This window comes from Streptomyces sp. NPDC111606 (genome assembly GCF_055656945.1).
This window is the reverse complement of the sequence record NZ_JBVKBY010000001.1, coordinates 1,127,247-1,184,917: the sequence shown is the minus strand read 5'-3', so window position 1 is coordinate 1,184,917 and position 57,671 is coordinate 1,127,247. Positions and strand designations below refer to the sequence as shown.

46 protein-coding genes, 2 tRNA genes and 3 pseudogenes (2 of these 51 cut by a window edge) are annotated in these 57,671 nt (G+C 68.1%); 35 read left to right on the top strand and 16 right to left on the bottom strand.

Annotation, left to right across the window (positions count from 1 at the left end; all coding sequences use genetic code 11):
- Positions 1-567: the beginning of an amino acid permease gene (locus tag ACZ7M7_RS05410; RefSeq protein ID WP_472112974.1), read on the bottom strand. Its footprint begins 918 nt before the window's first position; 567 of the gene's 1,485 nt are visible here — the first part of the coding sequence; it begins with the start codon at positions 565-567; the stop codon falls past the left edge of the window.
- Positions 568-784: 217 nt separating this feature from the next.
- On the opposite strand from ACZ7M7_RS05410, the gene ACZ7M7_RS05405 reads away from it, so the two are divergent.
- On the top strand, positions 785-1,270 hold the full coding sequence (locus tag ACZ7M7_RS05405; RefSeq protein WP_472112971.1) for a ribose-5-phosphate isomerase: 486 nt from the start codon (positions 785-787) through the stop codon (positions 1,268-1,270).
- Between the two features lie 242 nt (positions 1,271-1,512).
- Positions 1,513-2,322, top strand: coding sequence for an Fpg/Nei family DNA glycosylase (locus ACZ7M7_RS05400; RefSeq protein WP_472112968.1), 810 nt, complete (start codon positions 1,513-1,515; stop codon positions 2,320-2,322).
- Positions 2,323-2,349: 27 nt separating this feature from the next.
- On the opposite strand, the gene ACZ7M7_RS05395 is transcribed toward ACZ7M7_RS05400, so the two are convergent.
- On the bottom strand, positions 2,350-3,621 hold the full coding sequence (locus tag ACZ7M7_RS05395) for a GNAT family N-acetyltransferase (RefSeq protein WP_472112965.1): 1,272 nt from the start codon (positions 3,619-3,621) through the stop codon (positions 2,350-2,352).
- A gap of 162 nt (positions 3,622-3,783) precedes the next feature.
- On the opposite strand from ACZ7M7_RS05395, the gene ACZ7M7_RS05390 reads away from it, so the two are divergent.
- Positions 3,784-4,965, top strand: a complete 1,182-nt coding sequence (locus ACZ7M7_RS05390) for a SpoIIE family protein phosphatase (RefSeq protein ID WP_472112962.1) — start codon at positions 3,784-3,786, stop codon at positions 4,963-4,965.
- Positions 4,966-5,241: 276 nt separating this feature from the next.
- Positions 5,242-5,706 carry an HD domain-containing protein gene (locus tag ACZ7M7_RS05385; RefSeq protein WP_472112959.1) on the top strand — a complete coding sequence of 155 codons (465 nt, stop codon included), beginning with the start codon at positions 5,242-5,244 and terminating at the stop codon, positions 5,704-5,706.
- 40 nt (positions 5,707-5,746) lie between these two features.
- Here ACZ7M7_RS05385 and ACZ7M7_RS05380 read toward each other — a convergent pair whose 3' ends face one another.
- Positions 5,747-6,877 carry an acyltransferase family protein gene (locus ACZ7M7_RS05380; RefSeq protein WP_472112955.1) on the bottom strand — a complete coding sequence of 377 codons (1,131 nt, stop codon included), beginning with the start codon at positions 6,875-6,877 and terminating at the stop codon, positions 5,747-5,749.
- A 612-nt stretch (positions 6,878-7,489) separates the two neighbouring features.
- On the opposite strand from ACZ7M7_RS05380, the gene ACZ7M7_RS05375 reads away from it, so the two are divergent.
- The 3 genes and pseudogenes from ACZ7M7_RS05375 to ACZ7M7_RS05365 all read left to right on the top strand — a co-directional run bounded on the left by ACZ7M7_RS05375 (position 7,490) and on the right by ACZ7M7_RS05365 (position 9,781).
- The gene (locus ACZ7M7_RS05375) at positions 7,490-7,684 is read left to right on the top strand and encodes a hypothetical protein (protein ID WP_030044846.1); all 195 of its coding nucleotides are present in this window, start codon (positions 7,490-7,492) and stop codon (positions 7,682-7,684) included.
- 319 nt (positions 7,685-8,003) lie between these two features.
- Positions 8,004-8,255, top strand: a pseudogene (locus tag ACZ7M7_RS05370) (protein kinase domain-containing protein); the annotation flags it as partial.
- 641 nt (positions 8,256-8,896) lie between these two features.
- The gene (locus ACZ7M7_RS05365) at positions 8,897-9,781 is read left to right on the top strand and encodes an outer membrane protein assembly factor BamB family protein (protein ID WP_472112952.1); all 885 of its coding nucleotides are present in this window, start codon (positions 8,897-8,899) and stop codon (positions 9,779-9,781) included.
- A 418-nt stretch (positions 9,782-10,199) separates the two neighbouring features.
- Here ACZ7M7_RS05365 and ACZ7M7_RS05360 read toward each other — a convergent pair.
- A tRNA-Gly gene (locus ACZ7M7_RS05360) sits at positions 10,200-10,273 on the bottom strand.
- A 131-nt stretch (positions 10,274-10,404) separates the two neighbouring features.
- On the opposite strand from ACZ7M7_RS05360, the gene ACZ7M7_RS05355 reads away from it, so the two are divergent.
- The 5 genes from ACZ7M7_RS05355 (at position 10,405) to clpX (ending at position 15,179) form a co-directional block, all read left to right on the top strand.
- Positions 10,405-10,481: transfer RNA gene (locus ACZ7M7_RS05355), tRNA-Pro, on the top strand.
- Between the two features lie 206 nt (positions 10,482-10,687).
- The gene (gene tig / locus ACZ7M7_RS05350) at positions 10,688-12,082 is read left to right on the top strand and encodes a trigger factor (RefSeq protein WP_472112949.1); all 1,395 of its coding nucleotides are present in this window, start codon (positions 10,688-10,690) and stop codon (positions 12,080-12,082) included.
- Between the two features lie 273 nt (positions 12,083-12,355).
- Entirely contained in the window at positions 12,356-12,961 is a 606-nt protein-coding gene (locus ACZ7M7_RS05345; protein WP_328430572.1) for an ATP-dependent Clp protease proteolytic subunit, read from the top strand.
- Positions 12,962-13,031: 70 nt separating this feature from the next.
- Positions 13,032-13,712: an ATP-dependent Clp protease proteolytic subunit gene (locus ACZ7M7_RS05340; protein ID WP_328881649.1), complete on the top strand. Its 681-nt coding sequence runs from the start codon at positions 13,032-13,034 to the stop codon at positions 13,710-13,712.
- Between the two features lie 180 nt (positions 13,713-13,892).
- Positions 13,893-15,179 carry an ATP-dependent Clp protease ATP-binding subunit ClpX gene (clpX, locus tag ACZ7M7_RS05335; RefSeq protein ID WP_383613191.1) on the top strand — a complete coding sequence of 429 codons (1,287 nt, stop codon included), beginning with the start codon at positions 13,893-13,895 and terminating at the stop codon, positions 15,177-15,179.
- A 552-nt stretch (positions 15,180-15,731) separates the two neighbouring features.
- Here the strand turns inward: clpX and ACZ7M7_RS05330 are convergent.
- Positions 15,732-16,709 (bottom strand): hypothetical protein, encoded by a 978-nt coding sequence (locus ACZ7M7_RS05330; protein WP_472112946.1) that lies wholly within the window; start codon positions 16,707-16,709, stop codon positions 15,732-15,734.
- 136 nt (positions 16,710-16,845) lie between these two features.
- On the opposite strand from ACZ7M7_RS05330, the gene ACZ7M7_RS05325 reads away from it, so the two are divergent.
- The 14 genes from ACZ7M7_RS05325 (at position 16,846) to ACZ7M7_RS05260 (ending at position 39,483) form a co-directional block, all read left to right on the top strand.
- Positions 16,846-19,470 (top strand): valine--tRNA ligase, encoded by a 2,625-nt coding sequence (locus ACZ7M7_RS05325; protein ID WP_472112943.1) that lies wholly within the window; start codon positions 16,846-16,848, stop codon positions 19,468-19,470.
- A gap of 196 nt (positions 19,471-19,666) precedes the next feature.
- On the top strand, positions 19,667-21,169 hold the full coding sequence (gene folC / locus ACZ7M7_RS05320) for a bifunctional tetrahydrofolate synthase/dihydrofolate synthase (protein WP_383613182.1): 1,503 nt from the start codon (positions 19,667-19,669) through the stop codon (positions 21,167-21,169).
- A gap of 8 nt (positions 21,170-21,177) precedes the next feature.
- Positions 21,178-21,534 (top strand): DUF4233 domain-containing protein, encoded by a 357-nt coding sequence (locus ACZ7M7_RS05315; protein ID WP_328881654.1) that lies wholly within the window; start codon positions 21,178-21,180, stop codon positions 21,532-21,534.
- A gap of 145 nt (positions 21,535-21,679) precedes the next feature.
- The gene (ndk, locus tag ACZ7M7_RS05310) at positions 21,680-22,093 is read left to right on the top strand and encodes a nucleoside-diphosphate kinase (RefSeq protein ID WP_383613178.1); all 414 of its coding nucleotides are present in this window, start codon (positions 21,680-21,682) and stop codon (positions 22,091-22,093) included.
- Between the two features lie 267 nt (positions 22,094-22,360).
- Positions 22,361-23,380, top strand: coding sequence for a rod shape-determining protein (locus ACZ7M7_RS05305; RefSeq protein WP_004931372.1), 1,020 nt, complete (start codon positions 22,361-22,363; stop codon positions 23,378-23,380).
- A gap of 260 nt (positions 23,381-23,640) precedes the next feature.
- Complete coding sequence (mreC, locus tag ACZ7M7_RS05300; RefSeq protein WP_472112938.1) at positions 23,641-24,681, top strand: rod shape-determining protein MreC; 1,041 nt, start codon at positions 23,641-23,643, stop codon at positions 24,679-24,681.
- A 13-nt stretch (positions 24,682-24,694) separates the two neighbouring features.
- Positions 24,695-25,399: a rod shape-determining protein MreD gene (gene mreD / locus ACZ7M7_RS05295; RefSeq protein ID WP_383624742.1), complete on the top strand. Its 705-nt coding sequence runs from the start codon at positions 24,695-24,697 to the stop codon at positions 25,397-25,399.
- Positions 25,400-25,563: 164 nt separating this feature from the next.
- On the top strand, positions 25,564-27,825 hold the full coding sequence (mrdA, locus tag ACZ7M7_RS05290; protein ID WP_472112935.1) for a penicillin-binding protein 2: 2,262 nt from the start codon (positions 25,564-25,566) through the stop codon (positions 27,823-27,825).
- A complete protein-coding gene (gene rodA / locus ACZ7M7_RS05285; RefSeq protein WP_383624736.1) occupies positions 27,822-29,021 on the top strand; it encodes a rod shape-determining protein RodA in 1,200 nt (399 codons plus the stop codon). The genes mrdA and rodA overlap by 4 nt, the downstream gene beginning before the upstream one ends.
- 284 nt (positions 29,022-29,305) lie before the next feature.
- Positions 29,306-30,808 (top strand): CYTH and CHAD domain-containing protein, encoded by a 1,503-nt coding sequence (locus ACZ7M7_RS05280; RefSeq protein WP_472112932.1) that lies wholly within the window; start codon positions 29,306-29,308, stop codon positions 30,806-30,808.
- An 88-nt stretch (positions 30,809-30,896) separates the two neighbouring features.
- Positions 30,897-32,867, top strand: coding sequence for a TIGR03960 family B12-binding radical SAM protein (locus ACZ7M7_RS05275; RefSeq protein ID WP_472112929.1), 1,971 nt, complete (start codon positions 30,897-30,899; stop codon positions 32,865-32,867).
- A 439-nt stretch (positions 32,868-33,306) separates the two neighbouring features.
- The gene (locus ACZ7M7_RS05270) at positions 33,307-35,364 is read left to right on the top strand and encodes a restriction endonuclease (protein WP_472112927.1); all 2,058 of its coding nucleotides are present in this window, start codon (positions 33,307-33,309) and stop codon (positions 35,362-35,364) included.
- Positions 35,365-35,678: 314 nt separating this feature from the next.
- Positions 35,679-38,306 (top strand): NACHT domain-containing protein, encoded by a 2,628-nt coding sequence (locus ACZ7M7_RS05265; RefSeq protein ID WP_472112924.1) that lies wholly within the window; start codon positions 35,679-35,681, stop codon positions 38,304-38,306.
- A gap of 361 nt (positions 38,307-38,667) precedes the next feature.
- Positions 38,668-39,483, top strand: a complete 816-nt coding sequence (locus ACZ7M7_RS05260) for a S1 RNA-binding domain-containing protein (protein WP_472112921.1) — start codon at positions 38,668-38,670, stop codon at positions 39,481-39,483.
- Between the two features lie 250 nt (positions 39,484-39,733).
- On the opposite strand, the gene ACZ7M7_RS05255 is transcribed toward ACZ7M7_RS05260, so the two are convergent.
- From ACZ7M7_RS05255 to ACZ7M7_RS05225, 7 genes are all read right to left on the bottom strand, one after another.
- A complete protein-coding gene (locus ACZ7M7_RS05255; protein ID WP_472112917.1) occupies positions 39,734-40,123 on the bottom strand; it encodes a hypothetical protein in 390 nt (129 codons plus the stop codon).
- A 17-nt stretch (positions 40,124-40,140) separates the two neighbouring features.
- Positions 40,141-40,581, bottom strand: a complete 441-nt coding sequence (locus ACZ7M7_RS05250; RefSeq protein ID WP_472112914.1) for a protease inhibitor I42 family protein — start codon at positions 40,579-40,581, stop codon at positions 40,141-40,143.
- A gap of 17 nt (positions 40,582-40,598) precedes the next feature.
- Positions 40,599-42,215, bottom strand: coding sequence for a WXG100 family type VII secretion target (locus ACZ7M7_RS05245; protein WP_472112911.1), 1,617 nt, complete (start codon positions 42,213-42,215; stop codon positions 40,599-40,601).
- A gap of 62 nt (positions 42,216-42,277) precedes the next feature.
- The gene (locus tag ACZ7M7_RS05240) at positions 42,278-42,703 is read right to left on the bottom strand and encodes a WXG100 family type VII secretion target (RefSeq protein WP_472112909.1); all 426 of its coding nucleotides are present in this window, start codon (positions 42,701-42,703) and stop codon (positions 42,278-42,280) included.
- Between the two features lie 285 nt (positions 42,704-42,988).
- Entirely contained in the window at positions 42,989-44,059 is a 1,071-nt protein-coding gene (locus ACZ7M7_RS05235) for a hypothetical protein (RefSeq protein ID WP_472112907.1), read from the bottom strand.
- Positions 44,060-44,168: 109 nt separating this feature from the next.
- On the bottom strand, positions 44,169-44,777 hold the full coding sequence (locus ACZ7M7_RS05230) for a TIGR03086 family metal-binding protein (protein ID WP_472112905.1): 609 nt from the start codon (positions 44,775-44,777) through the stop codon (positions 44,169-44,171).
- 281 nt (positions 44,778-45,058) lie between these two features.
- Complete coding sequence (locus ACZ7M7_RS05225) at positions 45,059-45,988, bottom strand: helix-turn-helix domain-containing protein (RefSeq protein WP_383613131.1); 930 nt, start codon at positions 45,986-45,988, stop codon at positions 45,059-45,061.
- Positions 45,989-46,266: 278 nt separating this feature from the next.
- Between ACZ7M7_RS05225 and ACZ7M7_RS05220 the strand changes: the two are divergent.
- Positions 46,267-46,365: pseudogene (locus tag ACZ7M7_RS05220) on the top strand (transcriptional regulator); the annotation flags it as partial.
- Positions 46,366-46,533: 168 nt separating this feature from the next.
- On the opposite strand, the gene ACZ7M7_RS05215 reads toward ACZ7M7_RS05220, so the two are convergent.
- Genes ACZ7M7_RS05215 through ACZ7M7_RS05205 form a run of 3 tightly spaced genes read right to left on the bottom strand, consistent with a single transcriptional unit; the run spans position 46,534 to position 48,000 of the window.
- Positions 46,534-46,791, bottom strand: a complete 258-nt coding sequence (locus ACZ7M7_RS05215; protein WP_472112903.1) for a hypothetical protein — start codon at positions 46,789-46,791, stop codon at positions 46,534-46,536.
- A gap of 59 nt (positions 46,792-46,850) precedes the next feature.
- Positions 46,851-47,648 carry an aquaporin gene (locus ACZ7M7_RS05210; protein ID WP_383613125.1) on the bottom strand — a complete coding sequence of 266 codons (798 nt, stop codon included), beginning with the start codon at positions 47,646-47,648 and terminating at the stop codon, positions 46,851-46,853.
- Positions 47,649-47,685: 37 nt separating this feature from the next.
- Positions 47,686-48,000 carry an ArsR/SmtB family transcription factor gene (locus ACZ7M7_RS05205; RefSeq protein ID WP_383624718.1) on the bottom strand — a complete coding sequence of 105 codons (315 nt, stop codon included), beginning with the start codon at positions 47,998-48,000 and terminating at the stop codon, positions 47,686-47,688.
- A 127-nt stretch (positions 48,001-48,127) separates the two neighbouring features.
- On the opposite strand from ACZ7M7_RS05205, the gene ACZ7M7_RS05200 reads away from it, so the two are divergent.
- The 6 genes and pseudogenes from ACZ7M7_RS05200 to ACZ7M7_RS05175 all read left to right on the top strand — a co-directional run bounded on the left by ACZ7M7_RS05200 (position 48,128) and on the right by ACZ7M7_RS05175 (position 54,415).
- Positions 48,128-48,547, top strand: coding sequence for an arsenate reductase ArsC (locus ACZ7M7_RS05200; RefSeq protein ID WP_472112900.1), 420 nt, complete (start codon positions 48,128-48,130; stop codon positions 48,545-48,547).
- Positions 48,548-48,685: 138 nt separating this feature from the next.
- A pseudogene (locus ACZ7M7_RS05195) lies at positions 48,686-49,349 on the top strand (GAF and ANTAR domain-containing protein).
- A 140-nt stretch (positions 49,350-49,489) separates the two neighbouring features.
- Positions 49,490-51,184 carry a bifunctional 3-(3-hydroxy-phenyl)propionate/3-hydroxycinnamic acid hydroxylase MhpA gene (mhpA, locus tag ACZ7M7_RS05190; protein ID WP_472112897.1) on the top strand — a complete coding sequence of 565 codons (1,695 nt, stop codon included), beginning with the start codon at positions 49,490-49,492 and terminating at the stop codon, positions 51,182-51,184.
- Between the two features lie 50 nt (positions 51,185-51,234).
- Positions 51,235-52,191 carry an SDR family oxidoreductase gene (locus ACZ7M7_RS05185; protein ID WP_472112895.1) on the top strand — a complete coding sequence of 319 codons (957 nt, stop codon included), beginning with the start codon at positions 51,235-51,237 and terminating at the stop codon, positions 52,189-52,191.
- Positions 52,192-52,460: 269 nt separating this feature from the next.
- Positions 52,461-52,862, top strand: coding sequence for a hypothetical protein (locus tag ACZ7M7_RS05180; RefSeq protein ID WP_472112893.1), 402 nt, complete (start codon positions 52,461-52,463; stop codon positions 52,860-52,862).
- A 101-nt stretch (positions 52,863-52,963) separates the two neighbouring features.
- Positions 52,964-54,415: a Yip1 family protein gene (locus tag ACZ7M7_RS05175; protein WP_472112891.1), complete on the top strand. Its 1,452-nt coding sequence runs from the start codon at positions 52,964-52,966 to the stop codon at positions 54,413-54,415.
- A gap of 17 nt (positions 54,416-54,432) precedes the next feature.
- Here the strand turns inward: ACZ7M7_RS05175 and ACZ7M7_RS05170 are convergent, their stop codons facing one another.
- Positions 54,433-55,644: a hypothetical protein gene (locus ACZ7M7_RS05170; protein ID WP_472112889.1), complete on the bottom strand. Its 1,212-nt coding sequence runs from the start codon at positions 55,642-55,644 to the stop codon at positions 54,433-54,435.
- A 474-nt stretch (positions 55,645-56,118) separates the two neighbouring features.
- Between ACZ7M7_RS05170 and ACZ7M7_RS05165 the strand changes: the two genes are divergently transcribed.
- Both ACZ7M7_RS05165 and ACZ7M7_RS05160 read left to right on the top strand, forming a co-directional pair.
- Positions 56,119-57,240, top strand: coding sequence for a hypothetical protein (locus ACZ7M7_RS05165; protein ID WP_383624701.1), 1,122 nt, complete (start codon positions 56,119-56,121; stop codon positions 57,238-57,240).
- A gap of 48 nt (positions 57,241-57,288) precedes the next feature.
- Positions 57,289-57,671, top strand: the 5' portion of a protein-coding gene (locus tag ACZ7M7_RS05160; RefSeq protein ID WP_383613100.1) for a TIGR03936 family radical SAM-associated protein. It continues 382 nt past the right edge of the window; the window shows 383 of its 765 coding nt (coding positions 1-383); its start codon is at positions 57,289-57,291; the stop codon falls past the right edge of the window.

Here is a 57,671-nt window from a genome sequence, read left to right as displayed (position 1 = left end):
CAGCCCGAACACGGCCAGCCCGCCGATGATGATGAACGCGGCGATGGCGACGACCTTGATCCCGGCGAACCAGAACTCGAACTCGCCGTACGACCCGACGGAGACCAGGTTCGTGGCGGTCAGCACCAGCATCACGATCAGGGCCCAGGCCCACTGCGGTACGGACGGGATCCAGCCCTCCAGGATCACCGCACCGGCGGTCGCCTCGACCGCCAGCACGACCACCCAGAAGAACCAGTACAGCCAGCCGATGGAGAAGCCGGCCCAGCTGCCGAGCGCGCGGTCGGCGTGGGCGGAGAACGATCCGGAGGTCGGGTTCGCCGCGGACATCTCCCCGAGCATCCGCATCACCAGCACCACGAGCGTGCCGACGAGGGCGTACGAGAGAAGGATGCCGGGGCCTGCGGTGGCGATACCGGAGCTGGACCCGACGAAGAGTCCGGCGCCGATGACACCGCCGATGGCGATCATGGACAGATGGCGGTTCTTGAGCCCGGCCTGTAGGCCGTGACCGCCTGCGGCCGGTTCGGCCGGTCCGGCCGTTTTCTGAGTCGGCTGCGAAGTCATGGAACGGATTTCCTTTGCGCCGTGGTGAGCGGTTCTCGTACTAGCGGGGTGCATGAGGCGTACGAGTCGGACCAGTGAATCGGAGGAGAACGGATTCGGGAACCTTTGATTCGGGATTGTTACTTGAGGTTTCCTTGAGCTTCCATGGTTTGCGTCACAATTGACACGATCGGCACCCGGCGCTGCTGCCCTGTATCAGCCGTGTCACACTCGTTCCATGCGCGTGTATCTCGGCTCCGACCATGCGGGCTTCGAACTCAAGAACCACCTCGTCGACTGGCTCAAGGCGGCCGGCCACGACCCGGTGGACTGCGGCCCCCACATCTACGACGCCCAGGACGACTACCCGCCCTTCTGCCTCCGCGCGGCGGAGCAGACGGCCGCGGACCCCGACGCCCTCGGCATCGTGATCGGCGGCTCGGGCAACGGCGAGCAGATCGCCGCGAACAAGGTCAAGGGCGTCCGCGCGGCACTGGCCTGGAGCGAGGGGACGGCCTCCCTCGGCCGCCAGCACAACAACGCCAACGTCGTCGCCGTGGGTGCCCGCATGCACACCCAGGACGAGGCGACCAAGTTCGTCGAGACCTTCCTCAACACCCCGTACTCCGGCGAGGACCGCCACACCCGCCGCATCGAAATGCTCTCCGCCTACGAAACGACAGGCGACCTCCCCCCGATCCCGCCGCACCACCCGCAGCAGTAGGGCCACAGGACCCCGCCCTTGCGGCGCGGGTCCAGCCATTTCAGCCCGTCTGGGGGTGCCCCCTCTGGGGGAGTTTGAGGACGAGGCCGTTCAGGCCGACAGCAGGGGTCTGGGGGCGGCAGCCCCCAGGGGCCGGGGTCGAAGGGGCAGCAGCCCCTGGAGGACGGGAAGGGTAGGGGCGGCGGGGGCGAAAAACCCCGCCGCACCCCCGGCAGGCACCCGCACACAGACAAGGAGCCACCGTGCCCGAGGGCCACACCATCCACCGTCTGGCCCAGGACTACGCCACCGCATTCCTCGGCACCACCCCCCACGTCACCAGCCCCCAGGGCAAGTTCTCAGACGCCGCAGCCCTCCTCGACCGCGCAGAACTCACCGACACCGAGGCCCACGGCAAACACCTCTTCCTCGCCTTCCGCGACACCGACTGGATCCACATCCACCTCGGCCTCTTCGGCAAGGTCAACTTCGGCGCCGCCCCCGCACCCCCACCCACGGACACCGTCCGCCTCCGCCTCGCGAACACCACCGCGTACGTCGACCTCCGTGGCCCCACCACCTGCGCCCTGATCACGCACACGGAGAAGCAGGCGATACACGACCGCCTGGGCCCGGACCCCCTCCGCGCCGACGCGAACCCGCACACCGCGTACAGCAGGATCTCCCGCAGCCGTACGACCGTCGCCGCCCTGCTCATGGACCAGAAGGTCATCGCGGGAGTCGGCAACGTCTACCGCGCCGAGGTCCTCTTCCGGCACCGCATCGACCCGTACCGCACGGGCAAGGACATCACCCCCGCACAGTGGGACGCCATCTGGACGGACCTCGTCGACCTCATGCGGGAGGGCGTCCGCAACAACCGCATCGACACCGTCCGCCCCGAGCACACCCCGGAGGCGATGGGCCGCCCGCCCCGCGTCGACGACCACGGAGGCGAGGTCTACGTCTACCGCCGGGCCAACCTGCCCTGTCACATCTGCGGCAGCGAGATCCGCACCGCCGACCTGGCCGCCCGCAACCTCTTCTGGTGCCCGAACTGCCAGACACCGTAACCAAGCCCGTAGTCGGCTGACCCGACGTCAGAATCCGTGCGGCAACCACGGAGCAACCGTGGAAGCGAACCCCACGGACGCCTCCGCCAACGCACCCTGCCGCACCTCCCGCACGCGCCCGGCGGCACCCAGCGCCCCCAGGCTCACGCCGCCGAGATAGGCCGCCCCCAACTCCCGTACGGACAGGGAGAGATCGACGGCGTCCGTCGTACGCTCGCACGACGCGCCCTTGGCATCGCCCACCAGCCGCCAACGCCCCGCGTTCCAGGGGCAGAAGGCGTCCTCGACCTCGAACACGACGTCCACCGGCGCCTGGTACGTCCTGGCCGCCAGCGCGGCCCCGACATCGACCAGCCGTACGTGCAGGGCGTCCTTCACCCGTACCACGCACCGACGCAGGTCGGAGACCTGGTGCTGCCACGCCTCGTCCGTCGGACGTGACCGCACCGTCAGCTTGGACGTCAGGTCGATGCCGAACAGGAACCGCCACAGCGCGGCCTCCGCCGCCGGGGTCAGGGCCTGAACATCCCGCAACTGCACGTCGCCACAGGGGCCGTTGCCGTCCCACTCCGGCTTGACGCGGAAACGCGCGTACCCGACGACCTCGCCGTCCTGCTCCGCCAGCACGCACTGCAGCGGCGACGCGCCCTCCCGGTCGCTCTCGGGGTCGAGCAGCCCGAGCCGCTCCCAGCCGGGCAGCCGCGCGAGCATCCCGGGCCGGCCGGACACCTTGCGCGCGTACACCGCCTCGCACGCGTCGAGGACGTCGGCCGGTACGGCGTAGCGCAGCCGTACGTCGTCGGTGCCGGGCGGCACGGACAGCCTTACGCGCGCGGTGTCGATCTCGGCGCTCACCTGGTAGGTGCCGATGCCGTAGCCGAACCGGCCGTAGATCTCCGGCTCGGAGGCGGTCAGCACCGCCACCGGCCAACCCCACTCACGCACATCGTCCAACTGCCGCCGCATCATCGACGTAAGCACGCCGCGCCTGCGGTGCGTGGCGGCGACGCTGACCATCGTGACCCCGGCGGCGGGCACGGCGGCTCCGCCGGGCACCGTGAGCCGGAAGCTGAACGCGCCGGCCGTCCCCACGCACACGTCCCCGTCCCAGACGCCGAGGGAACGGTCGAGCTCGGTGAGGGCGTCCCACAACTCCCGTTCCTCGGCTGACTCCGGGACTCCGCTGAAGGCGCGGATCAGGGTGTCGTACCAGATGCCCCATTCGTGCTTCTGTAGCACCCGCAGCTCGGGGCCGGTCGGGTCCGGACGGCCGCTGTCGCTCGCACTGTCTTTCGCCATGAAACATGCCTACCAGGGCATTGCGGGACGAGCGAGGGAATTTCTCGGTGCCGGCGGCAAGGCGGCTTTCCGTGAAGTTCACTGTGAAGTCGAACCTCGGACGGGGGACAAGTGGGACCTCCCGTGCCAAGGGGCTGGTCCGATGGATAGGGTCCCGAACTAATGACAGCAGGACGAGAGCGGCGCACGGTGGCCGAGACGTTCACGGCCCGGTTGAAGATGCAGTGGCACCGGGCCCGCGTCGGCGTGCGCAGAAGCGCCGTGGACTACTTCCGCGGCGACGGCTCCGACTGGATCGCGCTGGCCGGCCTGCTGCTCACGGTCCCGCTGATCTGTGCCGTGACGATGGCCAACCCGGTGTGGTTCTCGCCGGCCGCGCTGGTGCTCCCCATCGTCGCGGGCGGCCTGCTGCTGCGCCCGGCGAGCCTGCTGGGCCTGTACGCGGCGGCGGCCACCGCCCTCATCGTCGAGTCGGTGCAGCTGGGCCCGTACACGGAGGGCCCGTCCCGCGTCACCCCGGGCGTGGTCCTGGTCGTGGCGGCGTGCGGGTTCTTCGGTCTGCTCATCGCGCAGTTCCGCAGCCGCGTGGGCGTGCCCTGGCGGCGCGGCGGCACGATGCTCTTCGACCTGCGCGAACGCATCCGCGTCCAGAGCAAGCTGCCGCAGCTCCCGCACGGTTGGCATCGCGAGATGGCCCTGCGCCCGGCGGGCGGCCAGTCCTTCTCGGGCGACTTCGTGGTCGCGGCCCGCACGAACGGCGGCCGCACCCTGGAGGTCGTTCTGACGGACGTCTCGGGCAAAGGAATGGACGCGGCCTCCCGAGCCCTCCTCCTCTCAGGAGCCTTCGGCGGCCTGCTCGGCAGCCTGCCCCCGCACGCGTTCCTCCCGGCGGCCAACGGCTACCTGCTCCGCCAGGACTGGGACGAGGGCTTCGCCACCTCCATCCACCTGGTCCTCGACCTGGACTCGGGCGACTACGAGCTCTACTCCGCGGGCCATCCCCCGGGCCTCCAGCTCAGCGCGGGCAGCGGCCGCTGGGAGGAGAAGGCCGCCGAGGGCCCCCTCCTCGGCGTGTACGACGGCGCCCAGTTCGACCCCGTGAAGGGCTCCCTGCGCCCCGGAGACGTACTGATGCTCTTCACGGACGGCCTCGTCGAAACATCCGACCGCGACATCGTCGAGGGCATCGACCGCCTCACCGGCGAAGCCGACCGCTACGTGGCCGGCGGCTTCCACGGCGCGGCCTGGCACCTGATCGAAGCGGTGGCGAAGGACGTCAACGACGACCGAGCCCTCCTACTGATCTGCCGAGAGGGCCCAACGTCCCAAACAGCACCCCGCTGACCAACGGCCCGCCAAGGCCGGCCGCACCGTCCCGACCCTTCCCTCGCGGCTCATGCCGCACCGGCCCAGCCATCCCAGCCCGTCCAGCGTTCGAGGACGAGGGGCGCCGTCCCTAGCCCAGCACGCGCGCCCGATGGTGCTTCTTGCGCCGGTCCCGGCATTCCAGCCCGTCCGGCGTTTGAGGACGAGGCCGTTCAGGCCGACAGCGGGGGTCTGGGGGCGGCAGCCCCCAGGGACCGGGGTCGAAGGGGGCGGCGGGGGCGAGACACTGGACGCGTGACAGAGATCTCCCGAACCCCCCTGTCCCTGACCGCCGTCGAGGACATCGCCCGGACCGCCCACGCGTCCCAGACCGACAAGGCCGGCCGCCCCTACACCGAGCACCTCGCAGCCGTGGCCGAAGGCGTCCGCACTCACGGCGGCGACGAGGACCAGATCGCCGCAGCCTGGCTGCACGACGCCGTGGAGGACGACGCCCTGTCCGACCAGTGGCTGGCACAGGCCCCCCTGAGCCCCCGTACCAAGGCCATCGTGCTCGCGCTCACCAAGCGCCCCGGCGAACCCCCCGAGACCTACGCCGCCCGCATCCTCGAAACCCCGGGCGCCCTGCTCGTGAAGCAGGCAGACCTGGCCCACAACGCCGACCCGAACCGCCTCGCCGCCCTCGACGAACCGACCCGCAAACGACTGACCGAGAAGTACGCACGGATGCGCGCACTTCTCGGTCTGAAAGCCGACTGATGTCCCACAAGTCGCACGGGCGAAACCCCGAAGGGTCCCGTCAGGCGTTGACCTTCTCGCGCGAGGCGGACCCTTCCCGCTTCTCCCGCTCCCGGGCCAACTCCGCGGCATCCCGCTTGAAGGCCCACTCCATCTTCGGCTCCATCGTGAACCGGAACATCCGCTGCACGGGCGCGGTGCACAACAGCGTCACGCCGACGGCCGCGAGCACGGTGACGAAGATCTCGCCGAGCGGCCGCTGCAGCCAGGCGTGCTCGAACCAGCCCTGGTAGTCACCGGCCTTCACCACGAAGCCGTGCAGCAGATAGCCGTACAGCGTGCCCGCGCCGAGCGCCGTGAACCACATGTGCCGGCGCGGCACCCACGCGAAGAAGCAGGCCGTCAGTACCAGCGAGCAGCCGAACATCGCCAGCACCATCACGGGCCCGCTCCACCACGGCGCGGCCAGCTCCTGCGCGGCGTCCCGGTGGTAGAACCACGCGGTGTTCATCCGCGGCACCGCCCACCAGCCGAAGCCGAGCGCCACCGCGAACACCGGCACGGACAGCATCCGCACCGTGCGCGTGCGCACCATGTGGAAGTGCTCGGGCTTCATGATCAGGCCCAGCACGAAGTACGGCAGGAACTGCAGAACCCGCTGCAGATCCAGGTCGTCACCGATCTCCGGGGTGACGGTCCCCGCCATGGCAAGGGCGAGCGCGATCGGCAGCGGCCAGCGCACCATCTTCCAGATGGGGGTGGTCATCCGCCAGATGAACAGCGCACACAGGAACCACGTCAGGTACCACGGGTCCAGCAGGCTGATGTCCTGGCCGGGGTCGTCGTCGATCCAGCGCTTGAAGAGCGGGTACGCCGTCTCGAAGACGATGTACGGCACGGCGACACCGGTGATCAGCCGCTTCAGCCGGTTGGGGCTCGCGTCGAAACTGCGCGAGAAGAAGCCGGAGATGATGATGAACGCCGGCATGTGGAAGGTGTACACGACGGTGTACACGGCCTCCAGGATGCGGCTGTCGCCCTTGATCGGCTCCCAGGCGTGGCCTATGGCGACGAGCACGATCGCCAGGTACTTGGCGTTGTCGAAGAACGCGTCGCGCTGCTTGGCACCGCCGGACGCGGGTCTGGTGTTCGCCTGAGCCTTCTTGTTCTGCGGCGAGCGCGGACTCGGCACTCCGTCCGCCGACGACTCTGCCGGGGGGAGTGGCGCTCTGTTGTGGCCGTGCGGTCGCAGCGAGTTGTTCACAGACCCTCCCACCGGAAGCCGGGGGAGTCGATCCAGGCCCTCGCTGCGCATGCGGGGGACGAGGCAGCATGGAACATCTGAGGCACCCTAGCGTTGCCTATGGGATTTCGTAAAACCTGCGAGGTCGTTCCCGGTTATTGCGTTCGAACTCGCGTGTACAACGAACATGCACCTGGCAGACACCTGTTGGACATCCGCCTTGTCCGGATTCATCCCGACTAAAAGGTGCATATGGTCAGGAGCCGACTCCGATGGAATGATCAACTCACCCACAATTCGAATTGCCGGCGAACACGTTGTGTGCCGATGGAAACGAACCCGTCGAATTCTCTCCCCCGGCGTTCCCTCGAATTGCTGTACGGACTCAACGCGAGAGGTGACCGCGTCCGACGCGCCCGCACAGATCCGGCACAGGTGTGGCGAACGAAACGTCACGTGCCGCATAGCGAGGCCCGGTTGGTGGCACGATGGTTCTGGCGGGGGTGCGCGGGGTCGCATCCCCGGGCCGGGAGAGCGGACCGACCGAGGGTGTGATCTGTTGTGGCCATTTCGCTGTCAGTGGTGTTGCTGTTGGCGATCATCTTGGTGGTGCTGATCCGTGGCGGATCCCTGAAGGCCGGCCCCGCCGTCGTCGCCGTGCTGTTCGGCTTCTTCCTGGCCTCGACAGGCATGGCCGACGACATCCAGCGGTTCCTCAACTCGATAGCGGAGACCATCAACTCGATCCAGTTCTAGGGTCCGTCAGGCGGCTTGCGGGGCCCGTGGGGCGGCCCGGAAGAGTACGGATACCCTCGTTCGAGATCGTCGAACGGTACGGAACGGGGGGAACGTACGGGATGGCGCTGCGCGAGACGGACCCGGCGGAGGTGGGTGGCTACCGGATCGAGGACCGTCTCGGTTCCGGCGGCATGGGGGTGGTCTACCTGGCCCGCTCCGCCTCCGGCCGTCGCCTCGCCCTCAAGGCCGTGCACGCGCAGTACGCCGACGATGACGAGTTCCGCACCCTCCCCCACCCTCGGCTTCGCTCGAGCGGGGGGACCCCCATCGCCGCGAGGTGGCCGCCGCCCGCCAGGTCAGCGGTGCCTTCACCGCTCCCGTCGTGGACGCGGACGCCGACGCGCCGCGCCCCTGGATGGCCACGCTCTACATCCCGGGCGAGGACCTCGGCACCCACGTCCGCCGCCACGGCCCCCTGCCGCTGCCGAAGTTGCGCGAACTCGCCGCCGGCCTCGCCGAAGTGCTGCGCGACATCCATCGCGCGGGGATGGTCCACCGGGACCTGAAACCGGCCAATGTGATGCTCGCCGAGGACGGCCCCCGCGTCATCGACTTCGGCATCTCCCGCGCCACCGAGTTCGGCGCCTCGGACGTCCTCACCCAGACCGGAACATTTCTCCTCCCCGCAGGACGTGGGCCCGGCCGCGGACATCTTCTCCCTCGGCTCGGTCGTCGCCTACGCCGCCACCGGCCACGGCCCCTTCGGCAGTCCGGGCCCCTACGAGACGGCCGTACGTGTCGTCGACGGCACCTCGGAACTCGACAATGTGCCGCCCGATTTGCTCCCCTTCATCCACTTCTGCCTGGAAAAGCACCTCAAGTCCCGCCCGACACCGGACGAGTTGGGTTGCTGCGCGACGGCCGCATCCCGGAGCCGAGGCCGCCGGAGCCCACGAAGGCGGACAAGGAGACCTCACCCGTACGACCGCCGAGGCGCCGCAGACACCTGTGGTCGGCCGTCGCGCTGGGCGCCGCGCTCCTCACCGCCGTCACCGCCACCACCGTCGCCGTGACGGACGACGACTCCGCTCCGGCCGACCTGCCGGCCGGCCGGCCTGGCATAAGAAGTCGAAGGGCCCGAGCGTCGACAAGGAGCCGATCGGCCCCGGCGGTCCCTTCAACCGCTGTGTCGCCTCAGGCGCGTCGCTGGTGTGCGCGGGCGACGAGGTCATGGCGACCCGGGGCCCTGGCCGACGGCAGCAACACCTGGGCCCGCCCCGTCGACGCCACCCCCGACGACATCGGCAGCTCCAACGGAAGCACGATCATCGGCGCCCACGCAGACCGTGTGTACGTCTACGGCTCCGACGACCGGACCCTCGCCGACGGCATGACGACGCCGACCCGCTACACATCCGGTCCCTGGACGCCGAAACCGGCAAGGCCATCTGGACGACGGCCACCGGCGACAGCGAAGAGGCCACGGAGCCCAGCAGCGACCAGGGCGACTCCATCGCCGTCACCGAGGGGGTCATCGCCACCTACGGCAAGCGAGGGGAGCAGTACGCTCTGCTCGCCGCCGCCGACGGCAAGGTCCGCTGGAAGCGCACGCACCCCGATCCGAGCGATCAGATGTGCCTGCTCCGCAGCGCCGCCGGAGCGGGATACGTGGTCTGCCAGAAGCTCGCCGGCGACGACATCACCGGCACGAGCGTGACCCGCCTCGACCCCACCACCGGCCGCGCCCGCTGGACCGTTCAGGTCAAGGCGGAGCAGGACATCGTCGGACAGACCGAGGGGCGCCTGATACTGCTCGGTACGGGCGGCACGCACCGCACGATGAACTTGCTCAACGCGTCGTCGGCCGTCCTGACGACCGTACGGCTGTCCAAGGCCCAGCCCGAGGGCTCCACCCCGGTCCTCCTGCGCGGCACCCTCTACTTCACGCTCCCCGGCGGCGGCGTCCGCGCGGTCGCCCCGCGGACCGGCAGACAGCTCTGGGAGAGCAACTCCACCGTGGAGCATTCGGCCCCCCGACCGCCTCCGCCACCCACCTCTACCTGGCGTCCCCCAACGGCCGCCTGGCCGCCCTCGACGTCCGCACCGGCGCCCTGAAGGCCACGCTGCCGGGCCGCGACGACGGCGGCACGGTCGACTTCCCCGGCATCTCCGCCCCACCGGTCCTCGTCGGCGACGCCCTCTACGTCCCGTACGGCATCCGTTCGGTCTACAGCGTGGACGTGGCCGATCTCTGACCCGAGGATCGGGATCCCCACGTCGAGGCTTGTCGGTGCGTGGGCCTTTTCGTGCGCTGCCTGCGCTCCCCTGTCGTACTGGTGGGGGCGCGAAGCCTCGGGCTGGGAGCCGCCTCCTCCGGTCTGGTGACCGCGCTCCTGGTGTACATCGGCCATGAGCGCGCAAAATCGAAACGACGCGATTAGCTCCCGGACGGCCCGGAGGCGACACGGCGACGGCCACGAAAACGATCAGGGCCAGGTCGGGGGCTAACCCTCTGACCTGGCCCTGAGTCGTATGGAGCGGGCGACGGGAATCGAACCCGCGTAGCTAGTTTGGAAGACTAGGGCTCTACCATTGAGCTACGCCCGCACAGGACGCGCCGCAGGTCAGGTGACCGCGGCACAGAAGGCATCGTAGCGGGTCGGCACCCCTCACTGCACACCCCGTTAATGCGGCGGCCGCGCTGCCTGTGGGCATGTACCCTACGTGTCGCACCAGCACGGGGTGTGGCGCAGCTTGGTAGCGCGTCCGCTTTGGGAGCGGAAGGCCGTGGGTTCAAATCCCGCCACCCCGACCAGGACCGGTCAAGACCGGCCACATGCGTGACGACCTCGTGTGATCGCGTCCAGTGATCGCCTTTGGGGCGTGTCGCCGCTGCCGTTACTATGCAAGCTGCACGCCCGTGTGTCTCTCCATCTGATGAAGTCCTCCCGGGCGGCGAAATCCGCCGGGCCAGTCTGGTCCCGGCAGAACCCAAGAAGTCAGCCACAAGGAGACCGAACCGTGAAGAGCGCCGTGGAGACCCTGAACCCGACTCGGGTTCGGCTCACTGTCGAGGTGCCCTTCGAGGAGCTCAAGGACAGCCTCGACGCGGCGTACAAGAAGATCAACCAGCAGGTCACGGTGAAGGGCTTCCGCAAGGGCAAGATCCCGGCCCGCGTCATCGACCAGCGGTTCGGCCGTGGCGCCGTGCTGGAGGAGGCCGTCAACGACGCGCTGCCGAAGTTCTACACCGAGGCGGTCAACGAGGCCGACCTCAACGTCCTGGGCCAGCCCGAGGTCGACATCACCGAGCTGAAGGACGGCGAGACGCTGAACTTCACCGCCGAGGTCGACATCCGCCCGACCATCGAGATCCCGGACTACTCCGGCATCGAGGTCGAGGTCGACGCGGTCGAGGTCACCGACGAGGACGTCGAGAAGTCGGTCGAGCAGCTGCGCGAGCGCTTCGCCTCCACCTCCCCGGTCGAGCGTGCCGCCGAGGACGGCGACGTCGTCACCATCGACCTGCAGGCCAAGGTCGACGACGAGGTCCTGGAGGACGGCGTCGCCGAGGGTGTCTCCTACACCATCGGCTCCGGCGAGCTGCTGGAAGGCATCGACGACGCCGTGAAGGGCCTCGAGGCCGGTGGCGAGGCCACCTTCGCCTCCGAGCTCAAGGGCGGCTCGGCGGCCGGCAAGGAGGCCGAGGTCACCGTCAAGGTCACCCAGGTCGCCGCCCGCGAACTGCCCGAGCTGGACGACGAGTTCGCGCAGCTCGCCTCCGAGTTCGACACGCTGGACGAGCTCAAGGCCGACAGCCGCAAGCGCCTCGAGAACATGAAGCAGTACGACCAGGCCACGCAGGCCCAGGAGCGCGTCCTGGAGAAGCTGCTGGAGCTCGTCGAGGTGCCCGTCCCCGAGAAGCTGCTCGAGGACGAGGTCAACACCCGTAAGCACAACCTCGAGCACCACCAGCTCGGCCAGATGGGCCTCGACCTCGAGAAGTACCTCGAGATCCAGGGCAAGACGGTCGAGGAGTTCGACGCCGAGACCAAGGAAGCCGCGGTCAAGGGCATCAAGACGCAGTTCGTCCTCGACGAGCTCGTCAAGCAGGAGAAGCTGAACGTCAACCAGGAGGAGCTCACCGAGCACCTCATGCGTCGCGCCGCCTCCTCCGGCATGTCCCCCGACCAGTTCGCCCAGGCGGTCGTCGAGGGCGGCCAGGTTCCGCTCCTGGTCGGCGAGGTCGCCCGCGGCAAGGCCCTGGCCGTCGTGGTCGAGAAGGCCGTGGTCAAGGACACCAACGGCGAGGTCATCGACCTGGACGACGAGGACGAGACCGAGCAGGCCACCGAGACGGTGGAGGCCGCCGAGGGCACCGCCGACGAGGCCGCCGAGGAGAAGTCCGAGGGCTGAGCCCACGGCACCTTGTAAGCCGTACGGACGGGCCCCGGGTCACTGGATGACCCGGGGCCCGTTTGCTTACCCGGTGGACCTGCGGCGAGCAGGAACGGCCCACCGGCGGAGCACATGCGCTCACAGCGAACACCCGCTGAACCGGGATTGCAGCACAGGGCCACCGCGTTAGGGTCCATGAGTATGAGGGCAGGGAAGCCCCCGTTGCCCGCAGAACACGTAAGACGGCCCGGCGCCGTCGTAAGACGAGCAGGTGGATACGTGACGAATCTGATGCCCTCCGCCGCCGGCGAGCCCTCCATCGGCGGTGGCCTCGGCGACCAGGTCTACAACCGGCTGCTCGGCGAGCGGATCATCTTCCTCGGCCAGCCGGTCGACGACGACATCGCCAACAAGATCACTGCGCAGCTGCTGCTCCTTGCCGCCGAACCGGACAAGGACATCTTCCTGTACATCAACAGCCCCGGCGGTTCGATCACGGCCGGCATGGCGATCTACGACACCATGCAGTACATCAAGAACGACGTGGTGACCATCGCCATGGGCCTCGCCGCCTCGATGGGACAGTTCCTGCTCAGCGCGGGTACCCCGGGCAAGCGCTTCGCGCTGCCGAACGCCGAGATCCTGATCCACCAGCCCTCCGCGGGCCTGGCCGGCTCGGCCTCCGACATCAAGATCCACGCCGAGCGGCTGCTGCACACGAAGAAGCGCATGGCCGAGCTCACGTCCCAGCACACGGGCCAGTCGATCGAGCAGATCACCCGCGACTCGGACCGTGACCGCTGGTTCGACGCCTTCGAGGCCAAGGAGTACGGCCTCATCGACGACGTGATGCCCACGGCCGCCGGTATGCCGGGCGGCGGCGGCACCGGGGCCTGAGCCCCACCGCGGGGCACACACACCCCCGCAGCGCCCCCAGCCGACCGCCCAAGCCCCTAGGAGACAGACAGTGAACGACTTCCCCGGCAGCGGCCTGTACGACCGCACGCGCGCCGAGTACACGGGTCCCGCCGCCGAGTCCCGCTACGTCATCCCGCGGTTCGTGGAGCGCACCTCGCAGGGCATCCGCGAGTACGACCCGTACGCGAAGCTCTTCGAGGAGCGCGTGATCTTCCTCGGCGTGCAGATCGACGACGCCTCCGCCAATGACGTCATGGCGCAGCTGCTGTGCCTGGAGTCGATGGACCCCGACCGGGACATCTCGGTCTACATCAACAGCCCGGGCGGCTCCTTCACCGCGCTCACGGCCATCTACGACACGATGCAGTTCGTGAAGCCGGACGTCCAGACGGTCTGCATGGGCCAGGCGGCCTCCGCCGCGGCCGTGCTGCTGGCCGCCGGCACGCCCGGCAAGCGCATGGCGCTGCCGAACGCCCGTGTGCTGATCCACCAGCCGTACAGCGAGACCGGCCGCGGTCAGGTCTCCGACCTGGAGATCGCCGCGAACGAGATCCTGCGGATGCGCTCGCAGCTGGAGGAGATGCTGGCCAAGCACTCCACCACGCCGATCGAGAAGATTCGCGAGGACATCGAGCGCGACAAGATCCTCACGGCCGAGGACGCGCTGTCGTACGGGCTGATCGACCAGATCATCTCCACCCGGAAGATGAACAACGCCGACGTTCGCTGACGCGGACCCGGTAGTGTCTGCTGCCCCTTGGCACGGTTTGGGACGGTGCACGTCAAAGTGAACCGCGCCAAGGGGGGCCCGAACGGGGGGCCAGGCAAGGTACCGTCGACATAAGGCAGCACCAGGAGCCGCTGGATTCGAAAACGTCCAGTCGTCTCCCAGGCGAAGGGGAAGCACACCGTGGCACGCATCGGTGACGGCGGCGATCTGCTCAAGTGCTCGTTCTGCGGCAAGAGCCAGAAGCAGGTCAAGAAGCTCATCGCAGGCCCTGGTGTGTACATCTGCGACGAGTGCATCGATCTCTGCAACGAGATCATCGAGGAAGAGCTCGCGGAGACCAGTGAGGTCCGCTGGGAGGAACTGCCCAAGCCGCGCGAGATCTACGAGTTCCTCGAGGGCTATGTGGTCGGCCAGGAAGCAGCCAAGAAGGCGCTCTCCGTCGCCGTCTACAACCACTACAAGCGCGTGCAGGCCGGCGAGAACGGCGGCGGTCAAAGCCGCGAGGACGCCATCGAGTTGGCGAAGTCCAACATCCTGCTGCTGGGCCCCACGGGCTCCGGCAAGACGCTGCTCGCCCAGACCTTGGCCCGCATGCTGAACGTCCCCTTCGCCATCGCGGACGCGACGGCGCTGACGGAGGCCGGCTATGTCGGCGAGGACGTCGAGAACATCCTGCTGAAGCTGATCCAGGCGGCCGACTACGACGTCAAGAAGGCCGAGACCGGGATCATCTACATCGATGAGATCGACAAGGTCGCGCGGAAGAGTGAAAATCCGTCGATCACCCGGGACGTGAGCGGCGAGGGCGTCCAGCAGGCCCTGCTGAAGATCCTGGAGGGCACCACGGCCTCGGTCCCGCCGCAGGGCGGCCGTAAGCACCCGCACCAGGAGTTCATCCAGATCGACACGACGAACGTCCTGTTCATCGTGGGCGGCGCGTTCGCGGGCCTGGAGAAGATCATCGAGTCCCGGGCCGGCGCCAAGGGCATCGGCTTCGGCGCGACGATCCGCTCCAAGCGCGAGCTGGAGGCCAAGGACCAGTTCGAGGACGTCATGCCGGAGGACCTGGTCAAGTTCGGCATGATCCCCGAGTTCATCGGCCGCCTCCCCGTCATCACCTCGGTCCACAACCTGGACCGCGAGGCCCTGCTCCAGATCCTGGTCGAGCCGCGCAACGCCCTCGTCAAGCAGTACCAGCGCCTCTTCGAACTCGACGGCGTGGAGCTGGACTTCGAGCGTGAGGCCCTGGAGGCCATCGCCGACCAGGCCATCCTCCGCCAGACCGGCGCGCGCGGCCTGCGCGCCATCATGGAGGAGGTCCTGATGTCGGTGATGTACGAGGTGCCGTCCCGCAAGGACGTCGCCCGGGTGGTCATCACGGCCGAGGTCGTCCAGTCGAACGTGAACCCGACGCTGATTCCGCGGGATGCGCGGGGGCGTGGGTCGGGGGAGCAGAAGACGGCGTAGGCAATCCCTGGACGTCGTGGGATCGGTGAGGCTCTGAGCCGGTGGCCGCGCCATTCTTACGGTTGATGCAAGCGGGAGGCCGCCCCGGCTGACTGTGCCACGGGCGGCCTCCCTATCTTCAGGTGTGAGCGGGACCTCTTACGCGTACCCGCAAGCTTTTTGAGTGTGGCTGTCCTTCACGCGAAGGGCACGGAGACCGCTGATGCACTTCGGGTCGGGCACGATCTGGCCCCAGATAACCTTGTGAGGCCAGCCGCAGGCCTCAGACGCCTTGGGTCCTACCTCGTACCCATAGTGGTTCAAGACGGCTATGCATTGCTGAGGGGTGGCGGACGCGGGCGCCGCCGTTGCCAATGGGGTGACCGTCCCCGCAATCACAAGCCCGGCTATGGTTAATGCTCGCTTGAGCACGCAGAATCCTTTCGATCATCATGCAAGATCATGGGCATGACAACCTATATGTGATCGATAGAACGTTCCATAGCGTTCGGGGGCTGGCACAGGCAGGGAGCCCTAGCAGGGTTTGCGGAGGACTCCCTCTTTGCGGCTGTGTTAGTTCGCGACACGGATCGTCTGGCGGACCTTCGTGGTGATGTCCACGGCGACGTCCTTGCTGATGCCCTGGGTGGCGTCACCCGGCGACACCATGGCGATCGTGCTGTAGTCGGCCCAAGCACAGAACCAGTCGGTCTTCTCCTTCTTGGTCATCAGATCCTGACCCTTGGCCGCCTGGCACTTCATGACCGCGCCGTCGAGGTCAACAGCCTCGGCCTCACCGATCAGTTCGGTCTTGCCCGCGCTGGAGGAGGACTCCTGGGACGACTTCTTGAAGTCGGTGAAGAACTTGTCGAGCGCCGCCTCGGGGTCAGCGATCTCGCCGTAGGCGCCGAAGTACGTGATGCCCTTCGCCGTCGCGAGCTCTGACAGGTCGGGCGTAGAGCTGGGGTCCTTGGGGTCGTAGCCGCTCAGGTCCGCAGTCGAGTAGACGCCGACCACGCTCTCACCGTCCTTGACGCCGCTCTTCTCCAGGTCCTCGGCGGTGCTATTGGCCCCACCGACTTCCTGTCCGGCCTTGGAGGCGCGCGTGTACTCGCCGAGCAGTTTCTCCGGCGTAGCCAGCTTGTGCGCCCCGTCGTCCTCGAGGCCGCCCGCGCCGCCGCTGCTGCCGCCCAGCACGAAGTACGCCCCCACGCCGATCGCGACCACGACGGCCACCGCGCCGATGATCAGGCCCGCCTTCTTACCACCGCCGCCCGGGGCCGGCGGCTGCGGCATGCCGTACTGGGGCTGCTGACCGTACTGGGGCTGCTGGCCGTAGGGGTTCGGCTGCTGGGGCGGGACGCCCGGGGGCTGCTGCGGGTAGCCGTAACCGGGCTGGGGCTGGGCCGGCGGGGCCTGCTGGGGGTAGCCGTAGCCGGGCTGGGGTGCCTGCGGCTGCTGGCCGTAGGGACCGGGCTGCTGAGGCTGCCCGCCGTACGGACCGGGCTGCTGGGGCTGCCCGCCGTACGGGCCCGGCTGGTTGTAGCTCATTTCTGGGTTCCCCTCCAGATGCTTATGTGTTCCTGACATCCTGGCCCAGACTCAGGCAACGCACGGCATCGGGGTGCCCACCGTTACAGAACAAAGGCGTTTCGGGACACGCCCGCGACACCCCTAAACTGAGCGGGTGACCGAGAACGCTCAGCAGCAGCCACCCGCGCCCGACACCGAACTGCCGACCCAGTACGCGCCGGCCGACGTAGAGGGGCCGCTGTACGAGCGCTGGGTGGAGCGGGGTTACTTCGAGGCGGACGCGAAGAGCGACAAGCCGCCGTACACCGTCGTCATCCCGCCGCCGAACGTCACCGGCAGCCTGCACCTCGGGCACGCCTTCGAGCACACCCTCATCGACGCCCTGACGCGTCGTAAGCGCATGCAGGGTCACGAGACGCTGTGGCAGCCCGGCATGGACCACGCCGGCATCGCCACGCAGAACGTCGTCGAGCGCGAGCTGGGGAAGGAAGGCAAGTCCCGGCACGACCTCGGGCGTGAGGCCTTCGTCGAGCGCGTCTGGCAGTGGAAGGGCGAGTCCGGCGGGCAGATCAGCGGCCAGATGCGCCGCCTCGGCGACGGCGTCGCCTGGTCCCGCGAGCGGTTCACCATGGACGAGGGCCTGTCCAAGGCCGTCCAGACCATCTTCAAGCGCCTCTACGACGACGAGCTGATCTACCGCGCCGAGCGCATCATCAACTGGTGCCCGCGCTGTCTGACGGCCATCTCGGACATCGAGGTCGAGTACCAGGACGACGACGGCGAGCTCGTCTCCATCCGGTACGGCGAGGGCGACGAAGCCATCGTCGTGGCGACGACCCGTGCCGAGACGATGCTCGGCGACACCGCGGTCGCCGTCCACCCCGACGACGAGCGGTACCGCCACCTCGTCGGCCGCGACATCGAGCTGCCGCTCACCGGCCGCCGTATCCCCGTCGTCGCCGACGAGTACGTCGACCCCGAGTTCGGCACCGGCGCCGTCAAGGTCACCCCGGCCCACGATCCGAACGACTTCGAGATCGGCCGGCGTCACGACCTGCCGTCCCTCACGGTGATGGACGAGCACGCCGTCATCACGGCCCACGGCCCCTTCCAGGGCCTGGACCGCCTCGAGGCCCGCTCTGCCATCGTCGCCGCGCTGCGCGCCGAGGGCCGGATCGTCGCCGAGAAGCGGCCTTACGTCCACTCCGTCGGCCACTGCTCGCGCTGCAAGACCACCATCGAGCCGCGTCTGTCCATGCAGTGGTGGGTCAAGGTCGGCCCGCTCGCCAAGGCGGCCGGTGACGCCGTCCGCGATGGCAAGGTCAAGATCCATCCGCAGGAGATGGAGAAGCGGTACTTCGACTGGGTCGACAACCTCCACGACTGGTGCATCTCGCGGCAGTTGTGGTGGGGGCACCGCATCCCGGTCTGGTACGGCCCGGAGGGTGAAGTCCTCTGCGTCGGCCCCGACGACGAGGTCCCCACCGGCGAGGGCTGGCACCAGGACACCGACGTCCTCGACACCTGGTTCTCCTCCGGCCTGTGGCCCTTCTCCACCCTCGGCTGGCCCGAACAGACCGACTCGCTCGCGAAGTTCTACCCGAACTCCGTCCTGGTCACCGGCTACGACATCCTCTTCTTCTGGGTCGCCCGGATGATGATGTTCGGCCTGTACGCGATGGACGGCACCCCGCCGTTCCACACCATCGCCCTGCACGGCATGGTCCGCGACCAGTTCGGCAAGAAGATGTCGAAGTCCTTCGGCAACGCGGTCAACCCGCTGGACTGGATGGACAAGTACGGCAGCGACGCGCTCCGCTTCACCCTGGCCCGCGGCGCCAACCCGGGCGTCGACGTCCCGATCGGCGAGGACTGGGTCCAGGGTTCCCGGAACTTCGCCAACAAGATCTGGAACGCCACCCGCTTCGCGCTGATGAACGGCGCCACTGTCGACGGCCCGCTTCCGGAGCCCTCGGCGATGTCGTCGACGGACCGCTGGATCCTGTCCCGCCTGAACTCCGTCGTCGCCGAAGTCGACGCGTACTACGAGGACTTCCAGTTCGCGAAGCTCTCCGACGCGCTCTTCCACTTCGCGTGGGACGAGGTCTTCGACTGGTACGTCGAGCTGTCCAAGACGACGTTCCAGGCGGGCGGCGAGCCGGCCGAGGTCTCCAAGCGCGTCCTCGGCGAGGTCCTCGACGTCACCCTCAAGCTGCTGCACCCGGTGGTCCCGTTCGTCACGGAGACGCTGTGGACCACGCTGACGGGCGGCGAGTCGATCGTGATCGCCGAGTGGCCGAAGGACAGCGGCTTCCGTGACGCCGGAGCCGAGCAGGAGATCGCCGTTCTCCAGCAGGTCACCACCGAGGTCCGCCGCTTCCGCGCCGACCAGGGCCTCCAGCCGGGCCAGCGCGTCCCGGCCCGCCTGACCCTCGACGGCACGGCCCTCGCCCCGCACGAGCCGGCCATCCGCCAGCTGCTGCGCCTGCAGCCGGAGGGCGAGTCCTTCACGGCCACGGCGACCCTGCCGGTGGCGGGCGCCGAGGTCGCGCTCGACCTCTCCGGCGTGATCGACGTCGCGGCCGAGCGCAAGCGCCTCGCGAAGGACCTCGCGGCGGCCGAGAAGGAGAAGGCCCAGGCGAACGCCAAACTCGGCAACGAGGCGTTCCTCGCGAAGGCCCCGGACAACGTCGTGGAGAAGATCCGCGGCCGCCTCGCGAAGGCGGACGAGGACATCGCGCGGATTGCCGCCCAGCTGGACCGCCTGCCGCAGGCATAGGCGGTTCCACGGCCATGATGCCCCCGGTGCTGTGCTGGCGCCGGGGGCCTGCGCGTACCTCAGGAGCGCGGGGCCGTATCGATATGCGGCTCCGCCGCGTGGGCGCGACCGGCCACAACGGACCGGTAGCCGCCCGGCAACCCAGGACACCCCACTCCATGGGCGCACTGTCAGTCGCCCTCCGTAGACTGGCCCCGTGAGCGACCAGAACGAGCCCGACCCCCTCGACCCCTTCGAAGAGATCATCGCGGCCGAGACCGACCGCGACCCGGATCTCGCGGTGATCGAGGCCGGCAGCCGCACCCTGCGCACCCAGGGCGGCCCGCCCAGCGCCGACGTGCCCGCACGCCCCGAGGACCCCGAGGTCGACAAGGCGCTGCGCGAGGTCGAGGCGGAGCTCGCCACCCGCTGGGGCGAGACCAAGCTGGAGCCGTCCGTCACCCGGATCGCCGCGCTCATGGACGTGCTGGGCGAGCCGCAGCGGGCGTACCCCTCCATCCACATCACCGGCACCAACGGCAAGACGTCGACGGCCCGCATGATCGAGGCCCTCCTCGGCGCCTTCGAGCTGCGCACCGGCCGCTACACCTCTCCGCACGTCCAGTCGATCACCGAGCGGATCAGCCTCGACGGTGCACCGATCTCGGCCGAGCGGTTCATCGAGACGTACCAGGACATCCGGCCGTACATCGAGATGGTCGACTCGCAGCAGGAGTACCGGCTGTCCTTCTTCGAGGTGCTGACCGGGATGGCGTACGCCGCCTTCGCCGACGCGCCCGTCGATGTGGCGGTCGTGGAAGTGGGGATGGGCGGCTCCTGGGACGCCACGAACGTCATCGACGGTGATGTCGCCGTCGTGACCCCCATAGACCTCGACCACACCGACCGGCTCGGCGGCACTCCGGGCGAGATCGCCGGTGAGAAGGCCGGGATCATCAAGCAGGACGCCACCGTGATCATGGCCCAGCAGCCGGTGGACGCGGCGCAGGTGCTGCTGAAGAAGGCCGTGGAGGTCGACGCCACCGTCGCACGCGAGGGCCTGGAGTTCGGGGTCGTGTCGCGTCAGGTCGCCGTCGGCGGGCAGTTGGCGACCCTGCGCGGTCTGGGCGGTGAGTACCCCGAGGTGTATCTGCCGCTGCACGGCGCGCACCAGGCGCACAACGCCGCCGTCGCCCTCGCCGCCGTGGAGGCCTTCTTCGGCGTCGGCGCCGCGCGGGCCGAGCCGCTGGACATCGACACGGTCCGCAAGGCGTTCGCGGCCGTCTCCTCCCCGGGCCGTATGGAGGTCGTACGGCGCTCGCCGACCGTCGTGCTCGATGCCGCCCACAACCCGGCCGGCGCGCGGGCGACCGCCGAGGCGATCGGGGAGGCCTTCGACTTCAGCCGGCTGATCGGGGTCGTCGGCGCGAGCGCCGACAAGAACGTGCGGGAGCTGCTGGAGGCCTTCGAGCCGATCTTCGCCGAGATCGTCGTCACGCAGAACTCCTCCCACCGCGCCATGGACGCCGACGAACTGGCCGGCCTCGCCGTCGAGGTGTTCGGCGACGACCGCGTGCAGGTCGAACCGCGGCTGCCGGACGCCCTGGAGGCCGCGATCACGCTGGCCGAGGAGGAGGGCGAGTTCGCCGGCGGCGGTGTGCTCGTCACCGGGTCCGTCATCACGGTCGGCGAAGCCCGGCTGCTGCTGGGGAAGGGCTGAGTCCGAAGATGCGTACGCTCTGTTCCTCGACCCTGATCGGCGAGTTCTTCGTCATCGGCTTCGCCGGTCTGGTCGCCATGAAGGATCCCGACCTGTCCATGTCGACGGTGTGGACGGTCAGCGGGATCGCGATGTTCCTGTGCCTGCTGCTGTGCGGCCTGGTGACCCGGCCCGGCGGTGTCGCCCTCGGCTGGGCCCTGCAGATCGCCCTCATCGCGTCCGGCTTCATCGTCCCGACGATGTTCTTCCTGGGCGCGGTGTTCGCGGCGCTGTGGTGGGCTTCGGTGCACTACGGCAGAAAGGTCGACGAGGCGAAGGCGCGCTTTGCGGCGCAAGGGGACAAAACCAGCCCTTCCGGAGCCTGAGGACGAGGCCGGCGAGGTCGATCCAGGCCCTGGGGGACAGCCCTCGGGGCCGGCGACCTGCACAGGCTGACACTCCGTGACTAGCGCCCAGCTCAGCCCTGTAACCTCGTCCCACCGCACACCTGTAGGTAATAAGGAGCTCGTCGTGACCCAGCGCACCCTCGTCCTGCTCAAGCCCGACGCAGTCCGCCGTGGCCTGACCGGCGAGATCATCGGCCGGATCGAGCGCAAGGCCGGCTGGCAGATCACCGCGCTGGAGCTGCGCACCCTGGACCAGGAGACCCTGGAGCAGCACTACGGCGAGCACAAGGGCAAGCCCTTCTATGAGCCGTTGGTGGAGTTCATGGCTTCCGGCCCGGTCGTTGCCCTGATCGTCGAGGGTGAGCGGGTCATCGAGGGGCTGCGCGCGCTGGCCGGTCCGACCGACCCGATCGCCGCGGCGCCCGGCTCCATCCGCGGTGACTTCGGCGTGATCGTCCGCGAGAACCTCATCCACGCCTCGGACTCCGAGGAGTCCGCGGAGCGCGAGGTGAAGATCTTCTTCCCGGGCCGCGCCTGACCCCCACAACCGGCCCGAACTGGGGCGGTCGAAGAAACCCGGCCGCCCAGTGGCATATGCGTGGCGATCGAGGGAACGAGTGCCCCCGATGGCCCGTCTCCACAAGCGAGGCGACTCGCCATCTGCTGACAATGGCGAAGACCCTCCCGCAGTGTTCGCGAAGGCGCGTCTACGATAGAAGCCTTCACGTCACAGCACCCACTTCGCCGACCTGAAAAGCCATCAAAAGCTCCCAGGAAGGCCAGACGAATCCTGATGGGGAACTCAATGTCGTTCATCGGCCGTGACATGGCTGTCGACCTCGGGACCGCCAACACGCTGGTGTACGTCAGGGGTCGCGGGATCGTACTCAACGAGCCGTCCGTCGTCGCGATCAACACCAACACCGGTGGCATTCTCGCGGTCGGCGCCGAAGCGAAGAAGATGATCGGGCGCACGCCCGGCAACATCGTTGCCGTACGTCCGCTGAAGGACGGCGTCATCGCCGACTTCGAGATCACCGAGCGGATGCTCCGCTACTTCATCCTGAAGATCCACAAGCGGCGGTATCTGGCTCGTCCGCGGGTCGTCGTCTGTGTGCCCTCCGGCATCACGGGTGTCGAGCGCCGTGCCGTCATCGAGGCGTCGTCCCAGGCCGGCGCCCGCCAGGTGCACATCATCGAGGAGCCCATGGCCGCGGCCATCGGCTCCGGCCTGCCGGTCCACGAGGCCACGGGCAACATGGTGGTCGACATCGGCGGCGGCACCACGGAGGTCGCGGTCATCTCCCTCGGCGGCATCGTCACCGCCCAGTCCATCCGCGTCGCGGGCGACGAACTGGACAACGCCATCATCCAGCACATCAAGAAGGAGTACTCCCTTCTGCTGGGTGAGCGGACGGCCGAGCAGATCAAGATCACGATCGGTTCGGCGTACGACCTCGATGCTGACGAACACACCGAAATCCGCGGCCGGGATCTCGTCTCCGGGCTGCCGAAGACCGTCGTCATCTCAGCGGCCGAAGTGCGCAAGGCCATCGAGGAACCGGTCAACGCGATCGTGGACGCCGTGAAGACGACCCTCGACAAGTGCCCGCCGGAGCTGTCCGGCGACATCATGGACCGAGGAATCGTTCTGACCGGCGGCGGCGCCCTGCTGCGTGGCCTGGACGAGCGGCTGCGCCGCGAGACCGGTATGCCGATCCACATCGCCGAGGACCCGCTGGACAGCGTGGCGCTCGGCTCCGGCAAGTGCGTCGAGGAGTTCGAGGCGTTGCAGCAGGTGCTGGACGCCCAGCCGCGCAGATGACGTAACTCTTCGATTCCGCCGTACGGGATGATCTCCTCTCGTACGGCGGATCGTTGATATAGAGGCATAAGCTCCCTGAAGAGCCTCGAAACTTCGAACCTTCGGACTTCGGTACTACGGCACTTCGCTGGGAACCTCCGCATACAAGCCCCACATACAAGCTCCGCTTACAAGTTCGTAGCCAAACTCCGCATAGGGAGCCCCTCGGGTTTGCCGGGGGTTTCCCGAATTCCTACTGAGGAAGGGCACGGCCGCCGCACGTGAGGGACACACGAGAGAGCCGGCTGCTCCTGGTGCTGCTGATCGCCATCGCGTTCGCGCTGATCACGGTGGACATCCGCGGCGGTGAGGATTCGCCGGTCGACGGTGCCCGCCATGCCGCCGCCACGGTCTTCGGCCCGATCGAGGACGGCGTGTCAGCCGCGGTGAACCCGGTCGGCAACGCGGTCGCCGCGATCCGCGACTCCGGCGAGCGCCACGACCGGCTCGCCCGGCTGGAGCAGGAGAACGCCGCTCTCAAGGCCAAGCTCGGCAGCGACGACCGCAACCGCAGCCGTCTGAAGCAGCTGGACAAGGTGCTGAAGGTCGCGGGCGCAGGCCAGTACGGCATCAAGGGCGCGGAGGTCATCGCGATAGGAGCGGCCCAGGGCTTCTCCTGGACGATCACCATCGACGTCGGCGTGAACGACGGCATCCAGCGCGACATGACCGTCCTGAACGGGGACGGGCTGGTCGGGCGGGTCACGACCGTCGGCCCGAACACCGCGACCGTGCTCCTCGCCAACGACCCCGACTTCACCGTCGGCACCCGCATGGAGTCCAGCGACGAGCTCGGCTTCGCCTCCGGACAGGGCGACCGTCCGCTGCGCGTCGAACTCCTCAACGGCAAGGCCGAGGTGAAGAAGGGCGACCGGCTCGTGACCTTCGGCTCGCAGGCCGACAAGCCGTTCGTGCCCGGCGTCCCCGTCGGCGTGGTCTCCCGCGTCGACCCGTCCGGGGGAAACCTGACCCGCACCCTGTATGTCACGCCGTACGTCGGCTTCAGCAAGCTCGACATCGTCGGCGTCGTCGTCCAGGCCCCCGCGAAGGACCCGCGCGACACGGTGCTCCCCGACAAGCCCGAGCCGACCCCCACGCCGACCGTGACGGTCACCGTCACGCCGGGCGCCGAGGACCCGGCCGACGGACAGAACCAGCCGCAGGCGGATGGTCAGGACCAGCCGCAGGCCGACGGCCAGAATCAACCTGGGGCCGACGGCCGGAACCAGTACGAGCAAGACGTGTACGAGCAAGAGCAGTAGGAGCTGAAGCCAGATGCGCGTCAACCGAGTCCTGCTCTCCTCCTCCCTGGTCGTCGTCGCCCTGGTGATCCAGGTCAGCGTCCTGGCCCGCCTTCACCTCCCGGGCGCCGTCCCCGATCTGCTGCTGCTCACCGTCCTGGGCCTCGCCATGGTGTACGGCCATGTCGGCGGCGCCCTCGTCGGCTTCGGCGCCGGTCTGCTCGCCGACCTCGTTCCGCCCGCCGACCATGCCGCCGGCCGCTATGCGCTGGTGCTGTGCGTCATCGGCTATCTCGCCGGGCTCATCAAGCCGGACCACGGCCGGCTCAAATCGGCCACCGGGCCGATGGTCGTCGTGGTCGTCGCCGCGGTCGGCTCGACACTGCTGTACGCCGGTGTCGGCGCCCTCGTCGGAGACACCGCCGCCCGCCATGTCGGCCTCGGCAGTCTGCTGTTCACGGCCGCGCTCTACGACCTGCTGCTCGCCCCCTTCGTCGTCCCGGGGATCATGGCGCTGGCCAGGCGCGCGGAGAACGATCCGCTCGCCGACACCAAGTCCCAGGCGAAGAAGGCCGACATCTCCACCGGCTGGCTCTCCGGCGGCACCGGCCTGCGCATCGGCGGCCAGCGCGGCGGGATGGGGGGCCTGAAGGGCGGACTCAAGGGCGGGCTGAAGGTGAAGGCGGTGCGGGCGCGGACGGCACGCGCCGGGCGCATCAAGGGGGTCAAGCGGCTGTGAGGGCAGGGGAGTTCACCCGGACGGGTGAGTCCAGGAGGAACCGGGCCCCGCGGGCCGGACGTTCATCACTCGTACCCGCAGTCGTAGGCGGCGTCGTGCACAGAGTCGTAGACACACAGTCGTATCCGCACTGGTTCTCGTACTGAGAGGGGGAGGCAGCCGCAGTGAGCAACATCCCCGAGACCGGCCGCACGCCACGCGTCCAGATCCGGCTCGTAGTCATCCAGATCCTCGTCCTCTCCCTCCTGGGCACCCTCGGCGGCCGCCTGTGGTACCTGCAGATCCGCGAGGGCGACGCGTACGCCAAGGAGGCGTCCGGCAACCACGTCCAGCAGGTCGTGCAGCCCGCCGTGCGCGGCTCCATCCTGGACGCGCGCGGAGTGCCTCTCGCGGACAACGAGACGCGGCTGGTGGTCTCCGCCTCCCGCACCGATCTGCTGAAGATGAAGGACGACGGCAAGGGCGTCCTCACCAAGCTGGCCAAAGTGCTCGGCATGAAGACCGAGGACGTGATGGGCAAGGTCCGGCTGTGCGACGCCGAGACCCCGCAGCCCTGCTGGAACGGCTCGCCGTACCAGCCGATCCCCATCACCGACGAGGCCACGCCCAAGCAGGCCCTGCAGATCCGTGAGCGCGCCGAGGACTTCCCCGGCATCACCGCCGAGCCGCAGGCCCTGCGCCGCTACCCGAGCCCCGGCAACTCCAACACCGCCCAGGTCCTCGGCTATCTCTCCCCGGTCACCGACGAGGAGCTCCAGCAGGCCCAGGACACCGACTCGCCGTACCTGCGTTCCGACCAGGTCGGCCGCTCCGGCCTGGAGCGGGAGTACGACAAGCAGCTGCGCGGCAAGGCCGGCGTCACCCGCTACGAGGTCGACAACCTCGGCCGGGTCATCGGCCAGGCCAAGGCGGACGCCGCCGAGCCCGGGGCCAACCTCGTCACCAGCATCGACGCCCGCGTGCAGCGGGTCGCCGAGTACGAGCTGAACGAGGCGATGAAGCAAGCCCGCAAGGAGTGGGACCGCAACACCAACGAGCAGTACAAGGCCGACTCGGGCGCGGTCGTGGTGATGGAGGCCAAGACCGGCCGCGTCGTCGCCATGGCGTCCAACCCGTCGTACGACCCGAACGCCTGGGTCGGCGGCATCTCGGCCAAGGACTACAAGACGCTGACGGGCAAGGCCTCCAACTACCCGCTGCTCAACCGGGCGATCCAGGGCCAGTCGGCCCCCGGCTCCATCTTCAAGGTCGTCCCGACGGCCGCCGCGGTCAACGCGGGCTACTCCTTCAACGGCCCGTACCAATGCTCCAGCTCGTACGCGATCGGCGGCCAGGTCTTCAAGAACTTCGAGTCCAAGGGGTACGGCCCGATCAGCCTCGGCCGCGCCCTGGAGGTCTCCTGCGACACCGTCTTCTACCGCCTCTCCCACGAGGAGTGGAAGCGGGACGGCGGCACCAAGCCGAAGAAGAACGCGGGCGACTGGTTCTACAAGACCGCCCACCAGTTCGGCCTCGGCGCGGAGACCGGCATCGACCTCCCCAACGAGGTCACCGGCCGCATCCCGGACCGCCAGTGGAAGCAGGACTACTGGAAGGCCAACAAGGACGCCTGGTGCAAGTACGGCAAGAGGGATGGCAGCTACGCCGAGAAGATCGCCTACGAGAACTGCCTCGAAGGCAACCGGCTGCGCGCCGGTGACTCCGTCAACTACTCCATCGGACAGGGCGACACCCTCGTCACCCCCATCCAGATGGCGACCATCTACTCCGCCATCTCCAACGGCGGCACCCTCTACGACCCCACGGTCGGCAAGGCCGTCGTCAGCCCCGACGGCAAGACCGTCGAGGAGATCAAGCCCAAGTCACACGGCAAGCTGCCCATAAGCAAGCAGACGCTGGCCGCGATGGACGACGCCCTCGCCGGCGTCGCCACCCGTGGTACCGCCGCCTGGCGGTTCGCGGACGTCGGCTGGCCACAGGACAAGATCCCGATGCACGCCAAGACCGGTACCGCCGAGGTCTACGGCAAGCAGACGACCTCGTGGTTCGCGACGTACACCAAGGACTACTCGGTCGTCATGACGATCTCCCAGGGTGGTACGGGTTCCGGCGCCTCGGGTCCGGCCGTGCGCAACATCTACGACGCGCTGTACGGCGTCGCCGACGACGGCGCGATCAACAAGAAGAACGCGCTGCTGCCCGCCCCGGAGAAGAACCTGCCGAAGGTCCGCACCGACGGCACCATCGCCTCGCCGAAGGTCTCCAAGGACCCGGCGAAGGAGCAGCGGGCCGGTCAGAAGGGCGAGGCCGAGCAGGACGAGCAGCAACTCGCCGGGACGGTCGCGCCGCCGACGACCGAGAACCGGGACACCCGGCGCAGACGACGCAGGGGCCGCGGGCGCGGAAGCCGGAGGATGCTCACATGACCGGCGCCAACAGTTTCCAGGTCTCCGGGTACGGGCCCGAGCGGGCAGGCTGGACCCGCCTGTTCGCGCGCGACTCGCTCGCCCGCCGGCTGGACTGGCCGATACTGCTGGCCGCGATCGCCCTGTCGCTGATCGGCTCGATCCTCGTCTTCTCGGCGACACGCAACCGCACCGAGCTCAACCAGGGCGACCAGTACTACTTCCTGATCCGGCACATCCTGAACACCGGGATCGGGATCGCGCTGATGATCGGCACCGTGTGGCTGGGGCACCGCACCCTGCGCACGGCCGTGCCGATCCTCTACGGCGTCTCGGTGTTCCTGATCCTGCTGGTGCTCACCCCGCTCGGCTCCACGATCAACGGCGCCCACTCCTGGATCAAGCTCCCCGGCGGCTTCTCGCTCCAGCCCTCGGAGTTCGTGAAGGTCACGATCATCCTGGGCATGGCGATGCTGCTGGCGACAAGAGTGGACGCGGGGGACAAGCAGTACCCGGACCACCGCACGGTCGTGCAGGCGCTCGGCCTGGCCGCCGTGCCGATGCTGATCGTGCTGCTCATGCCCGACCTCGGCTCGGTCATGGTGATGGTGGTGATCGTGCTGGGCGTGCTGCTCGCGTCCGGTGCCTCCAACCGCTGGGTCTTCGGGCTGATCGGTGCGGGCACCATGGGAGCGATCGCGGTCTGGCAGCTGGGCGTCCTGGACGACTACCAGATCGCCCGCTTCGCGGCCTTCGCCAACCCGGAGCTCGACCCGGCGGGCGTCGGCTACAACACCAATCAGGCGCGCATCGCGATCGGTTCCGGCGGGCTCATGGGCGCCGGGCTGTTCCACGGCTCGCAGACGACCGGCCAGTTCGTGCCGGAGCAGCAGACCGACTTCGTGTTCACCGTGGCGGGGGAGGAGCTGGGCTTCCTCGGCGGCGGGCTGATCATCGTCCTCCTCGGCGTGATCCTGTGGCGGGCCTGCCGTATCGCCCGCGAGACCACCGAGCTGTACGGGACGATCGTCGCTGCGGGGATCGTGGCGTGGTTCGCCTTCCAGGCGTTCGAGAACGTCGGGATGACGCTGGGAATCATGCCGGTGACCGGTCTGCCGCTGCCGTTCGTGTCGTACGGAGGGTCGTCGATGTTCGCGGTCTGGGTGGCGGTGGGGTTGCTGCAGTCGATCCGGGTGCAACGTCCTTTGTCGGCGTGAGCATTGGGCTGGGCCGATGCGGGCCGGGGCGGACTGATGGGGCCCGGTGCGGTGTCGTATCGGGCTGCGGTGGTCGGCCGAATGGGCGCCGTGCCGTCGCCATGGCCGGCGCGGCAGTGCCCTCGCCCGTCGCCGGGGCGCGGCGGTGCCCCAGTCGGCCGCCCGGTTTCCAGCCGCAGCATTGGAGTCCATCAGCCCGTTTCCCAGCCGCCGCCCCCCGTTGTCCTGGCGTTCATGACTGGTAAGCCCTGTCATCGCGTCGTGACTGCGATTAGATTCAGGGCATGGCGGACACGAAGCGCGAAATCGAGCGGAAGTATGAATCCGACGAGAGCGGCCTGCCCGACCTGACCGGGGTCGCCGGGGTCGATGCCGTGATCGACAAGGGCGTAGCGCACTTGGACGCCACCTATTACGACACCGCGGACGAGCGCCTCGCCACGTCCTCGATCACTCTGCGACGCCGGACGGGCGGGGCCGACGCGGGCTGGCATCTGAAGTTCCCCGTGGCCCCCGGCGTGCGGGACGAGGTCCAGTCGCCGCTGTCCGACACGCTGCCCGACACCCTTGCCGGGCTCGTCCGCTCCCGGGTGCGGGGAACCGACCTGGTGCCCATGGTCCGGCTGCGCTCCGAGCGTGATGTGCGGCATCTCGTGGACGCCGACGGCGGGCTGCTTGCGGAGGTCAGTGTGGACGCCGTGCAGGCCGACCGCCTCGAAGGTGGCAGCGGTACCGCGCAGTGGACCGAGATCGAGGTGGAGTTGGCCGACGGCGTGGACCCGGTGCTGCTCGACAAGGTGGAGAAGCGACTGCGCAAGGCCGGGGTTCGGCCGTCGAAGTCGGCGTCGAAGCTCGCGCGCGCCCTGGCCGAGACCGCCCCGCAGAAGCTCGCCCCCGTATCCGTCGAGGACCCCGTGACCGCCGGCGACCACGTGCTCGCGTACGTCCGCGCCCAGCGCGACGCGATCGTCGAGCTCGACCCCGCCGTGCGCCAGGACGTCGAGGACTCCGTGCACAGCATGCGCGTCGCCACCCGCCGGATGCGCAGCACCTTCAAATCCTTCGGCAAGGTCCTGGACCGGGCGGTCACCGACCCGATCGGCGACGAGCTGAAGTGGCTCGCCGGCGAGCTGGGCGTGGACCGGGACCGCGAGGTGCTGAACGAACGTCTGTCGCTGGCCCTCGACGAGGTCCCCCAGGGCCTGGTCTACGGTCCCGTCGCCGAGCGGCTGAGTCACTGGGCGGGGGACAGGCCCGGCGGGGCGAGCAGCCGGCTGATCGGAGTCCTCGACTCCCATCGCTACCTGGCCCTGCTCGACACCATGGACGGCCTGCTCGCCGACCCGCCGCTGCTGAAGGCGGCCGGGAAGGCGCCCGGGAACGCGCTGCCGACGGCCGTGCGGAAGGACTTCGGCAAGGTGTCCGCGCTTGTCGAGCGGGCTCTGGAGGTGGAGCCCGGCAGCGATCGTGACGTCGCCATCCACGAGGCCCGCAAGAAGACCAAGCGCACCCGCTACGCGGCGGAGGCGGCCGTTCCGGCGCTCGGCAAGCCGGCCAAGGGCCTGGTCAAGACCATGAAGTCACTGCAGAACCTGCTCGGCGAGCACCAGGACAGCGTCATGGCCCGCCAGACCCTGTGCGAGCTGTCCGCGGTCGCGCACGGGGCAGGAGAGAGCGCCTTCACCTACGGGCTGCTGTACGGGCGCGAGGAGCAGCGGGCGGCGGCCGTGGAGGACCAGCTGCCCGGAGTCTGGGACGGGATCAAGGACGGGGCGGACGTCCTCTGAGCCCTGGGACGTGCTGGGGGTGTCCGCGTTCGCGTTAGGCTAGATGGTCACCCCTGTCAGTTCTGTCCCGCTCACGAAGGTTCGCGAGATGCCTGCCGAAGTCGCTGCGTCGGTGTTCCCGCAGCTCGAAGCTCTGCTCCCGCATGTGCAGAAGCCGATCCAGTACGTCGGCGGAGAGCTCAATTCCACGGTCAAGCCGTGGGACTCCTGTGACGTCCGCTGGGCGCTCATGTACCCCGACGCCTACGAGGTCGGGCTGCCCAACCAGGGCGTCATGATCCTCTACGAGGTCCTCAACGAGCAGCAGGGCGTCCTCGCCGAGCGCACGTACAGCGTGTGGCCGGACCTGGAGGCCCTGATGCGGGAGCACGCCGTCCCGCAGTTCACGGTGGACAGCCACCGGCCGGTGAAGGCCTTCGACGTGTTCGGCCTGTCCTTCTCGACCGAGCTCGGCTACACGAACATGCTCACGGCCCTCGACCTGGCGGGCATCCCGCTGGAGTCCAAGGACCGGACCATCGACGACCCGATCGTCCTGGCGGGCGGCCACGCGGCCTTCAACCCCGAGCCGATCGCCGACTTCATCGACGCGGCGATCATCGGCGACGGTGAGCAGGCCGTGCTGGACATGACGGCGATCATCCGCGCGTGGAAGGCCGAGGGCTGCCCCGGCGGGCGCGAAGAGGTCCTCTTCCGCCTGGCGAGGACGGGTTCGGTGTACATCCCGGCGTTCTACGACGTCGAGTACCTCCCGGACGGCCGTATCGCCCGTGTCGTACCGAACAAGAGCGGTGTCCCGTGGCGCGTGTCCAAGCACACGGTCATGGACCTGGACGAGTGGCCGTACCCCAAGCAGCCGCTCGTGCCGCTCGCCGAGACGGTCCACGAGCGCATGTCGGTCGAGATCTTCCGCGGCTGCACCCGGGGCTGCCGCTTCTGCCAGGCCGGCATGATCACGCGCCCGGTGCGTGAGCGCTCCATCACCGGCATCGGCGACATGGTCGACAAGGGCCTGAAGGCGACGGGCTTCGAGGAGGTCGGCCTGCTCTCCCTCTCCTCGGCGGACCACAGCGAGATCGGCGACGTGGCGAAGGGCCTGGCCGACCGCTACGAGGAAGACAAGATCGGCCTCTCACTCCCGTCCACCCGCGTCGACGCCTTCAACATCGACCTGGCGAACGAGCTGACGCGCAACGGCCGCCGTTCCGGGCTGACCTTCGCCCCGGAGGGCGGCTCGGAGCGCATCCGCAAGGTCATCAACAAGATGGTCTCGGAAGACGACCTGATCCGGACCGTCTCCACCGCCTACGGCAACGGCTGGCGCCAGGTGAAGCTGTACTTCATGTGCGGCCTGCCGACCGAGACCGACGACGACGTCCTGCAGATCGCCGACATGGCGACGAAGGTCATCGCCAAGGGCCGCGAGGTCTCCCGCTCGAACGACATCCGCTGCACGGTCTCGATCGGCGGCTTCGTCCCGAAGCCCCACACGCCCTTCCAGTGGGCCCCGCAGCTGTCGGCCGAGGAGACGGACGCCCGTCTCGAGAAGCTCCGCGACAAGATCCGCGGCGACAAGAAGTACGGCCGCTCGATCGGCTTCCGCTACCACGACGGCAAGCCGGGCATCGTCGAGGGCCTCCTCTCCCGCGGCGACCGCCGCATCGGCGCGGTCATCCGCGCGGTCTACGACGACGGCGGCCGCTTCGACGGCTGGCGCGAGCACTTCTCCTACGACCGCTGGATGCAGTGCGCCGACAAGGCGCTGGTCCCGTTCGGCGTCGACGTCGACTGGTACACCACCCGCGAGCGCACCTACGAGGAGGTCCTCCCCTGGGACCACCTCGACTCCGGCCTCGACAAGGACTGGCTCTGGGAGGACTGGCAGGACGCCCTCGACGAGACCGAGGTGGAGGACTGCCGGTGGACACCGTGCTTCGACTGCGGGGTGTGCCCGCAGATGGACACCCACATCCAGATCGGCCCGACGGGCAAGAAACTGCTGCCGCTGACGGTCAAGAACGCGGCGCCGACTCCTGCGCGGAGCGGGCACTCGCACTGAAGTGGGCGAGGCGCTCGATCGGGTGATTGCTGCCCCGGCTGAGGCGAGCGAGGAAGTGGCCGCTGCGCTGGCTGCTGTCGGGGCTTCTGGCCTTCGACGGTCGTCAGTGCCGCGGCGGGGGCCTGTGACACCTCTGCCAGACCCAACACCTCTGCCAGGCCCCGCAGGGCCCTCGGGCATCCGCTCGGAGGTCGAGTGGGTCTGAGTTGCCCAGACCTTGGTGAGGCCCCGTACGGCGATGTTGAGCCCCCTCTCGATGCAGAGGGGGCTCAATGCTGTCCTACACCGGTGAGCTGCCTGAACGGTCGGCTCAGCTTGCCTTCGGCAAGTTGATATCCAGGATGGTGATTACTGGATAAAGTCGGATTGTTACTACTGGTTGCGGGGGCAACCAGGTTTGGTCGGCGGTGCCGACGTCCCTGGGGAGGGCAGGTAGCGCATGAGTCGTCGCTCTGCTGGTTTGGTCGGCGTCTGGGCTGAGATGCAGCGCCAGCAACAGCGCCAGATGGAAGCCGAGGCGAGACAACGCAGGGAGGAAGCTCGGCAGGCGCGGGCTTACCAGCGGCTCGCTGCTCAGGGGCATCGGGAGTTCCGGCAGGCGGAGGCCAGGCGGCGTACGGAGGAGATCGAAGCCCAGGTCGCTTCCTTACAAAGGCTGCTGGCCACTGGTTGCCAGGCGCCGGTCTTCAGAGCGTCGTCGTTGATGCGCCCGGAAGAGATCGCCCCGTTCGATCCAGGGCCGCTTGCGTGGCCTGTGCGTATGCCGGATCAGAGCCAGTACCAGGCGCAGGGAGGCTGGACCGCGAGTCGGCGTGCACAGGCTCAGGCCGAGGCGCGGGCTCATTTCGAACGTGACTGGCACGCGGCGCAGGCTGCCGAAGCGCAGCGGCAGCAGCAGTTAGCGGCCGCACAGCGGGAGTATGAGCGAGGGGCGGAGGCTCAGCGGTCGGAAATACGTCGGCACAACGCCGGCATCGTCGAGGTGACCGCGGGGGCGAGGCGAGGCGAGCCGGACTCCGTGATCGAGTACTTCTCGGCCGCGCTGTACTCGTCGACCGCTTGGCCCGAAGGGTTCCCGCGGCAGGTCGCCGCAGCTTTTGACCCAGCGGCCCGACAACTCGTCCTGGACTGGGAGATGCCTACGTACGACATCGTGCCTGGGGCGAAGTCGGTGAGGTATGTCCCGTCGCAGGACCAGGACAAGGAGACCGCTCGTCCTGTGGCCCAGCGTCGGGCGCTGTACCGAGAGGTGCTGGCACAGAGCACGTTGCTGGTGCTGCATCAGCTGTTCGCCGCGGATGAGTGCGGCATCCTCGACTCGGTCGCCTTGAACGGCTTCGCGGACGCGCCCGACCCGGCGACGGGAAGGCAGTCGCACACCTTTCTGGCGACCGTGATGGCCGGACGGTCGGGCTTCACCGAGCTGCATCTGGAGCAGGTGGACCCCGTCAGCTGTCTGACCGACGCTTTGCGCGGACAGCTCGCCACTCGCCCGGATCAGCTCACCTCGGTGCGGCCGAGCCGTCAGCCTCAGGACGTCGGTAACCACGTCGTGACGCATGGCGGGGATGAGGAGCCGGATCTGTTCGACATGGACCCGATTGCCTTCGAGTCTCTGGTTGCGGAGCTGTTCCGTGCGATGGGGATGCAGGCGGTGACGACTGAGCGCTCGAACGACGGGGGCGTTGATGTCGACGCGCGGGACCCGACTCCCATCCGAGGCGGCAAGATCGTCGTACAGGTGAAGCGCTACCGGAACACGGTGCCTCCCACCGCTGTGCGTGACCTGTACGGCACGGTCCAGGACCGCGGTGCCAACAAGGGCGTTCTGGTGACCACCTCGGCTTTCGGGCCCGGCTCGCACACCTTTGCCCGGGGCAAGCCTTTGGAGCTCATCTCGGGCAGTGAGCTTGTCGATCTGCTGCACAGGCATGGTCTTCGTGGTCGTCTGGGGGAGGGAGGGCGAGCGGCCCCAGCACAGCCGACGCCGTCCAGGCCTGCAACGCCGACTGACGACTACAACGTGTTGGGCATGATGTGGTCGGGGAACGTCGCTTTGGACGTGTGCGCACTCGTATGTCGCGGCAGCCGGGTCCTGAGCGAAGAGCACTTTGTGTTCTTCAACAACCCGCAGACTCCGGATGGTTCGGTACGAGCAGTGCCGGCGCAGGCGCCGGACAAGGCAGCGATTCGTGTTTCCTTCGACGAACTCCCGCAGGGGGCCGACCGGTTGGTGCTGGTGGCTGCAGTTGACCCAGAGGTGAACCCGAACGCGGACCTGTCAGGCTTCACCGACGCTTGTATCCGGCTGCTGGACCCGGCAAGGGCGGAGGTCGGCCAGCTTGAAGTCTCGGATGGCCGCTCCGGGGAAACAGCTTTGGTACTGGGCTCCTTCCGACACCGGCCGAACGGTGACTGGGACTTCGTCCTCGGCGGAAAGGGCTACCCACGAGGTCTGGAACAGCTCCTCCAGGACTATGGCATCGACGTGGAGTAGCACCACCACGCCCTGAGTTGCTCTGAGTGGTGCCGGCTCCGAGCGGTCACTATCACTGAGGCGGGCGAGGCACTCGATCGGGTAATGGAGGCCTTAGCGGGGGCGAGTAAGGACGATGAGATGTCGGTCGTGCTGGCTGCGGTCGGGGCTGCCCGTCCGGGCTTGCCGGTGCGACCGGCATCGTCATGTGAATCATGATCTCCGACGGCCTCGGAAACGGTGAACCTCTACCCCTGGGGAGAGATCCTTTCACTTTGGCCCCAGTAGTGCATTCAACGGCCATGGCCGGCCTCGGAGTTCTATGCTGAAGCATCATGGAACCGGTGAGCATTGGGGCTCGACTCGCATCGAGCGTCGTTGTCCCGTTGGTGAAGAAGCTGTTTGTGGTGGACGGGTCCGGTGCGGGGTTGGTAGACCGCCCTGTGCGCGTATCTCAACTAGTTTCGTTCCGTGGAGAGAAGCGGACTCTCTCGGAGCATGATTTCCGCAAGGTCGCAGAAGAGTTGGTGGATCGCGCAGCGCAGTCGACCGGAGTGTCGGAGCGCCTTGCTGGTTACGAGCAACGTGCAGTGGTGAACGCGGTCGCACACTCACTCAGCTCCCTGGGACATATCGAAATGGACGATGTCCAAGCCGTCCGGCTCGGCTATCTGGAACTTTCTCGACTCCTGCGGTCGAGTAATCAGGCAGCCACACTTGGTCTCTCAAGCGATGCAGTGCTACTGCATGCAAACGTCGTAGATACTGCCTGCTTGCACATCCTGCACTTCTTCACTACGAGATCTACGTTCGTGCCGCGCACATTAGTTGAGCAAAGTCGCAGGATCGAAGAACTCTCTTCAAAGATCGATGTGCTTATTCTGCGGAGCCCTTCCCCTGCAGACGGCGGTTTTGAGGAACGGTATGCGCGCTACATCTCCAAAAAACATGGCAAGTTAACCATTTTCGGTCTTGATCTGTCCGAATCTTCGGCTTCCTGGCCTCTCGACGCGGCTTATTTGAGCTTAGAAGCGACCGAGACTGCGGTTGGTGAGGTTCCGCTTGCGCTCCCCGCCGAAAAAGTCCTTGCAGGGCGTGATCGGGTGCTGTTGCGAGGAGTGGCAGGTTCTGGAAAAACCACGCTGGTGCAGTGGTTGGCGGTCAGTGCCGTTCGCAACGACCTTGATGAGCGGCTCCTGTATCTGCATGGCTTGGTGCCGTTCGTACTGCCTCTGCGGTCACTGACCCGTGCCGGGGCGAGGCTGCCCGCCCCGGACGAGTTCCTTGCTGCCGTAGGATGCCCGATTGCCCATGCCCAGCCCACAGGCTGGTACGACCGTGTTCTAACTGCGGGGCGTGGGTTGATGTTGGTCGACGGAATCGACGAGATACCCGAAGGGGAACGCGAGGAAGCCCGCAACTGGCTGAAGGATCTCATCGGTTCATACCCCAAGAATCATTGGCTTGTGACTTCACGTCCCTCGGCGGTGCGGGAATGCTGGCTAGCAGACGAGGGGTTCTCGGAACTGGATCTGTCGCCCATGAGTCGCGACGATGTCGCCGCGTTCATCAAACGTTGGCACAAAGCGGCCGGAAGTGCAGATGCGTACGGTAAGGAATTGCTCTACGCAATACGGGCTAAGCAGGAACTTGCCCGGCTTGCCACCAACCCACTCATGTGTGCACTGATTTGTGCGCTGCACCGTGACCGTAGGGGGTACCTTCCCGATGGACGCAAAGAACTCTATGACGCGGCTCTGTCCATGCTGCTGTCCAGGCGGGACCGGGAGCGCGGAGTCTACAAAGTGGGCGACATGCGTATCGGCGAAACCCACCAGGTGCAGCTGATCCAGAAGCTGGCGTATTGGTTGATCCGCAACGGTCGTTCGGAGATGGATAAACGTGATGTGCTGGACTTGCTGTCCCAAGCGCTGACGGCGATTCCACGTGTCGCGGAGCAGGGAACGGTGAAGCAGATCTACCAACATCTTCTAGTTCGAAGTGGCCTGCTTATAGAGCCCATTGAAGGCACTATGCAGTTCATTCACAGAACATTTCAAGACTACCTCGGAGCGAGAGCGGCCGTAGAGAGCCTCGATTTCGACTTCCTAGGTGGTAACGCCCACCTTGACCAGTGGGAGGACGTCGTCCGAATGGCCGTGGCTCACGCGCGCCCGGCAGAACGTACCCGATTGCTCACCAATCTGGTCGAACGCGGCGACTCTTCCGCAGATATTCGCCACCGCCTCCATCTGCTGGCTGCTGCGTGCTTGGACGACGCCACAGAGCTTGATCCTTCCGTACGAACAGAAGTTCAGCGGCGTGCGGAGAAGCTCATTCCTCCTCGTTCTATCGCCCAAGCTCGCGGGCTCGCAGATGTCGGCCCGGTTGTACTCGAACTGCTGCAAGGTCCGGAAGGTCTTACTTCGGACGAAGCCTACTTCACCGTCCTGGCGGCTGTTCGGGTCGGGACCGATGCCGCTATTTCCGTGTTGAATCGTTTCCGGGCGGTAGATGACTTGCGGGTGCGTGCTGAACTAGCCCTAGCGTGGAGTCGATTCGACACTGACCGCTATGCTGAAGAAGTCATCGCCCATTTACAGGAGGACGATTTCTATTTCGTAGTTTCAAGCAGTCGAGAACTTCAGGCCCTGCGCAGATTCGGCGGGAGATCACTATTGAAGATAGTGTCTCCTATCAGCCCTGATGAGATGAAACGCTATTGTGTGGCTGATCGCCTCGTTGGGCTGTGCATTGCGGCGGATCTGCGTTGTTCTTGGGAGTGGCTCAGTGACTTTCCCCGTCTTACGCAGTTGACATTGGAGACTTCCCTACCCGACATCGATGTAGCTTCGTTACGGCAAGTCTTTTCCCTCCGCACTCTTCAGTTACCCGCCGGAACGAGGGTTGTTGGAGCGGAACGGTTGTCTCCAGGGCTGGAGATCGTCATCGGTGCTGGTTGAACCGCTCACACGGGTAGAAGAACTCGGTGCTGCCGGCCTGCCATCCGAGAGAGGGAGAGACTGACCGCCGGTGCCTGGATGCGGCCAGTGCCCCTGGGAGCACGATGGGATCGCCGCGTGGTTTGCTCCTGGGCTGCGCTCGTCTGTGAGTCCGGACATTCGTCTGGGAAGTGGAAGCAGTGTGATTGAGGTGTTGACGGGGGCACGCGAGTAGGAGATGGCCGCGACGGGTGCTCCGCGTCTGCGTCCGCCAGTGCCGACGGTCTCCTTCCGTACGCCTTTGCCCGTGCTGGGGAGCAGCGCAGCCCTTCAATCCGAGGTGGAGTGGGTCTTGCGATCTCTCCGTGAGAGCCTTTGCTGTATGGGGGATGCGTCGGCTGGACAGGCCGTCCGAAGGTTTCTGGCGGCGTTCCGAGTCGGTGACGTCTGCCACGGGACGATCACCGCGGTTTCCCGGTCTGAAATGTCGGTGACCCTGGACGGCTTCCCCGACCAACCGCTCGGGACGGTGGGGACGTTGGACGGTTCCTGGCGGCGGCGTTTCGCCGACCTTGCCGTGGTCGGACAGAGGATCACCGGCGAGGTGATTGCTGTGGATCTGGACGCGGGCCGGATGAGGTTGTCGATGGCGGCCACTGAGAACCCGGAGCTCTGGGCGTTCCTCAAGCGGCTTCGCCGTGGTGAGATCCTGGCCGGCACGGTGGCGGCGATCGAGCCGTTCGGCGTGTTCGTGGCGCTGGACGAGGGTCCCGGCCATCCGGTCCATCCCGGCGTCGGCTTCATCACGTATCCCGAACTGTCGTGGCGTCGTTTCGAGGCGGCGTCCGATGTTGTTGAGGTCGGGCAGCGGGTGTCGTGCGAGTTCTTGCAGTTCGACACATGGAACGGGGAGGCTCGGCTGTCCCTGCGGGCTACCCGGCCGGACCCCTTCCTGGAATTCGCCGAAGGCATCGTGGTGGGCCAAAGGCTGAGCGGGCGGGTGACCAAGCTGGTCCCGTTCGGCGTCTTCGTGCAGGTCGCCGATGGCATTGAGGGGCTCGTGCATCTGTCCGAGCTGAGCTCGGTGCCCGTGGAGGCGCCAGAGGATGTCGTACAGATCGGCGATCAGCTAACGGTTGTCGCCACGAACATTGACCGAGAGCGACGCCGACTGTCGCTCTCACGTCGACAAGCCTGAGCTGCCGCCGCTGACGGTGAAGAACGCTCCGTCGGCGCCGGTCGGCGAGCACCAGGTTCTCGACGGGGTTGAGCAGCAGGCGATCCGGCAGGCCGTACTGGATCACCTCGTCAGGACCGACCGGACCCCAGGGAAAGGGAGGAGGGGGCCAGGAGTTTCGGCGCCTCCTGGTCCAGGCACAGGAGCGACAGTCGGGTCGCGTCTGACAACCGATGTGGACGTAGTCCCCGCGCGGCCGCAGGGGCTGAGGTCAGCGGGCGGCGCGCTCCCGGGTGGTGCGGCGCAGCCCGATGAGTTCGGCGACCGCCTCCAGCCAACGGGCCACGACCTCGTCGCCCTCCACGGGCCGGGCCACCGACGCGGCCGCATCCAGCCAGCCGCGCATCAGGTCCGAGGCCGCCGGCTCGGGCAGCAGCTCCGGCAGCCGGGCGGTGTAGCCGGTGCCGCCGCTGCGGACGGTCCTGCCGAGGAACGCCACCGAGCGGGGCTGGACCCCGAGGCGGTCGAGCGTGACCGCGGCGCCCACGGCTCCGTCGCCGAACAGGGCGCTGCGACGCGGGCCCGGGGCGCCGATGCCGTAGCGCAGGAGCATGGCGACGTCGGCCTGCGCCGACTCTTCGTCGGTCTTGCTGGGGTTCATCGGTACGTCCGTTCCGGTCATCGCACGGTGACCGTGTAGATGAAGTACGCCGGGTCGTTGCCGGGGCTGCCCGTCGCGGTGCGGTCGTCGCCGTCGGGGCACTCGCCCAGCACGCAGTAGCTCATTTTGATCTTCGTGGTGCCCGCGGCAACGGCCTCGAAGGTGAAGGTCTGCGTACCGTCACCACCCCCGTCGACACCGCTGTCGCCCCCGAAGTCCTCCTCCCGGCCGCCGTCCTGGCGCACCGTGGCACGGTCTGGACCGGGGTCCACGATGCTCCAGTCCTGGCCCATCGAGGGGTTGGCCGGGAGCATCAGCTCGAATGTGTCGCCCGCGTCCACTTCGATGGACTGCTCGTCGGCCTCGAACGTCTCGGGGCCGAAGAGGCCGCACCCGGACAGCATCACCGCCGTCAGCGGCAAGGCCAGGGCGGCGGACAGGCGGTTGCTGGGCTTCACGGGGATCGGCCTTCCGTTCACTGGGCGGGCAGGTGGACGCCGTAGGCGTCGGGCAGGTCCTTGTCGGAGGCCTTGCCCATGTTGCCGTTGACGAAGTCGTCCTCGCTGACCCATGTGGTCGTTCCCCAGGGGTTGTAGACCTGCAGCATGTCGCCCTCCTGACCGACGATCATCATGGAGTGGCCGACCCGGTCGCCGTCCTCGTCCTCGCCCTCGACGCCGATCGGCACCGGTCTGCCCTCGGCGACGGCCCGCTGGATGTCGGGGAGCGCGTCCCGGCGGTCGTCCGCGCTCCTGACCTCCTGGAACTCGTACTCGCCGCCCGTGTGCGGGCTGATCTCCTTGTTGGAGATCTCGGTCTTGCCGTCGTTGTCCATGCCGTCGGGTGTCGAGCCGAAGGGGAAGTCGTACGCGTCGCTGCCGTCGCCCTCGTCGTGCATCCGCAGCTGCTCGTCGCGCAGCCGCTCCCGGAAGGCGCCGGGGTCGTCCTCCTGCCCGGACGGGCCGCCGGTGAGTTCGAGGGCGTACACCGGATCGACCATGGCGCGCCCGGTGAGGACGGTCGACGGCACGCAGGTGTTGCCTTCCTGCGACCACCTCTCGCCGTTGAACGTCTGCTGGTCCGTGTTCTTGTTGGCGCCCTCCTTGGGGCCGCTGGTGTTGATCCCCTCGTCGTTCATGCTGTCCCCGGCCGTGGTGACCGGCGTCAAGTGCCGCTGCAGCCAGTCCGGGTCCTTGCCGTGGATCTTGTCGCGGAACTCGCCGACCTCCTTGACGTCGTACCCGGCGGCCAGTGCCTTCACGAGGTACGCCCGTTCCTGCGGGGTCTTCGCCTCGGCGAGCATCCGCTCGAACTCGGCTTCCTCACGGGCGTCGAGGCGCTCCATCGCGCGGCCCGAGCGCTCCAGGTCGTTCGCGGTCAGCAGCTCGTTCATCTCCGCCGGGCCGCCGGGGCCCGCGATGTCGGCGAGTACGAGGCGGTCGGCGGCGGAGATGTTGTCGGTCTGCATCTGGCCCGCCCGGGCCTCGGACGCCAGCTTGTTGAGGTCGCGCGCCGCGGCCCGCGCCGCGTCGTCGGCCACCTCGGCGGCGGAGTGCATGGTCTTGGCGCCCGTTGCCGCGATGTTGCGGGCCCGCAGACGCTCCGCCTCCTCGGCGTCCTTCTCCACGATGTCGTCGAAGAAGCCGTCCTCACCGCCGAGCATGCCGAGCGCCTCGCGCAACTGCTCGCGGCCACCCTTGTCCTGGGCCTTGGCGTTGGTCAGCGCGTCGGCCAGTCGGAACAGGGCGCCGGCCGCGCCGTTGAACGCCTGCTCCATCTGCTCGGCGGAGCGTGCCGCCGCCATCACCACCTCGGACGCCCGCGCCCCGGTGCTGCCCACCCACGCGTCGGGCAAGCCCTCGTTGGCGACCTTCTGCACCCGCCGGTGCACGTCGGCGACGTCGTCGATCTGTTTGCGGTAGGTCTTGGCGAGACCCTCGATGACCCCGGGGTCACCTACCGGTGCCGAGACGCCCAGGGCGTTGTTGATGGCCCCGATGAGATCGTTCTTGCTGTCGGCCGAGGAGATGGAGCCGTGGTACTCGGCGAGCTTCTGGCGGCGGTCGGTGGTGGATTCGCCTGCGTCGGGCATGACGGTGCGGCCTTCTGTCGTGGTGAGGGCAGGAGTGCGGTTCGATGCGGTACGAAGGTCGCTCAGTCGAAGTCGGACAGGCCGCGCGGCGGCGTGCCGGGCGCGGGCATGGTGCGATAGCCCGGCGCGGGAGCACCCCCAGCGGGGGCGGGCATCGTCGTCACGCCCTCACCGCCCGCCGCGCTCATGCCCCGGATGGAGGCGTGTTCGGCGCCCTGGTAGTTCGCCTTGGACACCCGCACCTTGTCGGCCAGTTCGTGCAGGGCGCTCTCCAGGACCTTGGCCTCTGCCTGCCAGTCACCGGCGAAGTTGTTGTACGCGGGACCTGCATCGGAGCCACCGAGGACGTCCGAGGGGTAGCAGGCGGTGTCCTTGACCGCCCTGGCGATGGCACCGACGTCGTCACCCGCCGTGTCGAGTGTCTGCGCCTCGCTGTTCAATGCGCTCGCCCGGACTTGATAGCCCCCGGCGTGCCCTTGCACGGTCATGTCCGGCCCCCGTTTATCTGATCTTGAGGGCGCAATGTAGCAGGGGCCGGTGGCATGAACACAGCGACCCTCACGGCCCCGTGGTCAGATCCAGGTCCGAGGGTGGGCCCAGCGGTACGGCACTTACAGCACCAGTTCCTCGCCGTCCTCCGCGTGCTCCGTCCCGCACAAATAGAGTGCGGTAGCCCGCCCGCCGGGGGGGGGGGGCTACCGCACGGTGTCGGCTCGGGGACAGGTCGCGGGCGTGGTGCCGGCAGATCGTCCGGGGGGGGAACGGCTTCCGGCTCAGCCGGTCTTGACGGGGGTCAGGGCGAATCCGCTGTTGGGCTTGCCTGCGAGGAGGTCGGCCAGCCCGCCGCTGAGCGCGTACGCCGTCCCGCCCGGTCCGGCGGTCACGTCGCTGGTGATGGGATCCTTGACGGTGTCGGTGACACTCACCGTGGTCTCGTTCCAGCCGTCGCGGGGCTCCACCCGCTGGATCTTGGCGGGCTTGCCGGACAGCAGACCGCTGCTGACCGCTGCGATCGAGCCGTCCTTCAGGAGCCGCATGCCGGCCGTGGGCGCCCCCAGCGGCTTGTCGAGCTTCACCTTCTGCGCCTCTTCGGGACGGTGGACGGGCACCCGTATCAGGGAGCCGTCGGCCATGGCGATGATCAGCCGGTTTCCCGGTACCCACTCCACCGCCGACATGCCCACGTCGTTCAGGAAGTTGGGTATGTCCAGCGTGCCCTTGAGCAGGTCGCTCTGCAGGAAGACCGAGGCGCGGCCCTGGCGGTCGATGCGGAACACCGTCGGGGTGAGCTCGTCGACGGCGTAAGCGGTGCCGTCGGGCGCCAGCGTCACGTCGGAGATCAGGTGCCGCTTGCCGTCGAGGGTGACCGCGGTCAGGTCGACGCACCAGTCCTGCTTGCCGCTCCTCAGGTCGTAGCTGCCCACACCGGCGACGCGGAAGGGGTTGTCCTTGTCGGAACGGTCGGCAGTGCCGTAGTCCACATTGCTCACCAGGATGCGGTCTCGCTTGCGGTCGACGAGGACGGCCTGCGCCGACACCAGTTCCGGGTCGTCGATGTGGGTGCGCACCTTTCCGTCCAGGCCGACGGTGGAGATCGTGCCGTGCTTCAGCGAGCCGGTGAAGAACGTCTTCGACCGTGCGTCGAAGTCCAGGGAGTGAGGGAACACGTCCGGGCCCTTGGCGTCGATGACGCCGGGCGTCGTCTGCTTGCTCTGCTCGACCCGGGGCCGCTCAGAGCCGGGTCCGGAAATGGAGCCGTTCACGGCGAAAGCCGTCCCGGTGGCCACAGCGGCGACAAGAGCCGCGCCCGTGATGGTGATCCTCAGATTCATCTTCTTCTTCATCGTCCTTGCTCCTCAGGAAGGCTGGGGCTGATGGTTCGTGCGTCTGCGGTGAAGCAGGCGTGCACTGCGGTGAGTTGACGCAAGCCGTGGCGATCGGACGGCGTGAGGGTCACCTGGTGAGGTCGCGTCCGAGCAGGGCGGCCAGGCGGTCGATCGCGGGGGCGTCTTCAGAAGCGGTCCGGGACGGCGCGAACGGGGCGCCCGGCCCGGACGGCAGTTGTGCTACGAGGCCGCGGGTGAACTCGATCTCCCGCTCGACCGCGGAGTCGCCGAACAGGGCTTTCTGGCCGATGGCTTGGGCCAGATCCCAGCCGTGCACCAAGTGCTCGATGGTCTGCAGATGCAGTGCCACGGCGCCGGGCACTTCGCCGATCGGGGCCTGCACCGTGCGCTCCAGCGCTCCCGGACGCTCGAAGGCGGCCACCAGGGCGGCGGCGGACATCCGGAACGTCCCCTTGAGCGCTTGCGGAGCGGGGTCGGAATCGAGTTCCGGCAGGGTCGACTGCGCCCCCATTACTTCGGCGAACGTGCGCTGTCCCGTCACCAGGTGGTCGACCAACTGCTGGACATTCCAGTCGGTGCAGGGCGTGGGCGCGCTCCACTGCTCCTCCTCGACGGCCTCGACCAGGTAGGCGACGGTGTCGACGACCTCGATAAAAGCCCTGACGGGTGTATCGGGTGTAACGGGTGTGACGGGCATGACGGGTGTGGTGGACATGCGGAGCCTCCAGTTGGGGTGGAAAGAGGAATGCGTGCATTCGCCCGTCATGTGCGAGCACCGGATGAGTGATGCCGACGGGCGCGGAAACAGCGGGCTAGGGGGGCGGGCAGCGTCGGCGGCAGGAACACGCGCGTGACGAGGCCCCCAGGGCACTCCCTGCCGGCCTGGGGGCCGGGGGCTGCCGGGTGATGGTGATGCTCAGGTGTGGCAGGTGTGGCAGGTGTGGCAGGCGTGACGCTCTGAGCGGCCTGCGGTACTGCGGCGGCCGGACGGCCGGATCAGAAGTGCACGGGAGGAACGAGGCGTGCGGGGGTGCCGACGGCGGGGTGGGCGGTTGCCGGCATGTCTGCGGCGGGCTGAAGGGTCTGGGTGAGCAACTGCAGTGCCGCTTGAGAGGCGGAGCCGGGCGCCGTCGTCACCACCAGCCGGATACCCCGCCCTCGTGGCACCGGGAGCGAGTGCTGCAGAACGTCCAGCTCCCCAACCATCGGATGACGCATCCGGTACTCGGCCACGTCCCAGGCGCGTACCCGGTGCTCGGCCCACAGCGCCGCGAACTGCGGGCTGTGCATGGTCAGTTCGCCGATGAGGGACGCCAGATGCCGGTCATCCGGGTATTCGCCAACCGCCTGCCGCAGCTTGCCCACCACATCCCGTGCCTTCCTGGGCCAGTCCACGTACAGGTCCCGCGTATGGGCGTCCAGGAACACCAGCCGGGCGGTGTTGGGTCGCGTGGCCGCCTGATCCGGGCTGTCCGGGGCCAAGTGCCCGGCGAACAACGCATGCCCGGTGCGGTTCCACGCGAGTACGTCGGAGCGGCGACCGACGACGACCACGGGTGAGTCCCCGAAGGCATCGACCAGTTGGCGCACCGCCGGGGTGAGACGCTCGGCGGGGAGCCGACGGCGGCGCTGCCTGACCTCACCGGACAAGTCGTGCAGGTGGCGTCGTTCCGCGTCATCCAGCCGCAGAGCCGTGGCCAGCGCGTCGAGGACCTGCGGCGAGGCGTTGAGCGACAGCCCCTGTTCCAGCCGGATGTAGTAAGCCACGCTGACACCGGCCAGCTGGGCCAACTCCTCGCGGCGCAGACCCGGCACCCGCCGCCGGTCGCCGTAGTCCGGCAACCCCACGTCCGCCGGCTTCAGCTGGGCCCGACGCGTGGACAAGAACTCACCGAGGAGGGACTTGCCGTGCGTTGTGTCGTTCATGCGACCGAGTATGGCCCGGCCCAAATCTCCTAGCCTGCTACTGGGACTGGCAGGCGGAAAGCTCGCGGGCACGCCGGCCGTGCGGCGGTTTTTCCTCGAGGGACCTGCTGCGGCGGCCCTGTTCGGCGTTGTTGAACCCCTCTCGATCCAGAGAGGGGGCTCAACGCAGTCGAAGATCGCGTTCGTGCCTGCGAGACGCGCTCTCAGCGCTATTGAGTGCCCGTCAGGTTCCCTTCGAGTGTCGTCGGCCAAGCCGCGCAGGGGACTGAGCTCAAACCGCCCGGCTGCTCACCTCCGAGCGGCGCGGCACCTGGGTCTACTACCGAGTCGAGCTGCCGATCCTCGCGGCGATGGGGCAACTGCTGATCAGGCCGAGCCGACCGCGGCCTGATCGCCGTAGCCGTGGGCCGCCAGGCTCGCCGTGTCGGGGTGGCCCGATTGCCGCGCGATGCGTGCATCGGCACCGCCAAGCCCGTGGTGGTTGCTGTTCGGGACAGCGGGCCGCACTGCCGTGCAGCCATCCGAAGGCGACCGCATGGCCCAGGCTACTGATCGTGGCGGCGTGCCCGATGGACGAGGTGCCCGGTCAGCGTCCCGGCCAGCACGCCCCAGGCCAGGCCCGACCAATTCCCGCCCGTCACAGTGACGACCACCATGACTATTGCACCCGCGGCGACCGCCGTCCGGTCGCGGACGATGCCCCATGTGACGCGGGCGGAGCCGGGAGACCGCAGTTCTGTGACTGCGATGCCGATGACCAGGGCGGCGGCGAAGACGACCGGCACGATCAGACCCGAGTCCATGTCGTCACCTCCTCGCGATTGTTAAGGGTCCGCTGCTAGGGGCCGCTACGACGTACGCGTCACTCGGCGGCTGTCCTGCCGGGAAGGAAAATTAGGGCCACCAGCGCCAAGCCGACCACGACGCCGATGAGTTGCATGCCGACGAAGCCCACGACCGAGCCCGGGGCGATGCCGGCGAACGTGTCGGTGAAGGCGCGGCCGATGGTCACGGCGGGATTGGCGAAGGACGTTGACGAGGTGAACCAGTACGCGGCGCCGATATAGGAGGCGACCGCGACAGGGGCGAAGCGGAGACGGTCGGTGCGGGCCAGGCCGAAAATCAGCAGGATCAGCCCGGCCGTCGCGACGACCTCGCCCAGGAGCAGGTTCCCGGCCGAGCGGTCGTGGGTGGACCACTTCACCAGCGGTTCGCCGAACATCGCGTCGGCCAGGATCGCGCCCGCGATGGCGCCGACGATCTGCGTGGGGACGTAGACAGCGGCCTCCCGCAACGTCACGCCGGGGCCGCCGCGGCGGGCGGTCCACCACTCGGCGAGGGTGACGGCGGGGTTGAAGTGCGCGCCGGAAACCGGGCCGAGCAGCAGGATCAGAACACCGAGGCCGAAGACGGTGGCCGTGGAGTTCGCGAGGAGTTGCAGGCCGACGTCCTCGGTGAGTTCGGTGGCCTGGATGCCGGAGCCGACCACCACCGTCACGAGTGCCGCGGTGCCGACCAGTTCGGCCGCGGCCCTGGCGAGCAGCGGCGGCGTCTGAGGCGGGGTGGCGCCCGGGGCGGGCTGCGGGTCGGTCCCGAGCGCGTCGGGGGCTGTCGGGGATTCCTCGGCTCGGTCGTATTCGGCGGCCTCGGTGGCGGTCAACTGGACTCCTCGGTGCGGGTCGCCGCAGGGGCGGGGATCAGGGGCAGGACCGCTTGACGTTGTTCTCGGCGGTGGTGCGCGCGGTCTCCGCCAGGTCGGCGAACCGGCCCGCGAGGGAGCCGATGACGTCGGGCTTGAGCCGGTAGTACGTGAACCGGCCGCACGGCTCGGTCTCCACGACCCCGGCCTCGCGCAGCACCTTCAGATGGTTGGAGAGGTTGGTCTGTCTGGCCCCCGTCTCCTCGATCAGGTGGGTGGTGCAGAGCGTCTCCTTGGCGAGCAGGGTGACGATCCGGAGGCGGAGCGGGTCGGCGAGAACCCGCAACAGATCAGTGTCGACTGACGTCAGCATGGGCTGATAATTTCACATCACTCCAGGCTGATGCCAGCATGGGCTGATCCTTGGGTCGCCAACCCCGAGGGCGTCCCGATCGCCCCCCTGCACAACCCCTTTTACTCCTCTTACGAAGGAAGAACCGATGCCCTCCAGCCCGCTCGCCTCCGTGCTGTTCGTCTGCGTCCACAACGCCGGGCGCTCCCAGATGGCCGCAGGATTCCTCAGCCACCTCGCGGGCGACCGGATCGAGGTCCGCTCCGCCGGCTCCATCCCCGGCGACCAGGTCAACCCGGCCGCCGTCGAGGCCATGGACGAGGTCGGCATCGACATCTCCGCGGCCGAGCCGAAGGTCCTCACCACCGAGGCCGTCCAGGCGTCCGACTACGTCATCACCATGGGCTGCGGCGACGCCTGCCCGATCTTCCCCGGCAAGAAGTACCTGGACTGGGCCCTGGAAGACCCGGCGGGCAAGGGCGTCGATGCCGTCCGGCCCATCCGCGACGAGATCCGCAGGCGCATCGAGGCCCTGATCGCCGAGATCGACGCCACGCAGGAGGCGTGAGAGGCGTGAGGCCCGGTGCCGGACAGAGACGGCACGGCACAGTCGAGCCCAGGTTCTTGTGGAAAGCTGAGTGTGAGGGTGGTCCAGGCCTGAGGAGCAGCGGAGGGCGAAGTGGACTGGGCTCGATTTGCGCAGCAGATGGCGTCGATGGCTCGGGACCTCCTGGCACAGAACTCGGTCGACGCCACGCTGGAGAGGATCACCGCATCGGCCACCGAACTGGTCCGCGGCTGTGACGCGGCGGGCATCCTCGTCTTTCGACTCCAAGGTCGAGACCCTCGCCCCCACCCACGAGCTGGTCACCGACAGCGACCTGCTGCAGCAGCGGCTCGGCGAGGGGCCGTGCTTCGATGCCGCCGCTAACGGCTCGCAGGGCGAGCAGGTCTTCCGCATCTCTGATCTCACCGCGCTGCACCAGCGCTGGCCTGCCTTCGCGCCTCAGGCCCATGCGCTCGGCGTGGGCAGCATGATGGGCTTTCTGTTGTTCACCGAGGACGAGGAATTCGGCGCGCTGAACTTCTACTCCCGCAAGCCCGGCGCCTTCACCGAAGACAGCGAAACGGCCGGTTTGCTGCTCGCCTCCCATGCCGCGGTCGCCTTCTCCAGCGCCCGCACCCACGCCCAGATGGAACGGGCCGTCGCCACCCGCCACATCATCGGCGAGGCCATGGGCATCCTCATGGGCGCCCACGAACTCACCGAAGAGGAAGCCTTCGACGTGCTGCGCCGCTCCTCGCAGGAGAGCAACATCAAGCTTCGCGAGGTCGCCCGCCGTGTGTGCGAACAGGGCACCTTGGGATGAGTTTTTGAGGCAGCTGCCGTTCTCCCGCAAGTCGTGATCACTTACTGCAGAGCCGTTCCGTTGATGGCGTGTGCGACCCGCGACCTCTTGACGCTTTGTAAACTGAAGATATCCTCGATGTTGAGGAAATCTTCAGTCTGATGTCGGCTGGCCCGCTACAGGGAGAACAGTCCATGCGGATGGAAGCTCAGATCGAGTCGAACGTGGGCGCCGTCACCGACGACGACCCCGAGGACGCCGATGTGGTGATCGTCGGCTACGGACCGGTCGGCGCCATGGTCGCGAACCTCCTCGGCCAGGCCGGGGTCAGGACGATCGTGCTCGAGCGCGACGCCAAGCCGCTCACCATGCCGCGCGCGGGCGCCACCGACGACGAAGTGCTCCGGGTCTTTCAGGCGGCGGGCCTGGTCGATCAGCTCCTCCCGGTTCTCGACCTGGGGCAGAGCACGCAGTTCCTCTCGGTGCGCGGCGACCGCCTGGTGACGATGCGTCCCAGCGGGGGCCGCAACGGGTTCCCGCAGCTCGCGTTCTTCTACCAGCCCGACCTCGAGCGGGTGCTCCACGAGGGCGTCGCGCGGTACCCACACGTCACCGTCAGGATGGGCGTCCGCGTCGAGGGGCTCCACGAGGACGGCGACGGTGTGACCGTGTGGGCCCGAGAAGGCGACCGAGGCCGACAGACCGCGACCCGCGCGCGCTACGTCGTGGCCTGTGACGGCGGGCGCAGCACCGTCCGCGGCCTTCGCTCCATCGGGTTCGCCGGCTCCACCTACGCGCAGCCGTGGCTCGTCGTCGACGCCAAGCTCGAGGCTCCGTTGACCGACGTCACGTCCTTCCAGTTCATCGGGAACCCGGACCGTCCGGGCGTGACACTGCCGCTGCCCGGGACGCACCACCGCTGGGAGTTCATGGTTCTCCCGGGCGAGGACCACGCCGAACTCGCCACTGAGGAGAACGCCCGGCGACTCGTCTCCCCGTGGGTCGACCCCGACCGGATCACCATCCTCCGGCACATCGTCTACACCTTCCACGCCCGGGCCGCGACACAGTGGCGCTCAGGTCGGGTACTTCTCGCCGGTGACGCGGCCCACCTGATGCCGCCCTTCGCGGGGCAGGGGCTCAGTTCGGGGCTGCGCGACGCACACAACCTCGCCTGGAAGCTCGCAGCCGTCGTGGCAGACGGTGCCGACCCGTCGTTGCTCGACAGCTACGAGAGCGAGCGACGCCCGCACGTCACACGCATGACCCGGCTGACCCGCTTCTCCGGGGCCATGGTCCAGACCCGCCGCCGTCGCGTCGCCACGATTCGGGACGCGCTTCTGAAGAGGGCGGCACACCTGCCCTACTTCACCGAAGGGCGGTTCAAGCCCGACCTGCGGTACTCCTGCGGAGCGTTCGACGGTTCCGGACGCCGCGCCGGTGCAGGACATGCGTTCCCCCAGCCCACGGTCCGCACATCGGAGGGACAACTACGGCCCCTCGACGATCTGATCGGCAGCGGCTGGGCCCTCCTCGGCCGCGATCTCGATCCGCAGGTCCACCTGCGTGCGGAGAACTGCGAGCTGTGGACGTCGCTCGGCGCCACCTACCTCTCCATCAGCCGTCCCGGCCACCTCCGGCCACCCTGCGAGGCCGGCACCGTCGCGGTCGAGGATCTCGACGGCTACGCGCTCGACTTCTTCGACCGGCACGGCGGTGACTTCGCGATCGTGCGACCGGACCGCATCGTGTTCGCGATGCCGGACATCCGCGGCCTCGACCGCGTGGCCGACCTGTACAGGTCGTTGGTGCGCGGGCACGCCCGCCGCCCGGCGCGCAGTCCGTTCACTCCCTGAAGCCCAGAAAGCCCAGAAAGCCCACAGCATCAGAAGGAGGTCGGCCGCGCGTGATTCTCGTCATTGGGGCCACCGGGAAAATCGGCGGTGAGGTCGCCCGCCTGCTCGTCGTGACAGGAACACCGGTACGAGCACTGGTCCGCGACCCCTCGAAGGCAGCCGCCCACACCCTCGCCCGCCAAGGCGTCGAACTGGCAACCGGTGACCTGGGTGACGCCACCTCACTCGACAAGGCGATGCAGGGCGTCGACCGCATGTTCCTCGTCTCGGCCCAGGACCTCCGACAGGCCGAACTGCAGGGCAACGCCGTCGACGCCGCACTCCGCGCAACGGTCGGCCACATCGTCAAGGTGTCCGGCATCGCACCCTCGGTCTCACCCGGCGGTCCGGCGGAAATCGGCCGTCAGCACTGGCAGACCGAGCACCGAATCGAAGAGTCAGGCGTGCCGTTCACTTTCCTGCGCCCCGGCTTCTTCATGCAGAACCTCCTCGAGACGGCAGCGCCGATGGTCTCCAAATTCGGTCTGCTCGCGGCACCGATGGGCCGCGCACCGATCGCGATGGTAGACGCACGCGACGTCGCCGACGTCGCGGCCGCGGTGCTGACCAGCGACAGTCACCACGACAGGGTGTACGACGTCACCGGGCCGCGCGCGTTCGGCTACGAGGACCTGGCCGCGGTCCTCACCGACGCGACCGGACAGCCGGTCCGATACGTCAACACACCCCCCGGACTCGCCGCGAACGTGCTCCGGCGCCAGGGAAAGCCCGACTGGTACGTCGAGCATCTCGTCGAAATGGCGGAACTGTTCCGTGCCGGTGCCGGCGCGACGGTCAGCACCACCGTGCGCGACTTGACCGGACGGCCCCCGCGGACCATCGAGAGTTTCGCCGCCGAGCACGCGGGGTCGTTCACCCAGGAGGGTGTCCCGCAACTCCTCCGTACCGCCGCCCGCTTCGGCCTCACCATGGCCGGCCGAGCCGCCTCGGTCCTGCGCGCCAGGTGACCGGCTGTCGTCGGCGGACCTGACGGCTCGCCTGGCCGGCTGCTTCCAGCTCGCGGGGTCTGCCCCGGCTACCTACCGTGGCGATATCCGCCACGGAGGAGGCGAACATGCCGGCGAACGATCCGCGTGCGGACGGGCCACAGTGGGAGAGACCTGGCGCAGGTCCTCCTCCTACCGGGCAGTGGGCGGCTCCCGCCGGGCCGCCGCAGCAGAAGGGGCGGGGGCCTGCGTGCCTTTGAGGGTGCGCCGGTGCCCTGGCTGTGGCTGTGGTGGCTGTCATCGTCGTGGTTGTGCTGGTGGTCTCGGCGGCGAATGACGACAGCACCACGTCCGCTCCCACCGACGCGGCGACCGAGAACGCGCCACAGGGGGAGAAGAAACCGCAGGGTGAGCGGGCGGACCTGGTCAGATTCCAGCTGGATGATCGCTCGGCAGCAGGCCTCACCGATATCTGGGCCGTTTGGACGATCAAGAACAGCAGCAGCGAGAAGTCCGACTACTCATGGGAATGGGAAGCGGTCGACGCCGGAGGCACCCGACTGGCGAACGGCACTGAATGGGAGACCGCCATCCGACCCGGGCAGACGGCCCGGGGTGATTCCCGCACGACGCTCGATAGCGCGAACGGCGTCAAACTCAACATCACCAGCTTCAACCGGACTGCCGGCTAGTGGGATCTTGAGACCGCGGGCCCCGTTGACTTGAGTGCTCTTGAGGGCCGAACGGGGGAGCCCCGGGTGCGCAGGGGCGGGGTGCGTTCGAGGCTGGGGGCATGAGTCTGCGTCCATGGGTTGTCGTCGAGGCGCCGGACGGTCGTGGTCTTCGCCAGGTGACCATGAACGGTGAGGCGGTGGGCAGCGCATGGTCGCCGGGTGAGCTGCTGCGAATTCTTCGCCGTCTGGATTTCCCGGACGACGTGGACCTGGACGACACAGCATTCATCTGCTGGCGCGGAGGTGACAGCGGTACGTGGCCGGACCGTCCGTGGCCCAGGCGCGTGGTCCTCGTGCTGATGATGGTCGGCCTGCTGGCCGCGATGGTGCTCAGCGCGGTTGTGGGATGGCCGGACGCATCCGGGGCGCTCACCTTTGCGCAACGGATGACCGGGGTTGTTTTCGTGCTGACTGGTCTGGTGCAGGGCTTGGCCGCGGTTGCGGTCCTCGACTACTGGGGCAGGCAGCAGTTCACGTTGTCCGGGGCAGTCGTCCTGCTCGGGGTGCTCATCGCGCTGGCCACGAGTAGTCTCCTGCTCTTCATGTGGCTGGAAGAGAGGGAGTACACGCCCTATCTGCTGGTGTTTCTGCCTCTTTGGTGCTGGTCACTCTGGGCGTTCGTTGTCCTTGTGCGGGGCAAATGCTGGGAGGGCGTCCCGTGGCCCAAGAGGTTTGCGGCCGGAGTGGTGGCCACGGCGCTTCTGACCGGGGTCAGTCTGGCGTACTCGACGATGTACCAACCCACGGCAGCTCCGATGCACCTCACCTTGAAGGCGGAGTTCGGGGCGGCGCGGGCGGATCGAACGCTGCCGTTTGTCCATGTCCCGCTTTCGCTTCGGATGAAGAACACGGGCGGGATTCCCGTCTACATCGTCAATGACATCTACACGGTCCGAGGAACGCGCGCCACGTACTACAGGATTCCCGAGACCTTGGACTTGCTGAGTGAGTGGAAGGACAGCGTGGGAGGGCCAGGGACTCCTGCGGGGGAGGCTGATCTCTATGTGGGTCAGTTCAGAAAAACCATCATCAGCAGCAACCACGTCTATGGGCCCGGCAGATGGCTCGAAGTCGGGCAGGAGTATGCCGTTGAACGCGTGTTCCAAATCCCCAGGAAGCCGAGATTCGGAACGGTCGGCGTCAACGTGCAGATCACCTACATGAGGAAGGACCGAGGGAAGCTGGATGTAGATGAGTTTCGCAAGGTTCACTACACGTGGCGGGGTGCCGACGAGCGGTACTACTGCGCATGGTGCGGGCAGGAGCTCGTCTACAGCGGGCGCGTCCGGCACAACAACAACCTCATCAATGTGACGCGCAGGCCTCGATTTGTGACGGTGACCTGGTCGCCGGATCGCTCGCCCGGCACCTCCATTTCATCATTTCGCTACTGGGAGAAGGAGGAGTTCCTGGGGGAAGAAAGGAGGGAGTTGGACAGGTACGGAGCTGCGACTGTCCGGGCGGATACGGAGGTGTCGGTCGCGGAACTGCTGGGATCCGCAGGCTCGTGACGGCGACGCTCGCATTCCTACCCTTCGCCGCTCGTGAGCCAGCTCCCTACTGTGACGCCCTCCTGCTCCAGGTAGGCAGCCGTCTGCCTGCAATGGGAAGCCTGCTTTATCCCGACTCTCCCGTTCAGTTCGCTCCCGTGCAGGATTTCGGCGAGTCCGCTGATGAGGGGCGCCACCTTGAACGGGGCGTTGGTGTGCTCGTCGTTCTCCAGTTGGGCGCTGACGTCGAGTATGTCCGTTCCCTCGTCGATGGCCTTCCAGAAGTCCTTGACTCCTGTGCTGTTCCAGCTCGGGGGCGTCATATCCCGCAGCCCTTTCGAGAGCTTCCGATCCGATACGGCCTTGAAAATGGCGCTGGTACATACTTCGGCTGCCTTCCCGAGGGAGACATCCGGCCGACCCTGCCTCGCGGCGGCTTTGTCCTGCTCTTGCTCCAACTGGGAGGACCGGTCCCTCATCTCCTGCCCTGCTTCGGCCCGGTCCTCCGGTGAGGCCTTGGGGTCGTTCGCCCGCCTCATCTGTCCACTGACCCGCTGTGACTCATCCATGAGCCGGTTGTCTCCGGTGGACTCCGGCTGCCGCTCGTCCGGTCTGTTCGAGCCTGGGATCTGCTGAGGTGTGATCGATTCGGCGAGAAATTCCACCGACGAGCTCACCAGCAGCGCAGCGGCGCCCGTCTCTCCCTTGCCGTTGCACTGCTCCAGGGCGTAGTTCGTGTCTTCGACGATCGCCGTCAGCTGCTGCCGCGGCTTCTGGGGCGTCCTGGGATCGGCGATCGCGGCCAGGACGACTGTTGTCCGCTCCACCACCAAGAAGAGCCTCGACCGATCCTCGGGCGAAACGTCCGGCTTCAGCCCCGCCTTCAGCGTGGCGGCCATCTGCTTCACGATCCTGGCCAGCTGTTTCCGCAGCTTGCCGGGTGTGCCGTTGTCGCTGATCACCGCCAGCGTGGCGCCCAGCTCCTTCGCGCTGTCGGTGAGCGCTTCTCTGTCCTGGGGCGAGGTGGCCGGGTCCTCGACTGACACGAGCGTGACGATCAGTGTGTCGACGGTTGCCGTGAGCTCCTCGGGGACCTCCGCGCGCTCCTCGTTCAGAGTGGCCGTCACTTCTGCAAGGGCCTGCTTCTGCTCCGGCGGGGGTGCGGTCTTGGTTTCGTCTTCGCCGTCTTCGCCGCTGGAAGTGGACCCTGACGGTGGATCAGCGGGCGACTCCTCGCTCGGAGTTGTCACATCCGGCGGTTTGGGCTCGACCGGTTTGGGCTCGACCGACGAAGGAGTGGAGGTATCCGGGACCACTGGTTGTGGTTCCGGCTCCACAGGTGGTGGGGATGCGGGCTCAGAGGGCGGCGAGTCCGGTGACGGTGGTGGTGGTGTCGTCTGCGCGGGCGCGTGGGGTCTGCTCGCGCTCGGCCTCTGCTCCGCTGCCACCGAGATCGTCACCCCTGTCGGCACCGCGAGTGCTGCGACCAGGAGAGATGCGTGGACCCTGTGGAAGGTGTACCGCCTGGTGGTTCTGGCCATGTTGGTTCCAGATGAACTGTGCGCTGTACCGACGTCATCCGTTTGCCTACCCGGGCCTATGAATCCACTGTTCACCTGCTCCGCGCATCCCGCAATGCGAACGCCCGGTGCCGGGCGTGGTGTTGTCGCGTGATGGTGGCGAGCGTCGGGATCCGGACACGCGGCTGTGGCGTCTACACGGATATGGACCTTGAGAAGCCACCGGCTCGACCCTCGCAGCACCCGGCGCCGGAAGGGTGCCTTGCCATCGCGATCCGAGTGCCGGTGCGCATCATCGTGCTCGTGCTGGTCGTGCCGGTGCGGATGGTGTGGGACGCGCTCGTCGTCGCCGGGCGCTTCCTGAACGACACGATGCTGAGGCCGTTGGGGCGGGCGCTGCTGTGGGTCGGGCGGGCGTTGTTCGTGTGGCCGTTCGTGGGGCTGTGGCGGTACGTCGTCGTGCCCGTCGCGCAGGGGCTCGCCTGGCTGGGGAACGTACTCGTGGTCGTTCCGCTGGTGTGGCTGTACCGGTACGTGCTCACTCCCCTCGGGCACGCGTGCGCGTGGCTGGCGCGAGGGCTCGGGGCCGGGCTGGGATGGCTGTACGCGCGCGGGCTCGCACCGATCGGGCATGCGGCGATGTGGGTCCTCAGGGGGCTCGGCGCGATGCTCGCCGCGTTCGGGCTCGGCGCGTTCGCCGTCGTGGCGTGGCTGGTGCGGTACCTCCTCGTCGTCCCGGCCGTGTGGGTGTACGAGTGGGTCCTCGCACCCCTCGGGCGGGCGATCGCCTGGTGCGCGAGGGGTTTGCTGTGGGTCGTGAGCACGATCGTCACCGGGATCGGGATCGGCCTGTACTGGATCGGGCGCGTGCTGTTCGTGCTGCCGGCGCTGGGGGTGTACCGGTGGGTCCTCGCGCCCGTCGGCCGTGTGCTCGCCGTCATCGGCAGGGAGATCTGGGAGGCGCTCGGGCACGCGTGGCGGGTCGCCGGGCGGATCTCGCTCGCCGTCGGGCGATTCCTCGCGAGCCTGTTCCGGTGGATCTTCGTGGAGCCGGTGCGATGGGTGTACCGGACCGTGCTCACCCCGGTCGGGCACGTCGTCCGGGACACCGTGCTGCGGCCCGCCGCAGAGGCCGCGCGCAGCGTGGGGCGAGCCACCCGGCAGGCCCTCGCCGACGTCCGGGAGTCCGTACGGCAGGCGCGGGCCGACTTCCGGCGGATGCTGCTCGGGGAGCCGAAGAAGCGGGAAGCCGTGGCCCGACGGGAACCTCCGGGCCGCGAGACACGTACTCTTGGTAGCAGTACGACCGCTCTCACGAAGGACTGAACGACACTGGGCAAGCGACAGCCCGAAGGCCCGCCGCCCGCACCCGCGGTGCAGCGCATCCGACTGCGCTACACCAAGCGCGGCCGCCTCCGGTTCACCAGCCACCGTGACTTCCAGCGCGCCTTCGAGCGTGCGCTGCGCCGTGCCGAGGTGCCGATGGCGTACTCGGCAGGGTTCACGCCGCATCCGAAGGTGTCGTACGCCAATGCCGCACCCACCGGCACGGGCAGTGAGGCGGAGTATCTGGAGATCGCGCTCACCACAGTGCGGGATCCCGAGAAGCTGCGGGTTCTCCTCGACGAGTCGATGCCCACCGGCCTCGACATCGTCGACGCGGTCGAGGCCCGGACCTCGGGGCTCGCCGACCGGCTCACCGCTTCCGTGTGGGAGGTGCGGCTGGACGGCGTGGAGTCGGCCGAGGCCGAGCGAGC

Coding starts and splice junctions, on each gene's coding strand:
- ACZ7M7_RS05345 (WP_328430572.1), top strand. CDS start 12,356: ATGCCCTCCGCCGCCGGCGAGCCCTCCATCGGCGGTGGCCTCGGCGAC.
- ACZ7M7_RS05395 (WP_472112965.1), bottom strand. CDS start 3,621: ATGGCGAAAGACAGTGCGAGCGACAGCGGCCGTCCGGACCCGACCGGC.
- mreD (WP_383624742.1), top strand. CDS start 24,695: ATGCGCGTCAACCGAGTCCTGCTCTCCTCCTCCCTGGTCGTCGTCGCC.
- ACZ7M7_RS05165 (WP_383624701.1), top strand. CDS start 56,119: ATGGACCTTGAGAAGCCACCGGCTCGACCCTCGCAGCACCCGGCGCCG.
- ACZ7M7_RS05240 (WP_472112909.1), bottom strand. CDS start 42,703: ATGACCGTGCAAGGGCACGCCGGGGGCTATCAAGTCCGGGCGAGCGCA.
- ACZ7M7_RS05200 (WP_472112900.1), top strand. CDS start 48,128: ATGCCCTCCAGCCCGCTCGCCTCCGTGCTGTTCGTCTGCGTCCACAAC.
- ACZ7M7_RS05265 (WP_472112924.1), top strand. CDS start 35,679: ATGGAACCGGTGAGCATTGGGGCTCGACTCGCATCGAGCGTCGTTGTC.
- ACZ7M7_RS05315 (WP_328881654.1), top strand. CDS start 21,178: ATGCGTACGCTCTGTTCCTCGACCCTGATCGGCGAGTTCTTCGTCATC.
- ACZ7M7_RS05280 (WP_472112932.1), top strand. CDS start 29,306: ATGGCGGACACGAAGCGCGAAATCGAGCGGAAGTATGAATCCGACGAG.
- ACZ7M7_RS05405 (WP_472112971.1), top strand. CDS start 785: ATGCGCGTGTATCTCGGCTCCGACCATGCGGGCTTCGAACTCAAGAAC.
- ACZ7M7_RS05235 (WP_472112907.1), bottom strand. CDS start 44,059: ATGAAGAAGAAGATGAATCTGAGGATCACCATCACGGGCGCGGCTCTT.
- ACZ7M7_RS05330 (WP_472112946.1), bottom strand. CDS start 16,709: ATGAGCTACAACCAGCCGGGCCCGTACGGCGGGCAGCCCCAGCAGCCC.
- ACZ7M7_RS05215 (WP_472112903.1), bottom strand. CDS start 46,791: ATGGACTCGGGTCTGATCGTGCCGGTCGTCTTCGCCGCCGCCCTGGTC.
- ACZ7M7_RS05390 (WP_472112962.1), top strand. CDS start 3,784: ATGACAGCAGGACGAGAGCGGCGCACGGTGGCCGAGACGTTCACGGCC.
- ACZ7M7_RS05230 (WP_472112905.1), bottom strand. CDS start 44,777: ATGTCCACCACACCCGTCATGCCCGTCACACCCGTTACACCCGATACA.
- ACZ7M7_RS05260 (WP_472112921.1), top strand. CDS start 38,668: ATGGGGGATGCGTCGGCTGGACAGGCCGTCCGAAGGTTTCTGGCGGCG.
- ACZ7M7_RS05225 (WP_383613131.1), bottom strand. CDS start 45,988: ATGAACGACACAACGCACGGCAAGTCCCTCCTCGGTGAGTTCTTGTCC.
- ACZ7M7_RS05255 (WP_472112917.1), bottom strand. CDS start 40,123: ATGAACCCCAGCAAGACCGACGAAGAGTCGGCGCAGGCCGACGTCGCC.
- mhpA (WP_472112897.1), top strand. CDS start 49,490: ATGTCGGCTGGCCCGCTACAGGGAGAACAGTCCATGCGGATGGAAGCT.
- ACZ7M7_RS05175 (WP_472112891.1), top strand. CDS start 52,964: ATGAGTCTGCGTCCATGGGTTGTCGTCGAGGCGCCGGACGGTCGTGGT.
- ACZ7M7_RS05305 (WP_004931372.1), top strand. CDS start 22,361: ATGTCGTTCATCGGCCGTGACATGGCTGTCGACCTCGGGACCGCCAAC.
- rodA (WP_383624736.1), top strand. CDS start 27,822: ATGACCGGCGCCAACAGTTTCCAGGTCTCCGGGTACGGGCCCGAGCGG.
- ACZ7M7_RS05205 (WP_383624718.1), bottom strand. CDS start 48,000: ATGCTGACGTCAGTCGACACTGATCTGTTGCGGGTTCTCGCCGACCCG.
- ACZ7M7_RS05270 (WP_472112927.1), top strand. CDS start 33,307: ATGAGTCGTCGCTCTGCTGGTTTGGTCGGCGTCTGGGCTGAGATGCAG.
- ACZ7M7_RS05245 (WP_472112911.1), bottom strand. CDS start 42,215: ATGCCCGACGCAGGCGAATCCACCACCGACCGCCGCCAGAAGCTCGCC.
- ACZ7M7_RS05365 (WP_472112952.1), top strand. CDS start 8,897: ATGGCGACCCGGGGCCCTGGCCGACGGCAGCAACACCTGGGCCCGCCC.
- ACZ7M7_RS05275 (WP_472112929.1), top strand. CDS start 30,897: ATGCCTGCCGAAGTCGCTGCGTCGGTGTTCCCGCAGCTCGAAGCTCTG.